The 57,671-nt window shown below is 63.9% G+C and carries 47 protein-coding genes, 1 other RNA gene, 2 pseudogenes and 2 riboswitches (2 of these 52 cut by a window edge); of the genes and pseudogenes, 36 read left to right on the top strand and 14 right to left on the bottom strand.

The window, feature by feature from the left end; genetic code table 11:
• Together FA85_RS02255 and FA85_RS02250 are read left to right on the top strand one after the other, a co-directional pair.
• Positions 1-199, top strand: the end of a protein-coding gene (locus FA85_RS02255; RefSeq protein ID WP_036117387.1) for a CocE/NonD family hydrolase. Its footprint begins 1,742 nt before the window's first position; the window shows 199 of its 1,941 coding nt (coding positions 1,743-1,941); the start codon falls outside the window, past its left edge; its stop codon occupies positions 197-199.
• A 36-nt stretch (positions 200-235) separates the two neighbouring features.
• Positions 236-300, top strand: a riboswitch (Fluoride riboswitch).
• A gap of 75 nt (positions 301-375) precedes the next feature.
• Complete coding sequence (locus tag FA85_RS02250; RefSeq protein ID WP_036112425.1) at positions 376-1,662, top strand: voltage-gated chloride channel family protein; 1,287 nt, start codon at positions 376-378, stop codon at positions 1,660-1,662.
• 40 nt (positions 1,663-1,702) lie between these two features.
• Here the strand turns inward: FA85_RS02250 and FA85_RS02245 are convergent, their stop codons facing one another.
• Positions 1,703-3,349 carry a S53 family peptidase gene (locus FA85_RS02245; RefSeq protein WP_197056473.1) on the bottom strand — a complete coding sequence of 549 codons (1,647 nt, stop codon included), beginning with the start codon at positions 3,347-3,349 and terminating at the stop codon, positions 1,703-1,705.
• 298 nt (positions 3,350-3,647) lie between these two features.
• On the bottom strand, positions 3,648-6,581 hold the full coding sequence (locus FA85_RS02240) for a glycoside hydrolase family 35 protein (protein ID WP_051943499.1): 2,934 nt from the start codon (positions 6,579-6,581) through the stop codon (positions 3,648-3,650).
• 314 nt (positions 6,582-6,895) lie between these two features.
• Here FA85_RS02240 and FA85_RS02235 point away from each other — a divergent pair, with 314 nt between their 5' ends.
• Positions 6,896-8,785, top strand: a complete 1,890-nt coding sequence (locus FA85_RS02235; RefSeq protein WP_156108708.1) for a tetratricopeptide repeat protein — start codon at positions 6,896-6,898, stop codon at positions 8,783-8,785.
• A gap of 266 nt (positions 8,786-9,051) precedes the next feature.
• Complete coding sequence (locus FA85_RS02230; protein WP_036112429.1) at positions 9,052-9,495, top strand: hypothetical protein; 444 nt, start codon at positions 9,052-9,054, stop codon at positions 9,493-9,495.
• 8 nt (positions 9,496-9,503) lie between these two features.
• On the opposite strand, the gene FA85_RS02225 is transcribed toward FA85_RS02230, so the two are convergent.
• Positions 9,504-10,448, bottom strand: a complete 945-nt coding sequence (locus FA85_RS02225) for an MASE1 domain-containing protein (protein WP_036112433.1) — start codon at positions 10,446-10,448, stop codon at positions 9,504-9,506.
• Positions 10,449-11,133: 685 nt separating this feature from the next.
• Here FA85_RS02225 and FA85_RS02220 point away from each other — a divergent pair.
• Positions 11,134-11,670 carry a helix-turn-helix transcriptional regulator gene (locus tag FA85_RS02220; protein ID WP_036112438.1) on the top strand — a complete coding sequence of 179 codons (537 nt, stop codon included), beginning with the start codon at positions 11,134-11,136 and terminating at the stop codon, positions 11,668-11,670.
• Between the two features lie 99 nt (positions 11,671-11,769).
• Here the strand turns inward: FA85_RS02220 and kdsA are convergent, their stop codons facing one another.
• A complete protein-coding gene (kdsA, locus tag FA85_RS02215) occupies positions 11,770-12,615 on the bottom strand; it encodes a 3-deoxy-8-phosphooctulonate synthase (RefSeq protein ID WP_036112440.1) in 846 nt (281 codons plus the stop codon).
• Positions 12,616-12,760: 145 nt separating this feature from the next.
• Here kdsA and FA85_RS02210 point away from each other — a divergent pair, with 145 nt between their 5' ends.
• The 5 genes from FA85_RS02210 (at position 12,761) to FA85_RS02190 (ending at position 18,312) form a co-directional block, all read left to right on the top strand.
• Positions 12,761-14,191 (top strand): ATP-binding protein, encoded by a 1,431-nt coding sequence (locus tag FA85_RS02210; RefSeq protein WP_036112443.1) that lies wholly within the window; start codon positions 12,761-12,763, stop codon positions 14,189-14,191.
• A complete protein-coding gene (locus tag FA85_RS02205; protein ID WP_036112444.1) occupies positions 14,176-15,516 on the top strand; it encodes a sigma-54-dependent transcriptional regulator in 1,341 nt (446 codons plus the stop codon). The genes FA85_RS02210 and FA85_RS02205 overlap by 16 nt, the downstream gene beginning before the upstream one ends.
• A gap of 151 nt (positions 15,517-15,667) precedes the next feature.
• Positions 15,668-16,429 (top strand): hypothetical protein, encoded by a 762-nt coding sequence (locus FA85_RS02200; protein ID WP_156108709.1) that lies wholly within the window; start codon positions 15,668-15,670, stop codon positions 16,427-16,429.
• A 74-nt stretch (positions 16,430-16,503) separates the two neighbouring features.
• Positions 16,504-17,073, top strand: coding sequence for a hypothetical protein (locus FA85_RS02195; protein WP_036112448.1), 570 nt, complete (start codon positions 16,504-16,506; stop codon positions 17,071-17,073).
• A 39-nt stretch (positions 17,074-17,112) separates the two neighbouring features.
• Positions 17,113-18,312, top strand: coding sequence for an MFS transporter (locus tag FA85_RS02190; RefSeq protein WP_036112452.1), 1,200 nt, complete (start codon positions 17,113-17,115; stop codon positions 18,310-18,312).
• 24 nt (positions 18,313-18,336) lie between these two features.
• Here FA85_RS02190 and FA85_RS02185 read toward each other — a convergent pair whose 3' ends face one another.
• Complete coding sequence (locus FA85_RS02185; RefSeq protein ID WP_051943502.1) at positions 18,337-20,781, bottom strand: mechanosensitive ion channel family protein; 2,445 nt, start codon at positions 20,779-20,781, stop codon at positions 18,337-18,339.
• 262 nt (positions 20,782-21,043) lie between these two features.
• Here FA85_RS02185 and FA85_RS02180 point away from each other — a divergent pair, with 262 nt between their 5' ends.
• From FA85_RS02180 to FA85_RS02170, 3 genes are all read left to right on the top strand, one after another.
• A complete protein-coding gene (locus FA85_RS02180) occupies positions 21,044-21,517 on the top strand; it encodes an Hsp20 family protein (RefSeq protein ID WP_036112455.1) in 474 nt (157 codons plus the stop codon).
• Between the two features lie 276 nt (positions 21,518-21,793).
• Positions 21,794-23,452 (top strand): methyl-accepting chemotaxis protein, encoded by a 1,659-nt coding sequence (locus FA85_RS02175; RefSeq protein ID WP_051943504.1) that lies wholly within the window; start codon positions 21,794-21,796, stop codon positions 23,450-23,452.
• Between the two features lie 417 nt (positions 23,453-23,869).
• Entirely contained in the window at positions 23,870-24,082 is a 213-nt protein-coding gene (locus FA85_RS02170) for a hypothetical protein (RefSeq protein WP_036112458.1), read from the top strand.
• A 27-nt stretch (positions 24,083-24,109) separates the two neighbouring features.
• Here the strand turns inward: FA85_RS02170 and FA85_RS02165 are convergent, their stop codons facing one another.
• Together FA85_RS02165 and FA85_RS21325 are read right to left on the bottom strand one after the other, a co-directional pair.
• Positions 24,110-24,514 carry a response regulator gene (locus FA85_RS02165; protein WP_036112463.1) on the bottom strand — a complete coding sequence of 135 codons (405 nt, stop codon included), beginning with the start codon at positions 24,512-24,514 and terminating at the stop codon, positions 24,110-24,112.
• A gap of 86 nt (positions 24,515-24,600) precedes the next feature.
• A complete protein-coding gene (locus FA85_RS21325; RefSeq protein WP_197056631.1) occupies positions 24,601-24,768 on the bottom strand; it encodes a DUF2256 domain-containing protein in 168 nt (55 codons plus the stop codon).
• 179 nt (positions 24,769-24,947) lie between these two features.
• On the opposite strand from FA85_RS21325, the gene FA85_RS02160 reads away from it, so the two are divergent.
• The 11 genes and pseudogenes from FA85_RS02160 (at position 24,948) to FA85_RS02110 (ending at position 39,084) form a co-directional block, all read left to right on the top strand.
• Positions 24,948-25,784, top strand: a complete 837-nt coding sequence (locus tag FA85_RS02160) for an alpha/beta fold hydrolase (RefSeq protein ID WP_036112466.1) — start codon at positions 24,948-24,950, stop codon at positions 25,782-25,784.
• A 162-nt stretch (positions 25,785-25,946) separates the two neighbouring features.
• Positions 25,947-26,405, top strand: a complete 459-nt coding sequence (locus FA85_RS02155) for a hypothetical protein (protein ID WP_036112467.1) — start codon at positions 25,947-25,949, stop codon at positions 26,403-26,405.
• Between the two features lie 86 nt (positions 26,406-26,491).
• A pseudogene (locus FA85_RS22305) lies at positions 26,492-26,841 on the top strand (transposase); the annotation flags it as partial.
• A 1,086-nt stretch (positions 26,842-27,927) separates the two neighbouring features.
• Positions 27,928-28,389 (top strand): hypothetical protein, encoded by a 462-nt coding sequence (locus FA85_RS21770; RefSeq protein WP_156108710.1) that lies wholly within the window; start codon positions 27,928-27,930, stop codon positions 28,387-28,389.
• Positions 28,355-32,632 carry an RHS repeat-associated core domain-containing protein gene (locus tag FA85_RS02140; protein ID WP_051943506.1) on the top strand — a complete coding sequence of 1,426 codons (4,278 nt, stop codon included), beginning with the start codon at positions 28,355-28,357 and terminating at the stop codon, positions 32,630-32,632. Before FA85_RS21770 ends, FA85_RS02140 begins: the two co-directional genes overlap by 35 nt.
• Positions 32,629-33,174, top strand: coding sequence for a hypothetical protein (locus FA85_RS02135; RefSeq protein WP_036112470.1), 546 nt, complete (start codon positions 32,629-32,631; stop codon positions 33,172-33,174). Before FA85_RS02140 ends, FA85_RS02135 begins: the two co-directional genes overlap by 4 nt.
• Positions 33,175-33,291: 117 nt before the next feature.
• The gene (locus tag FA85_RS21765; protein ID WP_156108711.1) at positions 33,292-33,447 is read left to right on the top strand and encodes a hypothetical protein; all 156 of its coding nucleotides are present in this window, start codon (positions 33,292-33,294) and stop codon (positions 33,445-33,447) included.
• Between the two features lie 285 nt (positions 33,448-33,732).
• On the top strand, positions 33,733-34,725 hold the full coding sequence (locus tag FA85_RS02130; protein ID WP_197056470.1) for an RHS repeat domain-containing protein: 993 nt from the start codon (positions 33,733-33,735) through the stop codon (positions 34,723-34,725).
• 108 nt (positions 34,726-34,833) lie between these two features.
• A pseudogene (locus FA85_RS02120) lies at positions 34,834-35,848 on the top strand (IS3 family transposase).
• A gap of 44 nt (positions 35,849-35,892) precedes the next feature.
• Positions 35,893-38,490, top strand: coding sequence for an RHS repeat-associated core domain-containing protein (locus FA85_RS02115; RefSeq protein WP_051943508.1), 2,598 nt, complete (start codon positions 35,893-35,895; stop codon positions 38,488-38,490).
• Positions 38,491-38,493: 3 nt separating this feature from the next.
• On the top strand, positions 38,494-39,084 hold the full coding sequence (locus FA85_RS02110; protein ID WP_156108712.1) for a hypothetical protein: 591 nt from the start codon (positions 38,494-38,496) through the stop codon (positions 39,082-39,084).
• 1,008 nt (positions 39,085-40,092) lie between these two features.
• On the opposite strand, the gene FA85_RS20730 is transcribed toward FA85_RS02110, so the two are convergent.
• Positions 40,093-40,752 carry a lysozyme inhibitor LprI family protein gene (locus tag FA85_RS20730; RefSeq protein ID WP_051943510.1) on the bottom strand — a complete coding sequence of 220 codons (660 nt, stop codon included), beginning with the start codon at positions 40,750-40,752 and terminating at the stop codon, positions 40,093-40,095.
• Positions 40,753-40,838: 86 nt separating this feature from the next.
• Between FA85_RS20730 and FA85_RS02100 the strand changes: the two genes are divergently transcribed.
• Positions 40,839-41,792: a hypothetical protein gene (locus tag FA85_RS02100; protein WP_036112479.1), complete on the top strand. Its 954-nt coding sequence runs from the start codon at positions 40,839-40,841 to the stop codon at positions 41,790-41,792.
• Positions 41,793-41,935: 143 nt separating this feature from the next.
• Here the strand turns inward: FA85_RS02100 and ssrA are convergent.
• Together ssrA and smpB are read right to left on the bottom strand one after the other, a co-directional pair.
• Positions 41,936-42,328: a transfer-messenger RNA gene (ssrA, locus tag FA85_RS21315) on the bottom strand.
• Positions 42,329-42,409: 81 nt separating this feature from the next.
• Positions 42,410-42,910 carry an SsrA-binding protein SmpB gene (gene smpB, locus FA85_RS02095; RefSeq protein WP_036112483.1) on the bottom strand — a complete coding sequence of 167 codons (501 nt, stop codon included), beginning with the start codon at positions 42,908-42,910 and terminating at the stop codon, positions 42,410-42,412.
• Between the two features lie 79 nt (positions 42,911-42,989).
• On the opposite strand from smpB, the gene FA85_RS02090 reads away from it, so the two are divergent.
• Positions 42,990-43,418 (top strand): type II toxin-antitoxin system RatA family toxin, encoded by a 429-nt coding sequence (locus tag FA85_RS02090; protein ID WP_036112485.1) that lies wholly within the window; start codon positions 42,990-42,992, stop codon positions 43,416-43,418.
• The gene (locus tag FA85_RS02085) at positions 43,411-43,689 is read left to right on the top strand and encodes an RnfH family protein (RefSeq protein ID WP_051943512.1); all 279 of its coding nucleotides are present in this window, start codon (positions 43,411-43,413) and stop codon (positions 43,687-43,689) included. The genes FA85_RS02090 and FA85_RS02085 overlap by 8 nt, the downstream gene beginning before the upstream one ends.
• Before the next feature lie 13 nt (positions 43,690-43,702).
• On the opposite strand, the gene FA85_RS02080 is transcribed toward FA85_RS02085, so the two are convergent.
• Positions 43,703-44,164, bottom strand: coding sequence for an outer membrane protein assembly factor BamE (locus tag FA85_RS02080; RefSeq protein ID WP_036112489.1), 462 nt, complete (start codon positions 44,162-44,164; stop codon positions 43,703-43,705).
• Positions 44,165-44,236: 72 nt separating this feature from the next.
• On the opposite strand from FA85_RS02080, the gene fur reads away from it, so the two are divergent.
• Positions 44,237-44,650 carry a ferric iron uptake transcriptional regulator gene (gene fur / locus FA85_RS02075; RefSeq protein ID WP_036112492.1) on the top strand — a complete coding sequence of 138 codons (414 nt, stop codon included), beginning with the start codon at positions 44,237-44,239 and terminating at the stop codon, positions 44,648-44,650.
• Positions 44,651-44,968: 318 nt separating this feature from the next.
• On the opposite strand, the gene FA85_RS02070 is transcribed toward fur, so the two are convergent.
• The gene (locus tag FA85_RS02070; RefSeq protein ID WP_428977034.1) at positions 44,969-46,519 is read right to left on the bottom strand and encodes an MASE1 domain-containing sensor histidine kinase; all 1,551 of its coding nucleotides are present in this window, start codon (positions 46,517-46,519) and stop codon (positions 44,969-44,971) included.
• Positions 46,520-46,674: 155 nt separating this feature from the next.
• Between FA85_RS02070 and FA85_RS02065 the strand changes: the two genes are divergently transcribed.
• Positions 46,675-47,304: a response regulator transcription factor gene (locus FA85_RS02065; protein WP_036112494.1), complete on the top strand. Its 630-nt coding sequence runs from the start codon at positions 46,675-46,677 to the stop codon at positions 47,302-47,304.
• A gap of 3 nt (positions 47,305-47,307) precedes the next feature.
• Here the strand turns inward: FA85_RS02065 and recN are convergent, their stop codons facing one another.
• The gene (gene recN, locus FA85_RS02060; RefSeq protein ID WP_036117405.1) at positions 47,308-48,978 is read right to left on the bottom strand and encodes a DNA repair protein RecN; all 1,671 of its coding nucleotides are present in this window, start codon (positions 48,976-48,978) and stop codon (positions 47,308-47,310) included.
• Between the two features lie 134 nt (positions 48,979-49,112).
• Between recN and hrcA the strand changes: the two genes are divergently transcribed.
• The 6 genes from hrcA to FA85_RS02030 all read left to right on the top strand — a co-directional run bounded on the left by hrcA (position 49,113) and on the right by FA85_RS02030 (position 56,181).
• Positions 49,113-50,174, top strand: a complete 1,062-nt coding sequence (gene hrcA, locus FA85_RS02055) for a heat-inducible transcriptional repressor HrcA (RefSeq protein WP_036112496.1) — start codon at positions 49,113-49,115, stop codon at positions 50,172-50,174.
• An 86-nt stretch (positions 50,175-50,260) separates the two neighbouring features.
• Complete coding sequence (gene grpE, locus FA85_RS02050) at positions 50,261-50,797, top strand: nucleotide exchange factor GrpE (protein ID WP_036112500.1); 537 nt, start codon at positions 50,261-50,263, stop codon at positions 50,795-50,797.
• A gap of 129 nt (positions 50,798-50,926) precedes the next feature.
• Positions 50,927-52,855: a molecular chaperone DnaK gene (gene dnaK, locus FA85_RS02045; RefSeq protein ID WP_036112503.1), complete on the top strand. Its 1,929-nt coding sequence runs from the start codon at positions 50,927-50,929 to the stop codon at positions 52,853-52,855.
• Between the two features lie 127 nt (positions 52,856-52,982).
• Complete coding sequence (gene dnaJ / locus FA85_RS02040) at positions 52,983-54,113, top strand: molecular chaperone DnaJ (protein ID WP_036112506.1); 1,131 nt, start codon at positions 52,983-52,985, stop codon at positions 54,111-54,113.
• A complete protein-coding gene (gene dapB / locus FA85_RS02035; RefSeq protein ID WP_036112509.1) occupies positions 54,110-54,904 on the top strand; it encodes a 4-hydroxy-tetrahydrodipicolinate reductase in 795 nt (264 codons plus the stop codon). The genes dnaJ and dapB overlap by 4 nt, the downstream gene beginning before the upstream one ends.
• Positions 54,905-54,958: 54 nt before the next feature.
• Positions 54,959-55,158, top strand: a riboswitch (yybP-ykoY riboswitch).
• Positions 55,159-55,173: 15 nt separating this feature from the next.
• Positions 55,174-56,181, top strand: coding sequence for a sodium:calcium antiporter (locus FA85_RS02030; protein WP_036112512.1), 1,008 nt, complete (start codon positions 55,174-55,176; stop codon positions 56,179-56,181).
• A gap of 54 nt (positions 56,182-56,235) precedes the next feature.
• Here the strand turns inward: FA85_RS02030 and FA85_RS02025 are convergent, their stop codons facing one another.
• Positions 56,236-56,919, bottom strand: a complete 684-nt coding sequence (locus tag FA85_RS02025) for a 2OG-Fe(II) oxygenase family protein (RefSeq protein WP_036112516.1) — start codon at positions 56,917-56,919, stop codon at positions 56,236-56,238.
• A 217-nt stretch (positions 56,920-57,136) separates the two neighbouring features.
• Between FA85_RS02025 and carA the strand changes: the two genes are divergently transcribed.
• Positions 57,137-57,671 carry the 5' portion of a glutamine-hydrolyzing carbamoyl-phosphate synthase small subunit gene (carA, locus tag FA85_RS02020; protein WP_036112519.1) on the top strand. The gene runs 608 nt beyond the window's last position, so the window shows 535 of its 1,143 coding nt (coding positions 1-535); it begins with the start codon at positions 57,137-57,139; its stop codon lies beyond the right edge, outside the window.

Genomic DNA, 57,671 nt, shown 5'->3' with positions numbered 1-57,671 from the left:
CAACCACGTGTTCGAGCCCGGCCACCGGATCATGATCCAGGTACAGTCCAGCTGGTTCCCCCTGTACGACCGCAATCCGCAGACCTTCGTACCCAACATCCTGTTCGCGCAGCCGGCGGACTTCCAGCCGGCGACGCAGAAGCTGTCGCTGGGTGGGCCGGACGGCACGTATATCGAGTTGCCTGTCACGGGTTCCTGACGCGGTTGACCCGGGGGAGGGACGCCCCTAATCTCGATGCCTTACGGAGATGGCATGCCTCCGCGAACCGCCCCATCGGGGCTGATGATGCCTACATGTCCTGGGTTGCCCGGGGCTGTAGGCATGTGCCTTACGCCCTTGCGTCCCAGGTGATTTTCATTCGTCTGGATGAGCGCATGCGCGGTTTTCGGTCCCTCGAGCAGTGGGAACTGCTTCCCTACATCGGCAAATGGTTGCTGATCGCTTCGTTCGTCGCGGTTCTCGCGGGAACCGCGTCCGCCTGGTTTCTGATCGCACTGGCGTGGGCGACGCGGACGCGTGAGATCACGCCGTGGCTGCCGGCGTTGCTGCCGGTCGCGGGCTTCGTGATTGGCTGGGTGTACTTTCGGCTGGGCAAGCCGGTGGAAGCAGGCAATAACCTGCTTATCGACGAGATCCACGACCCGCGAAAGGTCGTGCCTTTGCGCATGGTGCCTCTGGTCTTTGCCGGCACCATCGCCTCGCATCTGTTCGGTGCATCGGTCGGGCGTGAAGGCACGGCGGTGCAGATGGGCGGTGCGCTCGCCGATCAGTTGACTGGCGTGCTCCGCCTGCGGCACGAGGATCGGCGTGTCTTGCTGATGGCCGGCATGAGTGCGGGATTCGCGGCGGTCTTCGGTACGCCGCTGGCGGGTGCGTTGTTCGGCCTGGAGGTTCTGGCGATCGGCAAGCTGCGCTATGACGCGCTGTTGCCCTGCATGATCGCGGGCATCGTCGCCGATCGCGTGTGCGTCGCGTGGGGAGTGCATCATACGGCGTACGTGGTCGGCGCCGTGGCGCCATTGAACGTCTGGACCGTGCTCTCCGTCCTCGTGGCGGGGCTCGTCTTCGGCGTCGTTGGCATGCTGTTCGCCACCGCGACACATCGCTTCGGTGCGCTGGTGAAGTCGTTGATCGCGTATCCGCCCTTGCGCCCTTTCTTTGGCGGCATCGTCATTGCGGTATCCGTGTACCTGCTGCACACCGAGGCCTACATAGGGCTCGGCATTCCGACCATCGTGGCCGCGTTCGATCACCCGCTGCCCTGGTGGGACAGTGTCAGCAAGTTCGGCTACACCGTGTTCTCGTTAGGCACCGGCTTCAAGGGTGGCGAGGTCACGCCGCTGTTCTTCATCGGCGCCACGCTTGGCAACAGCCTGGCACCTTTGCTGCACCTCCCGTTCGCCATGCTGGCGGGACTGGGTTTCGTCGCCGTATTCGCCGGCGCGGCCAATACGCCGCTGGCGACCACCGTGATGGCGATCGAGCTCTTCGGTCCGCAGATCGCTCCGTTCGCCGCGCTGGCGTGCGTGGCGGCGTATCTGTTTTCAGGCCATACCGGGATTTATCATGCGCAGCGGCTGGGCCGTTCCAAATACCCACGCCGGTTGCCGGAAGATCTGCGCCTGGGTGACGTGGCCGAGTGGCGTCGACGCAACCGCTGAGCGCGCTCGGAAACGGGGCGGCCTGAGCCGCCCCGTCACGTTACGGATTGCTCGCGTTGATGAAGCCGGGATTGGCGGCGATGAAGTTAGCCACCGCCTGGATGTCGAAGCTTCCCCAGCCGGTCGCCAGGTCGTAGCCCTTGGTGGCGGAATAGCCTCCGTTGGTGCCGCTGGCGACGTCGTGCAACGGCAGCGGGGTGGTGGTCGATCTGGCATAGGCGTAGATCGCCGGCGGCGCAAAGCCGATGGCGTTTGCGTTCGCGCTTTCGAGGCGTGCCCACGATCCGCTGAACAGCGGCGCGGCCAGACTCGTGCCACCGTTGGCGTAATAGCCGGACGTGCCCACACCCGAGGTCGAACTCTTGGTCAGGTAGAAGATGATGGGCGAGTTGTCCCAGTCCGCATCGAACGCAAGGTCAGGCACCTGGCGGTGCGCACCCGTCTGCCAGGATGGCGTCGCTTCCGCGGTGCTGGTTCCGCCGCCGCTGTACGGCCAGCTGGTTTCCGACACGTAGTTGTCGGAGGTGTCGGTGTTGAGCGTCGTGCCACCGATCGCGGCAACGTACGGTGAGCTCGCAGGGTAAGACACGCTCAGGATGGTCTTGCTGCCGTAGGCACCGTTTTCGCTGGCGTTGCAGGGATACGAGCCGTTATCGCCCGACGACGCGACGAATGTCTGACCCTGCGAGACACCGAGCTGGAAGACGGAATCCGCGAAGCCCTTGGTGGTGCTGCCGCATTCCGCCGCACCCCACGACATGTTGAGCACCTTGGCGGTGTTGTCGCTGACCGCGCGGTTGAGCGCCTTGAGGATCGCCGAGTTGGAGTTGGTGCCCGACGTGTAGAAGGTCAGGCTTTTGACGCCGCCGCTCACGCCGGTGATCGCCTGAGCGTCCATGGCCCATTCCACCTGGCCCGAATCATCGCTGCTCGACGCGGTGGCGACGATGGAACTGGGGACGGCGGGAAGGCCCTTGTCCGAGATGAAGTGGGCGAGGTCGGCCTGCGCGTTGGTCATGCTGCCCCAGCCGATGACGGCGGCCGCGGTTTTGCTGGCGCGGGCCACGGTGCCCGCGTGATAGACCGTCGCGAATTCCTGTGGGTAGTACCCATGGCCGCCACTGGATGTGGTCACGTACGCCGGTTTCAGCTGCGCGGCCGGCAAGGAATAGGTCTGCATCTTCCGGGTGGTGTCGAGGCCGACCACCTGGTCGATCTGGCTCAGTTCCGCCGGTACCTGCACGGCGCTGTCGTTGGCGATGCCGTTCACGCCTTGCACGTTGAAGCGAGCGATCGTCGTACGGAAGGCGGAACGTGCCTTGCCCACGTCACCATCGGCGGTGACGATCAGGCGGTTCGGTGCGATTTCGACGTTGGTGAAACCCTGTTTTTTGAGGTACGCCGCGACCGCTTCAGCCTGCTCGGCGGTGGGGGAGAAGGTGGCCTCACTCTGCTCCTTCGTCAGGAAGCGGTGGTAAACGAGGCTGTTGGGTCGGAACAGTTCACGCGTGTAGTTGTTCAAGGCGTCGGGATCGCGCACCTTGAGCGACACCGCGATCGATACGGTCTGGCCGTCTTCGGCGTAACCCTGGAACTGTGCGGCACCGGAGTGGAACGCCTCGGTGCGGGTGGATGCCCATGCCTGCGTCGACGAATCCGTCGCGCTTGCCGCGAATGGAACACTCAAAGCCAGTATCAGTGAAGTGGCAAGCAAACGACGCTCGCCATGATGCTTTGCACGCTGCCCGTGGTTCTGCATGTTGGTCCCTCTGGATGACTGGGCGGCTGAATCCCCCTGTAGCCATCGGACGCGCCGCAGTATCGTCCGCTGGCGTTTCCTCCTGTGTATGAACTCTGTCTTCGGATCGTCACATGCGTCGTCCGTGCGGAATTGCGTACGACGTCCCATTTTCGGGGTACTTTGTTCGAAATATCTTGCGCTGTTGTCGATCGTCTTTAGCCGACGGCATCACACCTCGCCGGTGTCAGCGCGCCTTGCCGGACTTCTGTGCCCGCATGACGTCCCGATAATCCGGCGCCTTGACCGTCTTCGAATCGAGCGATGTACGGTAGTTTCCCTGCATCACGAGCGACACATCGCCGAGGCCGCCATCGTGCGCCGTGCTCCATGACGCGATGGCGATGGTGTTTTCGCCGCGCTGGTTGAGCAGCCCGGAGGGCAGTTCGAATTCCGTCTGCGGACCTACGTCGCTGATGTAGCGCCCGATCTGCCAGCCGTTGATGAAGACGACGGCACGGTAGTGATGCGGCGCGATATCGTGGATGCGCAGGGCGATCGGTACGTCCTGATCGGAGGGGAGATCGAGCCGGAACGAGGTCCGGTACCAGTCGACGCCAGGTTTATCGGTGCTCGCTGGCAGTGTCGTCCTGGCCCATTGACCATCAGGGAATCCGGGCAATTGCCAGCCCATCCGCTCGCCGTAAAGGCCCCCCGCGTTGAATGGACCGCGCACGGGGTCGGGCAGGGTTTCGCCACCGACGTTGCCCTGAATCTTCCAGTGGATGTCGTCCGCAGGCCCGGCGAAGGTCGCCGAGATCAGGCCGCGCGGCTCGCGGAACGTGCCGCTGCGTTCTTCCTGGAGATGCCCCTGGTTGTCGACCAGCACGGCAAGCACGTTGTCTCCGTCCTTCCTGAGCCAGTCGGGATCGATGGCGAACTGCTGTGCGCCACTGGGGTTGTTGCCAAGGAAATGCCCATTGAGCCAGGCGGTGAAGACGCCGCGGTTACCCAGGTGAACACCCATGCTGGCGGACAAACGGATGGCGGTTTCTTTCCCGGTAGCTCGGAAATGGCCGCGGTACCACACGTTGCCGTGATGGAAACCGTACGCGTCGCTGTCGAGGATCGGCAGCGTGTGCGCCCAGTAAGGATTGGGCGAGCTGGTGCGATCGGTGGGAAGCCAGTCGGCATCGTCGAACCCGGGATCGATCTCCGGCCAACCGTTCGAGACATGCCACGTGGTCAGTGCCGGCAGCGTCACGGGTGCCGGGCCATCGAGGTGGCCGAGCAGGCTGCCCGATGGTGTCGTGGTTACCGGAACCGTTTTGCCGTTCCACGACAGGCCGCGAGTGGTCGCCGGCGCGAACAATTCGACGTCGCCCGCCTTTTCCGTATCACCCTTGAGATCGACACGGTCGCCTTCGGCCCTGGCATGGCGAACCAGATAGGAGCCACGCACGAGAACGGGGCCATCCTTCGTATCTGCCTGCCAGAAGCGTTTCGCCGCATCGTTGTCGCCGATCAGGAGCAGCAGCGGTCTGTCGCCATCTTTTATGAGCACGCGGGCAAGATCGTCATGCCGATAGTTGAGCCGGAGCGTGTGCGTTGCAGGGTCCCAATGCGTGGCGACCTTGCCCGTCATGACCTCGCTGTTCGGCTCCGAGGCGTAGCGCAGGACGGTTTCGCCGTCTTCATCGTGACGACCGTAGAGCAGCGCGATGTCACGATCGCCGATGGTCAGGTCGGTCATCAGTTCGGAGGTGGAGTAGGCCAGATCCTGGCGACCGAACCGATAGTTGGCCAGCAAGATCTTCGAATCCCGGCCATCGATATGGATGGCCGTTCCCGCTTGCTGGGGAATCGTTGTCTCGTGGGCGCCCGATGGATCGGTGGCGATCGTCAGGTGAGTGGCGTCGTTCGTGGTGTCCTGCGGCTCGGCGTGTCGCAGGATGTAAAAGCGTGTGCCGTCGTCGGGATTGATCCGCGCCACGACCTTCAGTCGCGGATTGGTCGGCACATGGGTGCCGGTGGCATCGGTCCGTGCCAGCGGTGCGACGGCACGCGTCATGAAGCCAAGGAGCTTCTGCTGGTCGTACTTACTCGTCAGCTGGCGACTTGCCGTGATCGCCGCGCCGTAGTCGTACGACGTATACACGCCCGGTGACGACAACCAGCCCCAGTTGGTCCCGCCATAGGTCATGTAGAAGTTCTGCATCGTCGAGCCGGCGGCCATCATCGACTCGTAGAACACGCGCTCGAAGGCGGGGCCAGTGAACTTCCGGCAGGCTTCGTAGCCCGGTCCGCCCCAGGTATCGAACGCGCCGCCCTGATACTCGGGGAAGAACAGCGGCGCATGCTTCAGCTCACGGCGCTCCTCGCTGAAGTCGTAGATGCCGTTCCAGCGGTCGGGACGTGTGCAGTCGAAATCGAGCGGGTACGAATCCTGGCCGGGGATGTCCGTGGCGCCCAGACCCTCGACGAAATTGCCGTTGTGGTTGCCGGTGAGCGGCACGGTGATGCCATCGGCGCGCGCCTCGTCTTCGAGGTTTTGCATATAACGGCGGGTATCGGGGTTCTCGTCATACAGCTCGTTCTCGACCTGGTAGAGCAGCACCGTCCCGCGGCCGTCGGTCATCTGATGCCGCGCGACGATGCGATCGATCTGCGTCATCCACTCGCGGTACGCCGCGGTGTATTCCGGCGATGTGGTGCGCGGTTTGCCGGCGGTGGTCACGAGCCGGGCGGGGAATCCACCGGCGTCGGTTTCGGCGTTGATGTACGGGCCCGGGCGCGCGATGACGTAGATACCGACGTCGCGGGCCATGTCGAGCAGGCGGTCGACGTCGCGGATGCCGCTGAAGTCATAAACCCCACGCTCAGGCGAGTGGTAGCCCCAGTGGAAGTAGATTTCGACCGCGTTGAAGCCCGCGGCCTTCATCTTCTGCAGGACATCGAGCCAGAGATCGGGCGAGGGCAGGCGCCAGTAGTGAAAGGAGCCCGACCATAGATAGGTAGGCTTGCCGTCGATGATGAGGGAGTAGCGGTCGTAGGTGACCGTGTGCCCGGGCGGCGCGTCGACCCCGAGGCCGGGCAGCGGATTCAGCGCGCCGAGGGTAAGCGCCGCGAGGCTGAGCATCCGCGATACACGGCGGCCGTAACGGCCACGGACAGTACTCATCCCCACCTCCAGTCGACCACGGCGCCCGATGCGGCATCGGGCAGAGCGTGGGGCAAACTGGGTATTTATGCAAGTTTGGGCGATCTGACTCCTGCCGATCGGCGCTGCGTCGCGCGCCCATGGGAGTACACCCCATGACCACCTGGCGCTCGACGGCGGAAGCGCGACCTTGCATATTTACGTGCAGACCATCCGGCGCGTGCCGCCCGGCCAATAATTCATTTCGACAGGAATCAGTAGGGATGTTTGGATTTTTCAGGAAGCGCAAAAAGGCCGCTGAGGCGCCCGCTGCGGCGCCGGCCAATGACGGGCGCATGGTTTCCTTCGTCGACACATACGGCCGCTCCTATCAGATTCCGTTCGAGCAATGGCGTCGGGAGGTACTGCAGCCGAACCTCCAGTCCAAGTGGGACGAGCCGGACGCGCTTTACTCGCTCGTCATCTCGGCTCTTGGCGACGATCTCGCATCCGACGTCGACGCAGCCAGTGCGCATCTGCTCGAGATCGATCCAATAATCGAGCGCGGCTTCGTTACGCGGGCGATCGTCCAGTTGAAGCTGGGGCGCACACGGGATGCGAAAGGTACGCTGCGCAAGGCGATCGACAAGGTCGGTGAGACGCCGACGCTGCTGACCAATCTCGCGAAGGTGGCCAGCGCGGAGGGTAACGACACCGAGGCCATGGCGATCCTCGACCGCTCGCTGCAGCTCGATCCCAATCAGGACAACGGCCTTGGCTGGCGCGTCGCTGAACGGACCGAAGTTGCGGGCCCCGAAGCAGCGGACGCTTTCCTGCGGGCGCTGGCCGAGCGCGACGATGCGTTCCGGCCGCAGTTGCTGCTGGGTCAGACAGCGATCCAGGCCGGCCTGCGCGACGACGGGCTTGCATGGTTCGACCGGGCACTGGCGAAGGCTCCGCACGGGACGGACGTGATGCTCGCCGTCACCGGTACGCTGGGCCAGCACGGCCTGCTCAACGATCTCGTGACGCGCGTGGCACCCTTATTCGATCCACAGCGCGATGACGTCCGGGTGGGTTTCAACTTGTTGCAAGCCTATGTCGAACTCGGCGACGCGGAACGGGGTCAGCTCCTGCTCGGCAAGCTTTTCGCGCTGGGTCAGCCGGCGTATGCCCAGAACCTCCAGCACTTCGCGCAGGCATTCGACGAGATGACGGTGGAACCGTCGAAGCCACTCGATCACACCCCGGAGATTTCGCTCCTCCAGATGGTGCAGCCGCCCTGGCTGCTCGATATGCACGGCATGGAGTGGGCCGCGCCGCCGCGCTCCGGCGATGGTCCGCGCATCGTCTTGCTACCCCTGGCGGCCGTGGACGATGCGGCAGGCGGTGTGGCTCGCAGCGGGCGCGAGGACGACCGGGGGCGGCTGTCGCGCGCACTGCCGCTCCTGCTGCTCGAGCAGTTGGTCTATTGCAGCGATCTGAGGGTCGCCATGAATCTCCCGGTGGCCGATCAGCACAATTTCGTCCTGTTCGGGCAACCTTTGTCGGACGATGAGCTCGACTATCTCGGCCAGGATTTCGACCTGGCGGTCGAGGGTGAGGTCAGCGCAGGGCAGGACGGTTTCCATGTCGTCTGCCGCCTGCGTCGTCTGAGCGACCGCGTCACGTTGAAACGGGTGGAACGGCGGTTCAATGAACGCGAGGTCGGCAACGCGCTGGTCGTATTGTCGGGTGAGTTGCTCGCCTCCCTAGCCGAAGCGACAGGCGCGATCGTCGAGCCCCGGGTCCCGATGTATGCGCTGCCCGGTACCGACGTCAACGAATACGTCAGCGGTCTGGCGCAGTACCTCGCACTGACCCTCGCCAGTGTGGCGAAAGCGCGCGAGACGCTGTTTGGCGAGCGCAACATCTACGGCTGGCTGCAAACGCTTGCGGTTTCAGTGCCTGACAGCGAGCCGGCGCAGTTCATGTATTTCACCGCACTGGGCAAGGGCCGCCGGATGGGCTCCCCGCTGGTCGACGAGTTTGAAAAGCCGGCCGTGCAACGTATGCGCGAGCTGGTTCAGGCGGGGCGCTTCTCGACCCGGCTGCTTCCACTGCTGGCCGCGGTGTACCCGAACAACGCCGAGCTGGGCGACCTGCTGGCTTCCGCCAAGCCCACAGGTGACGAAGCCTATGCGGCGTGGTGCGCGCGCGTGGCCGCGGCGTTTCCGGTGGAAGCGGTACCTCCCTCGCGCGAGTGATCTCCGCAAGGGCGTCACCACGACGCATGAGGCCGGCGATACGAAGGTGAGCACGCTTCACTTTTCTACCGATCATGCATATTCGGACCGACGTGAAGAGCTGTCGCATGCGCTGTCGAAGTGGCTTGCAGCGTTGCAGTGAGCGCGCGGCGCCGTCATGGCTGACGGCTGGGTGTGCATCGGTTTTTTTGCACTACAGCACACGCGGCCGGTCACGATATTCGGCTAGTCTTGGCACTCCCATCAACGCTCGACAAGGAATTCATATGCGCTCGATATACAACCGTACCCTCCTGTCTGTCGCCCTGGTCATCGGCTGCGGTACGGCCGCTGCGAGCACGCCGTCTTCCACGGCGGTCGGCCTCGGTCAGTCCTGGCCGAATACGACGGACGTCAGTGCAAGTTCGCAGTATCACGTTTACCTCTTTGACCGTGCGGGCGTTCGTTATGTGCAGGTCAACGACGCGGCCGGTACGGTGCGTGGGGCGATTGCCGTTGTGGACGGCGAAACGCTCGATCTGCCCATCGGTGTGGATGCGTCACGCTGGAAGAGGGTGAGCGAGACGGCGGCGATCCCCGCTGAAAGTACGTCCGTGTACAGCGATGATGCGATGAAGGTGGTCGTGGCTCCGCAGCCTGATGGTGCCGCTTCACTGCTCCTCGTCACGGAGTGCAACGATCCGACGAAGTGCTCTATCCGCGGCCCCTGAGCCACGCGTCAGAAACGTTTTACCCGGACGCCTTGCTGTTCCAAAGCGGGCGTCCGGGCTTTCCACAACAACATGGCGGTCAGCGATGACGCCAGTAACGCCTGTATGACGAGTGCGCCCTCATCAAGCTGTCCCGTCGCCGTAAGCGCCAGGGCCATGCTGGCCGCCATGCCTCCCAGAGCGGTTCCATGCCATCCATGTCGGGATGCCAGCCCGACCATCGGCCAGAGCAGGGCGAGACGGGTTATCTGCCGAATGCTTTCATTGTCCGTCACGATCGCAAGACAGGTCAGCACCACGAGAGCGGGAACTACCCAGGCGAGCATGTCGCGAGCCAGGGTGCTTCGCCAGATCAGATTGACCCGGAGAGGTTGCGGGAGTGCCCGGTAGCGTTCCTGCAGCGCAAGAATGACGGGAGTCAATGTGAGCGCGCCCAGATAGGCGCCCAGAAGGTAGCCGAAGAAGAACGGCGTGGGCGACGTGACAGACCACTTTTCCGGCGTGTGTGCCAGGGCGGCGACCAGTGCGAGTGTCGTGATGGTGGCCGTGATCAGCGCGGCGCTGACGGTCGCGCCGATGATGACCGGCATGCTTATGCGACCACTGGCATCGTGCAGAGCCCAGCGCTTACGGAGAGGTTTGAGTAACGGCCACCACAGAACAACCGTCGGAACGGAAACGAGGATCGCCCACAGCATCCCGAACTGATTTGCACAGAATGCAGCGGTCTCGACAAGCGGAACGGCCTCGCCTATGGCCAGCGCCGGCCAGAAGCGGGAAGGTAACAGCAGCATGCAGGCCAGCCGCAGCCCCGTGGTGAGCAGGAACTGCTGAAACGAAAGGTAATAGGCGATCTCGTAGACCGCTTCGTACGCTGCGGCCACCGCAACGTATTGACCCCATCTGTACCAGACCTCGCTGGTCCTGTGACTTAGTGCCGTGCTTCCGTTCACGCCCCTGCTCCTTGTCCGAGTTATGAGAATTTCGGCGAGGATGACACGATCGAAAAGCGGGAAGGGGACAGGAAGCTTGACGGATTTGGCGTATGGGCCACTCTTGCCGAAATTGCGTGTTGCTGTTTCGCGGCAATTACTTAAGAAGTAAACGCGTCATCGCAATGTCACGTGACCGGCGCGGACGTCCATACGTGCGCTCGCGCGGCAGGGTTCGCGTAAGGTTAGTCACTGCCATCGCGCAGGCGAATCTGACAGACGCCCGCTGTGTGTTGAGGCAAATTTTCCAGGTGCGCCACGCGGCAAAAATCGTCGGCGTGCGCCTTGGCGACCTCTTATTGTCAGTTGACAATCAGGGGTCGGGAGCCTAATTTACATGGGAGCGCGGAGTGCCACGGAATACGCACAGCAAGCGGCAAGTCGAAGACGCCTTGCGATATGCCGAGAGCAACGGTTGGCGAGTCGACAGTCAGCGATCGCACTGGGGGGTGATGTACTGCCCAGCCAACAATCGGTTGTGCGCCTGTGGCGAATTCTGCATGACGAGCATCGCGGGTACTCCCCAAAATCCCGAGACGCACGCGAGAAAGCTGCGACGTATCGTAGATCGCTGCCTGGCGGCGCAAGCGGCTCGCCATGAGCGCGGCGCCTTCTAGCGATGGACTGCATTGAGGACAGAGCAGACATGCCTGAGTTCAACTTCGTACTGAAATTCGCTTTCGATCATCCGGACACCGACCCAGCGAACTACGTGCAGGTGCTGGAAGAAAGTGGCTGCGACGACGCAGTCGTAGGCATTGGTAAGCTCGGACGCATCGCACTCGACTTCGGGCGAGAAGCGGCAACGGCGGAGGAGGCGCTTTATAGCGCTGTCGCAGATGTACGCCGCGCCATTCCGGGAATTCATCTGGTAGAGGCGGCGCCGGATCTCGTTGGTCTGACGGAGATCGCCGCGCTGTTGGGCCAGACGCGACAGAACGCGAGGCGCATTCTGCAGACGGACGAAGCGTTCCCGCGTGCTGTGCACGAAGGGATTTCAGCGCTCTTCCATCTTGCAGACGTCTATCGATGGATGGATGAAAGGGGAAAGCGGGTCGATACCGAAAGCCGAGCCGTCGCACTCGCCAGCCAGACGCTGAATACCGCGCGCGACATCGGAGCGCTGTCGCCACATCAGGCTGCTCTGGCTCAGGGTTCGTGGCTGGAAGCTATCGCGCGCTAGGCGGATTGCGAAAGTTCGCTGTCGGTGGCCACCAGACGATCGTGGCGGCCACCGTTGTCTTGAGCGCTTCGTGAGGACGTCAGCGCGTAGAGTCGCGCTTCAGCGGATATCGAGTGGTGCGAAACCCTTCACCAGATCGTCGATCGCCTTGATCTGCGCCAGGAAGGGCTCCAGCGCCGTGAGCGGCAGGGCGCTGGGACCGTCGCAACGCGCATGGTCCGGATCGGCGTGTGCTTCCAGGAACAGGCCACCGATGCCAACGGCCATGCCCGCCCGGGCCAGCTCCACCACCTGACGGCGACGTCCGCCACTGGCTTCGCTGCCGGCGTCACGGCGCTGCAGACTATGGGTGACGTCGAAGATGGCCGGGTAGCCTCCGGTCGATTCGATCATCTCGCGGAAACCGAGCATGTCCACCACGAGGTTGTCGTAACCGAATTGCGCGCCGCGCTCGCAGAGGATGATGCGTTCGTTACCCGCCTCCACGATCTTGCCGGTCACGTGTTTCATCTGCGTGGGGCTCATGAACTGCGGCTTCTTGATGTTCACCGCCCGACCGGTCTTCGCGATGGCCACGACCAGATCGGTCTGGCGGGCGAGGAACGCGGGGATCTGCAACACATCGACCACTTCGGCGACAACGGACGCCTGGGCCACTTCGTGCACATCGGTGATCACCGGTACGCCGAACTCGCTCTTTACCCGTTCGAAGATCCGCAGGCCTTCTTCCAGTCCGACGCCACGATACGAATGGATCGACGAGCGGTTCGCCTTGTCGAAGCTGGCCTTGAAGACGTAGGGGATGCCGAGCTTGCGGGTCACGTCGACGTAGTGACCGGCGGCATGCAGGGTGGAATCGAGGTCTTCGAGGACGTTGATGCCGCCGAAAAGCACGAAGGGAAGCGAGTTGCCGACTTCGACGCCGGGGGCAATGGATACGTTCACGGGGACTCCGAGCGGCAGGGACAAGACGCCTATGGTAGCGCTGTCAGCCCACCCATGTTTCGCACGGACCCGCGGCATCCGCTCCGTTCACGGCGTCGTGCTCATGTCGTGACTACGATGCCGCACCCCGTTCAGGCCGACACCGGTGTTCAACGCGCTTTCCCGCCAGCTCTTCGTCATCTGGGCCCTCGTCGCGCTGGCCTGCGTCGGCATGGGCGTGCTGCTGCTGGTGGCCTGGCGGCAGACCGGATCGGTGCAGGTCGCGCATGCCCGGCAGGCGTTGTCCGCGGACTGCGCAGCGGTGGTCAGTCGTTACCGCGGCGCCAGTCCCGCCGCGCGTGCCTCGTCGCCGTCCAACGGCCTGCTTGATGTCGTCCTGCAGCTGGTCTTGCAGGACGCCAGCGGCGTCGAGGGCGGGGCATGGCAATCGGATCGGGGATTTACCGCGTACGCCTATCCCACGTATGAAGGCTCGGGCGACAAGACCGACGTGCCCGAGGCCGAGAGCGGCAACATCGTGACCACCGCCAGCGCGGCCGTGAGCTCGCGGCGGGAGCAGTCCTACGTGCGTCAGGGCGAGCGCGAGACCGTGCTCATCACCGCGTGCCCGTTGGACACGACGCGTGCGGTATGGACGATGACCCGTCTGGCCCGTGCGCCAGGGCGGTCGTCGAGCCTGCTGGCCGCCGGGATCGGTCTCCCGTTCGCCCTGGCGCTGGCCTCGGCCATCGGCCTGGTGGCGATCATGCGACGCTGGCGGCGCAAGCTGGACGCCGTGGAGGATGCGCTGACGCGGTCCTCCGGTGTGCCCGCGTTGCCGCGGACCGGTTCGCCGGAGGTGGATCGTCTGGCGGATGCCGTGGTCGCCTATGCGTCCCGGCTCGACGCCAGCCATCGCGAGGCAGAGGCCTTGTCGACGGAGCTGCGCCGACACGAGCGCCTGGTCGGTCTCGGACGAATGACGGCCACCGTGGCTCACGAGATTCGCAACCCCATCGCGACCATGCGTCTGGCGGCGGAGAACGCGCTGGCCGCACCCGTCGTGTCCGACGAGCAACGCGCTCCATTGACCATGGTGCTGGCGCAGGTAAGGAAACTGGACGACCTGGTCGAAAGCCTGCTCGGCATGGTGCAGCCGATCCGCCTGCGTCTGGAAGATACCGCGATCGAGGCATGGGTCGCATCGATCGAGCGGGCGACCTGGAAAGATGTCGGCCCGGTCACCGTCGAGCGCCGCTACGCTCCTGACCTTCACTGGGCGATCGACCGCGAGCAGCTCAGCCGCGCCGTGGAAAACCTCTTACGCAACGCGTTTCAGCACGCGGCCGACGTCGGGATGGCGGTCGTCCACGATGGCCATACCTTGCGCATCACGGTAACCAATGCGGGTCCGTCGCTCGATCCGGAGATCGAGGAGCGCCTGTTCGAACCGTTCGCAAGCGGCCGGGTCGACGGTAACGGCCTGGGCCTGGCCCTGGTGCGCGAGATCGCGGAGGGTCATGGCGGCCATGCGCGTTACGAGCGCGACGACGGCGTCCACGCCTTTAGCCTGGAGATCCCATGGCGCAGGTCCTGATCATCGACGACGACGACGATTTCCGCGCGACCATGGCCGCGACGCTGACGTCGCTCGGCCACGGCGTCGCCATGGCGCGCAATGCGGAGGAAGGCCTGGCCAGGCTACGCGCCGGGGATGTCCATATGGCGTTCGTCGATTACCGGATGCCGGGGATGGATGGCCTTGCGCTGTTGCGCTCACGTCACGCCGACGCGCCCGCGTCACCCGTCCCGATCATCATGCTCACCGCGTTCGCGTCAGCTCAGAACACCATCGAGGCGATGCGGCTGGGCGCGTTCGACCATCTGGTCAAACCCATCGGCAGGCAGGATCTCGCCGACGCCGTGGCACGCGCCATGGCGGCGGGCCCGGTCGAACCGGCGGGCGCCTCCGTGGCGGACGACGGCGACATGCTGGGCCACAGCCAGGCGATGCATCAGGTCCACAAGCGCATCGGCCTCGCCGCCGCCAGCGATGTTCCGGTGCTGATCACGGGCGAAACCGGAACCGGCAAGGAGATGGTCGCGCGCGCCTTGCATCGCGCCGGCGCGCGTGCCGAGCGGCCGTTCGTCGCCGTCAACTGCGCGGCTATACCGCCGGACCTGCTCGAGAGCGAATTGTTCGGGCATCGCAAAGGGGCGTTCTCGGGTGCGACGGCGGATCGCAAGGGGTACTTCCGCGAGGCCGATGGCGGCACGCTGCTGCTGGACGAAATCGGCGACATGCCTCTGGCGATGCAGGCGAAGCTGCTGCGCGTGCTTCAGGAAAACGAGGTCACCCCGTTGGGAAGCAGCCAGCCGGTGCCGATCGACGTGCGCGTGATCGCGGCGACGCACCGGCACATCGACGAACGCGTGACGGCCGGTGAGTTCCGGATGGACCTCTACTACCGTCTCAACGTGCTGCCGATCGAACTGTTGCCGCTGCGCGAGCGCGTCGAAGACATCGCGGTGCTGGCGACGGCGTTCCTCGATGCGGGCCAGTCGCGGCCAAAGCGGCTGTCGACCGCCGCGGTAGCGCGGCTGGAGCGACATCGCTGGCCCGGCAACGTCCGTGAGTTGCGCAATGTCATGGAGCGCTGCCGGGTGCTGGTGCCCGGACCGGTGGTCGACGCGGCCGACCTCGACGGCATGCTTGCCGATGGCGCGCTCCCGGCGGCGGAAGGCGGGAGCGATGAGGTCGGCGAGGGCGAGTCGCTGCCTGTCGCGCTGGCGCGGCTGGAGCGCGCGATGATCGTACAGGCGCTGGCAGCTGCGCAGGGCAATCGCGCGGAGGCGGCACGTCGACTTGGCATCCGTCGCCAGCTGCTTTACCGCAAGCTACTGGACCACGGTCTCGAATAGTGTCCGTGGCGAGGACACCGTGTGTCCCCGATGGGGACACTTCCATCGACGCGGATGTGTCGACAGGACTGTTTTTCAGCGCTTTCGCGGCTGGCACGAACGATGCAGCGGTTTTCATCGCGGCCTCCCCACCGCGATGCAGGAGTTCATCATGAATCGTTTTCCCTTGCTCGGTTGCGCACTCGCCCTGGCCATCGGCAGCGCCGTCGCCCAGGATCGACCGTCCCCCTCGGCGATCCCGCCGCCGCCGCCCGCGCCGCCGGCACCGCTTGCCGATGCGCATCGCACCCAGGTGACCGGCACCGTCGCCCGTTTTCTCGTCAATCCCAATGGCGACGTGGACGGCGTGTTGCTCGACGATCACACGCAGGTCGGCATGCCGCCGACGATGGGCGCCGCGCTGGCGGGCAAGCTCCATCGGGGCGATCGTCTCACCGCCCGGGGCTTCCGCGTGGGTGATTTGCCGCTGCTTCAGGCTGAATCGATCACGGCGGGCGGCATGGAGCTGAGCGACGCGCCGCCGGCCGCGCCACCGGCTCCGCCAGCGGCACCGGCGCTGCAGCCGATGGAAGCGCACGGCCTGGTGCAGCAGCCGCTGTACGGCCCGCGCGGTGACGTGGCCGGTGTGCTGCTGGATGAGGGCTCGATCCTGCGCGTGCCGCCTCCAGCGGCGGTGCGTGCCGGCGCGCTGATGCAGCCGCATGCACGAATCGCCGTCAAAGGATTCGGCGTGAACACGCCTTACGGCCGTTCCATCCAGGTGACCGCTCTCGGCACGACCCCCGGTAACGAACAGCCGGTCGCCGCACCGCCGCAGCCTGGCCCGATGGCACCCCGCCCGCCGGTGCCGCCGCAACCGGGTGTCGCGTTGGGCGGAGCACCGGCTCCCACGCCGCCCGTTCCCACGCCCTGACCCCGATCCAGGCGCCGCCGCCCGTCCATGGGCGGTGGCGTTTCCTGCCGACTTTTTTATCCCTGGAGTAGCACATGCATTGGCTCGATCCCGATTACCTTCCCGTTACCCGCGGCACGCTGGACCGCTTCCTGCTCAACCCGCACGGCGATATCGATGGACTGCTGTTGACCGACGGCACCGAAATCCACACGCCGCCCCATCTGTCACGGGCGCTGGCGCGAGCTCTCAAACCACGTAGCCGGCTCGAGGTACGCGGCGTGGCCGTGCGCGGCGCCGACGTGATCGTCGCGGTGGCGATCGATCCCGCGAAAGGCAAGCGCATTGTCGATGAGGGTCCGAAACCCGGCGAAGAAAAGCCCAAACCGCATGACGATGGTTCCCGCTGGTCGTACGAGGGCGAGATCGCGCGTCTGCTGCATGGTCCCAAGGGCAATGCGCACGGCGTGCTGCTCGATGACGGGGTGATCGTGCGCTTTCCGCCGCACGCGGCGACCGAACTCGGACGGATGCTCGCGCCGGGCAAGTCCATCGCGGTGGAAGGTCGCTGGACCGATACCGCCCATGGCGCGGTCATTCATGCGGAAGCGATCGGTACGAGTGCGGACTCGCTGAAGCCGATGCCGAAGAAGCCGAAGCACTGACGCCGGGAGACGCACGTGGCACTCGCTCAGGAACGAACCATGCGCGGCCGACGACCGCTCGAAGCACTCAACTTCTTCGTGGCCGACGTGCAGGCCGGCATCGGTCCGTTCCTGGGCGTGTTTTTGCAGTCCGCCGGCTGGCGGACCGGAGCCATCGGCACCGTGATGACGATCGGTGGCGTCGCGGGCCTGTTGGTCACGGCGCCGGCGGGTGCCGTGGTCGATGCGACGCGTTACAAGCGGCTGGCGATCGTCGTGTCGTCGATCTGCACGGTGATCGCGTCGTGCATCGTCTGGTACGCGCATTCGTTTCCGATGGTGGTGCTCTCGCAGGTGGCCACGGCGATCGCCGGCGCGCTGCTCGGGCCGGCGATCGCGGGCGTCACCCTCGGCATAGCCCGCGCGCGGGGCTTCGACCGGCAGTTCGGCCGCAACCAGGTGGCCAACCACGCTGGCAACGTCGTCGGCGCCGGTGTTTCCGGGTTCATCGGCTGGCGTTTCGGTTTCGGTGGTGTATTCCTGGTTGCAGGCGTATTCGGCGTGCTGGCGGTGGTGTCGACGCTGCTGATTCCGGCCGATGCGATCGATCACCGTGCCGCGCGTGGCCTCGAATCGGACGACGGGGATAACGACGACGCGCCTTCGGGCGTATCGATCCTGGTGACCTGCCGGCCGCTGCTGATCCTGGCCGCCGCGCTCGCGCTGTTTCACCTCGGCAACGCGGCGATGTTGCCGCTCTACGGTATGGCGGTGGTCGCCGCGCACCAGGCCGAGCCCAGCTCGTTCACGGCGCTGACCATCGTCGTGGCGCAACTGGTGATGGTGGGAACCTCACTGCTGGCGATGCGGTTGATCCGCACGCGGGGCTACTGGCAGGTCATCCTCGTGACCTTCCTTGCGTTGCCGCTGCGCGGAGCACTTGCCGCGTTCTTCATCAACCGCTGGGGCGTCTTTCCGGTACAGGTGCTCGATGGTATCGGCGCGGGTTTGCAGAGCGTGGCCGTGCCTGCGCTGGTAGCGCGTCTGATGCAGGGCACCGGGCGCGTCAACGTCGCGCAGGGCGCGGTGATGACGATGCAGGGCGTCGGCGCGGCACTCAGTCCCGCACTGGGCGGATGGCTTGCCGAGACGATCGGATTCCACGGCGCGTTCCTGTGTCTCGGCGCCGTTTCGATGGGATCGCTTGGGCTGTGGTGGGGCGGCCGCGCGCGCCTCCATGAGGTGCGTACAGGCGGGTGAGCCTCCGCCGTGAATCGGTGGTTGTCATTCTGGCGCCGCCGGGTCGCGCAGATGGACCTCGACTTGTGGAAACGGAATCTCGATGCCCGCCGCGTCGACAGCGACCAGGGTATGAGCGAGCAGGTCGCTGCGGACATCGCCCAGCGCGCCGAGGTCGTGGGTCCAGGCGCGCAGCGCGAACTGCAGGGCGCTGTCGCCGTATCCGATGAGCTGCGCGGAGGGCTTCGGGTCTTCCGAGACACCCGGCGTGCTACCGGCGGCGGTAAGCAGGACCTCGATGACCTTGCCGGGGTCGGCTCCGTAGGCGACGCCGACGATGACCTCGATGCGCCGGGTGCGATCGAACATCGTCCAGTTGGTCAGGTTGCCGCTGAGTAACAGGCCGTTCGGTACCACCACGTCGGCACCTTCGAAGGTTCGGATCACCGTGGCGCGCAGGCCGATGGCGCGAACCGTACCGGAGCTCGCGGCCACATCGACCACGTCACCCGGCTGGATGGGGCGCTCGACCATCAACACCAGGCCGGAAACGAAGTTGTTGACCACGGTCTGCAATCCGAAGCCGATACCCACGCCCAGCGCGCCGAAGATGAGAGCCAGCTGGCTCAGCTTGAAGCCAGCGGCGGAGAGCGCCAGGAGAAACCCCAGGATGAGGATCGCGTAGTAGGTGAGCGAGGCGATGCTGTTGCCGGCGCCGCGTGGGAGCGAGGCATACCGGGGCAGTTCCTCCCGCAACAGCATGCGCAAGCCCCGGGCCGACCAGAACGCGAGCCAGGTGGCGAACACGAAGACGACGACGTCGCCGATGTGGATGGACACCTCGCCGACATCGATGCCCAGCTCCCAGATCGACGCCCCCGCGCGGTACAGCGGACGCAGCACACGGAAACGGGTCATGGCGTAGAACAGCCAGCCGACCAGCGCGGCCATCATCAGGGCCCGGGTTCCGATGCGCCGAAGCGACCCGCTGTGACGCACGAAGAAGCGCCTTCCCGCCACGGCGGGGCGAGCCACCAGTGCGCCCGCGATACCGACAATGGCCGCTGCCGCGGCATAAAGCACGAGCGCCATATAACCGGTGTCGATCACCCCGCTGGTCAGCGTTTCGGCCAACGAGACATTGCCGATGACATTGGCTATGACGGCGATGGCCAGCAGAATCGCCACGACGCTCGCCGCGGGGCGGACGAAGCGCATCAAGCCGGGTTGCGGTAGCGCTGTCGATGCCCTCGCGCGGTGGAGCAGCCATAGCGTAAGTGCGAGCGCCATGCATGCCAGGCCCAGACCGAACAACCGGTAGAGCGACGCGTCGCCGACGACAGCTACACCCATGCGGTCGACTACATACAGCACGACGGCGACGTAGGGCCATCCGCCCAGTTGGCGAACGATGCCGCCGGGCAACAGACGCAACGCGGGGATGAGTGCGATCAACAGCACGAACTCCTCCACCAGCAACGGCGCGTCCGGCTCCAGCACGAGGACGGCGAGCATGGAGAGCAACAGCCACGTGGACAGCGGACGCCGTAGTGCGCGTACGACGCTCGTGGAACTGGCTGTTTGTCGAGCGCGCCGCACCTCGAAGGCAAGCCAGCCGATGAGTGGAATGAGCAGGAACTGGACCAGCTTCAGCGCATCCTGATTGCTTCCTCCCGCCGCGTGGTAATCGCTGGCGAACTGGCTTTCGATATCGAGGCCCTGGTCCGCAGCGTCGAACGCGGTCCTGGCGTTGGTGTGCGACGTCCAGGTCGAGCCGGACCATAGCGGCGGAACATCGAGTCGAAGCAGTTGACGATCGATGTGGTCGATTGCGTCGGCCGTTGCCGCCTCACCGGCTTGCAGGCGCGCCTTCAGCATGCCGGCACGTTGCTTGAGCGCATCCTGCCGTGACAGCGCGGCGCTCAGCGCAGCCTCCGAGGCTTCGATCTGCTGCAATATCGAATCGACCCGTTGAGTCAGCACCGGGGGCAGCCCGTCGAGGATGCCCTGCGCGCGCGTGGCGGACCACACGGCGCGTCGCTGCGCCAGGCGTATCGCCTGGTCGGCATACGGCGAAAACGCGCGTCGTTCCGACGCCTCCCAGCGGCTGAACCGCCGCGCGTTGAATGCCCACTGGCGCGCGAGGCTTTCGAGCCGCATCACCGGTACGCCGCGAAGGTCGCCGATGGAAGCGAGACGAGCCTGGCTGTCGACGGAACGGGTGATGGCGTCGAGCGTCGGACTCATCGCGGTCACCGGATCCGGGCCGGCGAGCAATCGTCCCACCTGACTGAGCAGCTCCTGATCCTCGTCCGCCCGTGCCAGGATCTCCTCCAGGGCGAGAGGTTGCGCGGTCACTGGCGCCGTTACGATCGCGGGTGTCGTCGACGATGTTTGACCCATGGCGCCGCTGGTACCGATGAGGTTCAGGGCGACGAGGGCGCCGAGGCATAACGAGCGGCGCGAGATGAGGGCGATGAGGGCGGTCATAGGATCGGCGCACGTCACGGGTCTTGAACGCACTGTGACACGGCCGGCATGCCGCGTGCATGTGGGATGGGCGGGCCCTGCCTCGTTCACGGGCCTGATCGGCACGGAAAACCGCTTAAATAACGGCTGAATTCCGGGTCTTGAAATTTTTCAGGCGCTGCATAAATTAGTGCCCGCCGACCGCTTCGGGGTCGGCCTCGCCACTCGCCGAAAGGGGGGGGGCAGAGAGAACCCATCCCATGTTGCTCAAGAGGATATGGTCATGCGAACTCTTCTGAATATTGCACCGCTACATCGTTCCAGCGTCGGCTTCGATCGCGTGTTCGATCTGCTCGAGGCCGCGGCCGCAAGGGGCCAGACATCCGACAATTACCCGCCTTTCGACTCGATCAAGCTTGCGGATGATCAGTACCGTATCGCCATGGCGGTCGCCGGCTTCGGCGAAGCGGATATCGAGGTCACCGCCCAGGCGAACTGGCTTACCGTTTCGGGCGAACGCAAGGAAGAACCGGAAGGCGAGTACCTGCACAGGGGCATCGCCACGCGTCCCTTCCAGCGTCGGTTCGAACTGGCCGAGCACGTGCAGGTGACTGGCGCCCGCCTGGTCAACGGACTGCTCACGATCGACCTCAAGCGCGAGGTTCCCGAAGCGATGAAGCCGCGACGTATCGACATCGCATCGGGCTCCCAGGCCGAGCACAGCGTCCGGCAACTTCTCGATAACGCCGCCGCATGATGCACCAGGGCCCCGCATGAAGCGGGGCCTTTTTTATGGAGCTCGTGGCGACGGGTCGGTACGGTACTCCGTGTCGCCAGACTAGGTACTCGTAGCGTGTGCGGTCGGCGGCAGAAACAAAAAAAAATCGGGCCTCGCGGCCCTGAATACGACCTCCTTTCGCCAGCCTTTCGGTCGATTTAATCGCGCATGAACGATTTTCATCAATTTTGTCAAATTTACTTCAGCAGCGTGGGCACCCGCCGATAGCGGAATGTCCCCGCCTGGAGTGTTTCCATGACTGTTCGCCAGCGCATCGCGCTTCTCATCGCCATTTCCGTGGTTATCGCCCTCTCGGTCGGCGTCGGGGGCCTGATGGCTCTTCGCCAGACCGGCGCGCAGACGGAAGCCATCTACCGCACGTCACTCGAGCCAATCGTGGATGTCACCGGGGTTCGTGCGCTTTTCAATGACACGCGCACCGGGCTCAACCGGGCGTTGTTGGTGGGCACGGTGGACGCGGCGAAGGCGGAGCAGGCGGACAACGCCGCGGCGGCGAAAAAAATAGACGCCCTCTGGGCAAGCTACTACCCGAACATGGTCTCCTCGCCTGAGGAAAAAGCGGAAGCTGACCGGTTCATCGCGGCGCAGGCGCACGCCCGTGAGCTCAACGCCCGTCTCGATCCGCTGATGGCGAGCGGGAAACGGGACGAAGCGGTGCAGTACATGCTTACCGCTGTGGGCCCCGCTTTTTCCGCCGAATCGAGTGCGATCGACGCCATCGTGCAGGAAAACGTCAACGAAGCCGCGCAGGCGTTTGCCCAGTCGGAGAACATCGAGCGCCACGCGTTCGTCCTGGTCGTCATCGGGCTCGTGGTGGGCGCGGCGGCCCTCGTTGCGTGCGGCGTCTTCCTGGCGCGTTCCATCATGCGACCCCTGATTCAGGCGCGCGAACTGGCTGCCTCGATCAGCGACGGCGAACTCGGTCACGCCATCGACGTCAAGGGAAAGGACGAGGTCAGCGACACCCTGCGATCGCTCGTCGCGATGGACACGACGCTGGCCGGCATCGTCCGGAAAGTGCGCGACAACGCCAGCCAGGTGAACGCCGCGGCCAGGGACATCGCTGCCGGCAACGATGAGTTGTCTTCGCGCACCCAGGAGCAGGCATCGAGTCTGGAAGAGACGGCAGCCTCCATGGAAGAGATGACCGCCTCGGTCCGTCAGAATGCCGACTCCGCTGCGGCGGCCCGGGCGCTGGCTGAATTGTTGACGTCCCAGGCCGCGACGACGCGCGGGCTCGCGGGGGAAACGTCGGATGCGATGATCAGGGTCAGCGATGCCAGTCGCGAAATCAGCGGCATTGTCACGACGATGGACGAGATCGCGTTTCAGACCAACCTGCTGGCCTTGAATGCCGCCGTCGAAGCCGCACGGGCCGGAGAACATGGGCGGGGCTTCGCGGTCGTGGCCGGAGAGGTCCGTCGTCTCGCCCAGCAAAGTGCTGTGGCTGCCAAGGACGTGAAGGTGCTGATCGCATCGAGCGGCGAGCGCGTGGAAGCTGGCGCTGCGCTCCTGACGCGTACCACGGACGCTCTGGCCGATATGCAAGCGGGTGCGGTCAAGGTGGCAAGCTTCGTCACCGACATTGCCACGGCCAATGCCCAGCAGGCGGCCGGAATCGATCAGGTCAACATGGCGGTGACCGAGCTCGATTCGGTCACCCAGCAAAATGCGGCCCTCGTCGAAGAAGCCAGTGCGGCCAGTCAGCAAGCCAGCGAGCTAGCTGAAGGCCTGATGCTCCAGGTCGCTGTCTTCCGCTTTGCGGGGGAGGACACCGCTCCTTATGCCGAACGTCCTGCGCCAGCCGGCCGCACTCCGACCCCACCGGTCCTGCAGTCGCCCTCCTCACCGGCCACGGTCGCCATGGCCGCGTCGGTTTGGCGAGACTTCTGAGGGTGCTGGATGCATCCTTCCCAGGGGGCGCGGGGATTCGATCCACCGGGCACGTGACGACAAATTCAGGCGGATGTTGTACATTTGTACGATGGCTGGCCAATTGACATGCGGGTACTCCGTTCATGCCTCGCAAGGCGAAGGGTTTCGGGGCTCGTTTCAAGTGTTCGACCACCGTGGCGTGGTGGTCGAAAACGGTGCCGACGGGAGTGCTCATGCCACGCTTCAGCTCGCCTGGGCGAGCATCTGGAGCCTTGGTCAGATGGCCGTTTCGCGCCTGAGATGAGGATTCGCAACGCGCTCCGTGCCCGAGTAACCCGCAATGTCTTTCCACTGCGCGGTTGAATGAATTTTGCCGTTGAGAGGGCGCGGAGCAATCAGTATTCTTCCGGAAGTTTTTTTGCCGGAAAAGCGCTCATGTCACTCGTTCGGATATTCATCCTGCATCCCTCGCAACCCGGCGGCCACTGGCACGTGTCGGAGCAGGGGAGGGACGGCGAGTCGTACCAGGATGGGCTGGTAGCCATGCATGCCGCGTGCGATCGCGCCCGCGCGCTCGAGGAAATGGGTTTCGACGTGCAGGTCCGTCAGGAAGGCGCCGACGGAACCTGGCAAATCATTCGCGAATAAAGCCGCTGGCCGATCGGCCCGGGCGGCTCATTTGTCCCGCATCTCTTCCAGGCGTTGGACGAGCGCAAGCAACGCGGCGCGCGAGACCGGTTTTTGCAGGTAGGGCAAAGTGGAGAAGGGCGCTGGCAAGACGGACCTCGGGTGTCCCGTCACGAACGCCACCGGAACGTCCTTGGCGATGAGCGCCGTGGCGACGCCGAGCGAATCGCCACCGTCGATGTCGATGTCGACCAGAGCGACGTCAGGCCTGCGTGTAAGGATGGCATCGATGGCGTCGGGTTCGGATGCGGCGACCTGGCAGACACGAAAGCCGCCACCTTCAAGCACGATTTGATACGCATCGGATACGAAGGCGTTGTCTTCGACGAGCAGGCAGGTCGTTTTTTCTGAGGTTTGCACAGTGGGGGCATCCAATGTCTGTTCATGCACCATCGCCGTGTTTCCGTCAACGTAACGGTTTGCCCGTGTGTTTGGATGTAACACAACCGGCCGGGTGATTTCGGGTCAAGGTCGCGTGACTACCGAAGGCTGGGAATGACAGACCCTTTGATATCGGGTTTCGAGCGTCGGCACCGCTCGGAGCAATACCTGACCTGCTCCCAATCCTTCGCCCACTTTCGGCGCCAGCTGAAGGGGAGCCCACAGGCGGCGCAGGTTTTATGAGGCAGGTCGGCCTTATTTCTCATGCGAGACATGCTGACGCTCCGCGGCAGGGCGCTATTCGCTGACACCGAAACGCTACCATGACATGAGGCATCGATACGTCGCTTTGTGACTCACGGACGTCGTTCAAGCGCATGCAGGTCTTTCTCTCGCTGTTGATGTGGTGCTTGCCAACGTTGGCATCCAACCAGAGGAGTTGCCCATGCCATTCGTGACCGTCAAATCCACAGCTCAACCGACCACGCTTTTTTATGAAGAGGTGGGCGAAGGTCGCCCGGTTGTGTTCATTCACGGATGGCCGCTGAGCTCGGCTATGTGGGAGTACCAGATGGGTGCGGTGGCCGACGCCGGCTTTCGTGCCATCGCGTATGACCGTCGGGGATTCGGGCGGTCCGACCATCCGGCAGCCGGCTACGACTACGACACGTTTGCCGATGACTTGAACGCCGTGCTGGAAACACTCGACTTGAGAGACGTCACCCTCGTCGGATTTTCGATGGGCGGCGGTGAAGTGGCGCGCTTCATGTCGCGCCATGGTGCCGATCGGATTGCCAGCGTCGTGTTTGCGTCGGCAGTGACACCGTACTTGCTCAAGGGCGACAACAATCCCGATGGCGTAGACGGCGACGTCTTCATGGAGATGAAAGAAAAACTTCGCGATGAACGTCCCGCTTTCCTTGAAGCATTTGGCAAGCAGTTTTTTGGCCAGGGCATGTTGTCCCATCCGGTAAGCCAGGCGACGCTTGATTCGAGCCTGATGGTGGCCATGCAGGCATCGAAAAAAGGCACGCTCGACTGTGTGGATGCGTTCAGCAAAACCGACTTCCGTCAGGACATCTCATCTATCCGTGTCCCGACGCTCATCATCCACGGCGATGATGACAAGGTCATCCCGATTGACGCCAGCGCGCGCCGCCTGGCCAGGGAGATTCCAGGCTCGGTGCTGAAAGAATATGATGGCGCGCCACACGCCCTCGTCATCACGCACAAGGATGACTTCAATCGCGACCTCGTGTCGTTCTTGCAAGGCAGCATCTGACGGATGCGGGCACGGGGGCGATTGTCCCTTCGTGCCTATTTTTGCAGTCGGATGCCATCGACGTCATCGATTGACGCCGGCCGCGTTCAAACCGCCGGGAGGTGAACTGTGACAGGGCCGTTTGCACAATGGTACGGTCACCGTTCCTGAAGGATTTAAGTCATGAAACAGCGTGTCAGCGCGGTAGTGTTGGTCATGGCGCTGGTGTGCGCGTCGTCTGCGGCATCAGCCAGGGAATATGTCCTGTCACTCAAAGGCGTTGATGTGCGTCCGGGCGAACGGATCGTTGGCCTGGAGATGCATGGAAAACATCTGACCTTGGGCAGCGTCGTGCACGTTCCAAATGGATGGAGCTTCAAAGTTGACACCGACCCAGCGGGCAACATGGACCTCTCGGGCGCGATCATCGTCGGTGCCGCGGCGCTTTCCCCAGCGGACGTCGAACAGGCGTGGTTGTTTCGCGACGCTGCGGGCGCAGTGAACGAACCGGCGGCGTTGACGGGGACCATCACAGTCACAAAAACATTCGACGACTCTCGTGAAATTCCACTCAAAACCGACATGCTGGTAGCTAAAACGGCTAGGTCAGGAGTGGCTTTAACGAACAATGCTGCGCGCTAAAGCGAGCCCCGATTTCGGCGAGCTGGACCGCCCAGACTTTCGTAGACCACTTGAAGCCATAATTTATGGCAGTTGAGGAGGTCTCTATGAGTGGCAAGCGTTATACGGATCAGTTCAAGATCAAGGCAGTTCGAGAGCACGGGCGGCCGGTGCTCGACGTTGCCCAGCGGCTAGGCATTACGAGCCACAGCCTGTATGGCTAGAAGAAGGCCTTCTCCAAGCCCACGATCGGCAAGCGTGCGGAGCTGGATCAGAGCGCCGAGGTTCGACGCCTACAGCCTGAGCTGCAGCGTGTCGCCGAGGAGAGTGACATCGCCAAAAAAGCCGCCGCGTGCTTTGCCAACGGGTAAGGGCCAGGTACGCGTTCATTTGCGATCATCTCCGTGAGTTCCGGCTGGTCGCCATGTGTCGGGCTCTTCGCGTGCACCGGAGCGGTTAGCCCCAGACCTGTCCGGCGTGGACAGGCATGAGAAAGCGAACGTAGAGGCCGGACGGACGTTGAACAAACAAGGGTCTGGGCACAAACGGCAGCTAAAGCGACACCTGAGGGAACGGCGTTTCGGGCGTGGCGTTGCCGCAAAAAGAAACGGCGAAACAACGATTTATCGCGGTCTCGCCGCAGGTGTTGGTGGAGGTGGCGGGACCCTGTCGGGAAACGCTACAGACCTCTGATCAGCAACGTGTTCGCCATGGGGTAGGGCGACGATAACCGTACCTCAGTCCGTACCGATCATTGATCGCTTAGCGCATCGACGCAAGACGAATCGTCGGTGGAAGGCATCGCACGGGCGGCGAAGATGACCGACCCGTTACGAGCAGTCAGGACGAGCCGCCTCAAATAGACCCCTCAACCGCGCCATGCCTGCGGCAGCATGACAGACTGATTCTTTCCTCTCGCGGAAGTGGTGCCGGACCCATACAGGCACGCTAGAAACGCCCCTTCGTCGGGCCTGCGTATCTCCAGCGAGCGTCGAGACACTTCGCCTGATCTCTTCCCGTTTGTAGTCGCTTGACGCGGCGGCCAAGAATGGCGCTGCTTGCGGCCGCCTGGATGTCCGTTCCGAAAACACTGTCCTCTTAGGACGAGGTGAGCGTCACGCTCCGCACGCCGAAGCCGGCGTTGGTGCTCATACCGGAGCCGTCACGCAGAACCGGACCGGCCGTGTGAGCTGGAGCCAGGGCAGACACGGCACTACGACCACCTTGCCTTCGGCGGGCCGCCGCTGCACCACCGCAGAAGCGCGCGGTAGCGCAACGTCGACCTGCGCGGAAAGCACCATCGCCTAGTGTGACGTGTATCACAGGCAGCGTGTCACGTCGCTGACATCTGCATGGAAGAGCCCTCTCGTGCGAACCCGTAGGTTTGGGCCCAACACGTTGGTGCGGGCCGCGGGTTGACGATTAGCATTCGCGTGGCAAGGCGCTGGTCAGGCCATGTAGGAATACCCCTACATGGAAATCAGCCCACCCCTACAAACGGTGCCACGTAAAGTTCTGCGAATTTTCTCAAAGGGGTGCGGTCATGGAATTCTCCGCAAGGCGTCATGGCAGTCGGTCGCTCTGGCGACGGCTTGGGGCATTGGCACTGATGACGTTGGGCAGTTGGTCAGCCCACGCCGCGTATGTCTACGGGCCGCCCTACAACTACAACACGCCCTGGGGCTCGGAGAACGGGTTTTTGTCGGTGGACGGCGCGGTCAACTCGCTCATTGGCCACTATGAGACCGACTGCACCGACGGCACGTTGACCTGTGCGCCCCACACGTTTTCGGTGGCCTACAACGGCAGCAGCAGCGGCACGGCTGCGACCATCACCATCAGCCATGTGAGCAGCACCGGGACGAGCACCAGCGAGTTTTTCGCCTACATCTGGGCGGCAGATGTCACAGGCAGCGGCTTTCAGCCGAAGAATGCCGGTGGGTGCCGCACGATGTGCACGGCAGGCAACGGTGGCAAACAAGACTCCCTGGGCCCGCGGGGGTAGCTTCGGCAACGGCACGGTCAAGCACGAGGGAACCGACCACCGCACGCCGCTGATTGGTGACCCCATCAGCGCGGCCAATGGCAACGAATATCGCCAGGACACGGATGTCAGTTCGTCGCCTTGGCTGACCTTCCGCCGTTTCTACAACTCGTCCAGCTTCGTCCCGTCCAGCACCATGGGCCCGAAGTGGCGGCACTCGTTTGACCGTCGACTGGACCTGATGCCGAACAGCGGCCCGGATGGCGGTCAGCTGTATGCCCGCCGCCCTGACGGGTCCATGGTCCGCTTTTACAGCGCCAATGGCCTGTGGAAGGCCGACACCGACGCGGCGGAGACCCTGACTGAGACTAAGGACGCAACGACAGGCGTACGGACCGGCTACACCTTGCGCCTGGCGGCCACCAACGAGACCGAGCGTTATGACGCGACCGGCCGCCTGCTGACCATCAGCGATGACAATGGCTGGGTCACCGCGCTGACCTACAGCGATGCCACCACCGCACCGGCGATTGCGCCGGCTGCGGGCCTGTTGATTGCCGTGACCGACCCGCAAGGGCGCGTGCTCAACCTGCGCTACGACGCCAAGAGCCGGCTGAGTCAAGTCATCGACCCGGCTGGCCAGACCGCCGTGTATGCCTATGCCGACAGCGGCAACCTCGCTAAGGTGACCTTCGCCGACGGCAACAGTCGTCAGTATCTGTACGCCGAAGCCGCCTACGCCGCCTCTCCGACCAGTTATCCCAGCGAGCTGACGGGCATCATCGACGAGAAGGGCGTGCGTTACGAGACGACGACTTTCAATGAATACAACCGCGCCATCAGCAATCAGTTTGCCGGCGGCGCCGACAAAATCACGCTGAGCTACGCCAATTACTATCAGAACGGCGGCACGCCGGCCGACCTCACCACGCCGCTTGGCCTGGTGGTCACCCTGGGGTTTGCCGATGATGGTGCCCAGACGCTCAAATCCAGCGGCACGAGCACCTATTGCGGGAATCAGTGCAACCAGACCGATAAGGCGATCACTTACGACGCCAATGGCTACCCGGCCACGACCACGGATTACAAGGGCACCGTTACCACCACCACCTATGACGCCAATGGATTGCTGACCCGCCAGGTCGAAGCGTCCGGCACGGATGCGCAGCGCAATACCAGCAGCACCTGGGACGTACTGCACCGCGTACCGCTGACGCAGGCCGTCTCGAACGCCAAGGGCATCGTGGTATCCAAGAACAGCTGGTCGTACAACGCGCGTGGCCAAATGACGGCAGAATGCGCCGTGGACCCTGCGGTGACGGTGACCTACACCTGCGGCAGCCAGGCGCACGCGCCCAAGGGCATCCGCCAGACCCGGTACACCTATTGCGATGCCGTGGATGGCACGCAATGCCCACAGGCAGGCCTGTTGCTCAGCGTGGATGGCCCGCGCACCGATGTCACCGATCTGACCCAGTACGCCTATTTCCTCACAACCGATGAGAGCGGGTGTGCCACCGTGGGTGGCGCTTGCCACCGCGCGGGTGACCTGGCGCAGGTCACGGATGCGGCCGGGCACGTCACCGCCACCCTGGCTTACGACCGCCAGGGGCGGCCGGTGCGCCAAAAGGATGCCAATGGCGTCATCACCGATGTGACTTACACGCCGCGGGGCTGGTTGGCCAGTCGGACAGTGCGTGCCAATGCGGACGGCTCGGCCTCGACCGGCGATGCCACGACCACCCTGATCTACGATGCCGTGGGTGCGCTCAAGTCGGTGACTGACCCCGATGGCGTGTCGGTGACCTACAGCTACGACGATGCCCACCGCTTGGTTGATATGGCCAACGGTTTGGGCGAGCACATTCATTACACGCTCGATGCTTCGGGCAATCGCCTGAAGGAAGAGACGTTCGATGCCAAGGGCGTATCGCGGCGCAGCGTGTCTCGCAAATACAACACGCGCGGCCAGCTGCTCAGCGTGACCGATGGGCTCGGTCATGTGGTTTTCGATGCCACCGCGAGCGGCAGCTACGACGCGAACGGCAACTTGGCCGCGGCGAAGGACGGGTTGGGCATCGCGCGCAACGACACCTACGATGCACTGAACCGCTTGGTGACCAGTGTTGCCAACGCGAACGGCGCAGATGCAAACACAAAAACCACTTCGACGGTGTTTACGTTCGATGCGCTTGACCACCTCGAGTCCGTGGCTGACCCCAATGGCCTCACGACGACTTACGCGTTCGACGGGCTACAGAACGCGACGGGCGTGACCAGTCCCGATTCCGGCACGCAAACCGGAACCTTCGATGCTGCGGGCAATCCTCTAACGCATGCGGATGCCAAGGGCACCGTCGTCACTCAGGGGTTTGACGCGCTGGGGCGGAAAACCTCTGCGGTCTATGCCGACACGCAGCTCAATGTGGCCCTGCATTATGACGAGGCCAACAGCGTCACGGGCTGTGTCAACTCGTTCCCGGTGGGTCGTCTGACGCGCTTGGTGGAAGCAGCCGTCACCACGGTGTATTGCTACGACAACCAGGGTCGCTTGACCGAGCAGCGGCAAACACAAGGAACGGTCACCGACATCACGGATTATGTTTACACCAAGGCCGGGCGCGTGGCGGCGGTCGCCAGTCCGACCGGCTTGGTGACCGAGTACGCCCGCGATGCCGCAGGCCAGCCCATCAAAGTGACGGTGACCCCGGCCAAGGGTGCGGCGACGGTCGTCGTCAACAGCGCGACCTACATGCCATTCGGGCCTTTGACCGCTTACACCTTGGGCAGCGGCCAAGTGGTCAGCCGCAGTTACGATGCGAACTATCAGGCAAGCGATGTCACCAGCCCCGTTCTCTCCATCCATTGGGCACGCAATGCCTCGGGCGATGTGACTGCGCTGGGCGACGTGGCCGGTGCCAACCCGGCAGCGGAAACTTACACCTACGACCCTCTGTACCGCCTCACCTCGGTGAACGATGCCAGCGGCAAGGCGGTGGAGGCCTACACCTACAACCGCACCGGTGATAGGTTGACCAAATCAGCACCTGGACTGGCAACCGGTGCATACGGCTATCAGGCCAACAGCCATTGGCTGACCAGCATCGGCACCGGGTCACGCACCTACGATGCCAATGGGTCGACGACCGGCAACGCGAGTGCTGGCATGGCCTGGGGCTACGGGTACAACGGCCGTGGACAAATGACGGTGGTGCAGCAGGGTGGCGGCACCGTGGCGACGTACGTGTACAACGCGCTGGACCAGCGCGTCGCAAAGGTGGTCGGTTCGGCCACCACCCGTTTTGCCTACGCCGCCGAAGGTCGCTTGCTCGCCGAGTTGGGCGCCACGCGCCGGGACTACATCTGGCTGGGCACCACGCCAGTCGGCGCGGTGGACGATGGAGCGGTGTGGTATGTGCATGCAGATGCCCACGACACGCCGAGGGCGCTGACCAACGCAGCCGGTACCGTGCAGTGGGCGTGGCCGGTCAAGGCCAATCCCTTCGGGGAATCGGCGCCGACGGGCACGCTTAAGTTCAATCTGCGCTTCCCAGGGCAGTATTTCGATATCGAAAGCCAGTTGGTGCACAACGGGCACCGCGCTTATGACCCGGCGACCGGTCGCTACCTTCAGAGTGACCCTGCGGGGCTCCGCGCGGGTGCCTCGACCTACGCCTATGTGAGCGGCAACCCCAATCACGCGGTTGACCCATCAGGCCTGGAAGAAGAAGCGCGCGACGAAGACGAGTTGGAGCGCGAACGGTTCATGGAGTTCCTGGCCCCGCGTCAGGGACCGAACATGGCCGGCATGTCCCTGGCTCGCGCCAATTTCGACTACGAGATGCGCAACGGCGAGTGCGGCAGTGAGCCGGAGTTCCGCGAAAACAAGCCAGGTGAAAGCGAGGCGCAGCGTCGCTTCGAGTATCAACAGCGCTACTTGAACGGCAGCGGTGGGCGTTGGGGTGGGGCGGCGACGCGGGCGCAGAATGTTGACTTGCGATTGGAGCTGGAGGGGCTTGGGTTCACGCCGGTTGCTGGGGCAGGATATGGTCCTGAGGAATACATTCCCACCGCCAACGGTGGCCGCTACGCGGACATGACGATGGAATACAATCAGCCCGGAGCAAATCCTGTGCGCTTGCGTGTGCAGACCGTCTCGACCTACGCTGACGGGGTTACCCCGACCCGTGGCGAAGCCGCAGCAGCAGACGCGATTCGGCAAGCAGCCCCGAGCGATGTCCTCATTTTGGTTCCTAAGCGATGAGTCAGCTTCACTTTTATGCGATGGACCACGATCTGCTTCCGGTGCTGGATGTCCTCGAACACCGGAAGGGAGAGCCGTTGAAATATGTGCGTGTCGGTTTTGGTCCTGCGCTCGATTTCCCCATTTATCGAAGCTATCAAGACATTCCGGACTTGGGCCGTGCGGCGGCGCCCGATTGGCTGGGAGGCGCCTCGTATCTGATGCTCGACGCGGAAGAAGCCGTCGGATTCGAGCACAAGGTGTTCCCTGACTTCGAGCGTTACGGCGTCTTCGAAGGAGTCAATCCGACCAGCGTCAGTTTTTCTCCGTCCGGCGCGTTCGATGGGAATGCCATCATTTATGGTCGCTTCGCGACGATGGGACTCACGGACCGCTCCAAGACCTTGTATCGCCGTGCCACGACCGCGCTGAAGAAGCACTTCCGACGCGTGGACTATGCGTGGGTGGGGCCCCAGGCGTTTGAAGCGTTGCAAGCGGGGTGGAATCTCACTCAACGGTTGGATGCACCGCGAGAGCTTTCGCTCAAGGCGCCCGAGGCTTAGTGGGTCGATGCGGGTTCGGGGCTTTGCCGCCCTCGGGCTCGTGGCTGTACAACATGTGCTGCAAGTCACGCGAGGCGACGGGCATTTTCATTCCGATAAGCATTGATTTCCGGAACCATGCTTAGGGCCAGCCAGAATATCCACTCCGGCCGATACCGGGACGATGCGGTCCGGGTGCCACCGGGCGCGGTCTTCCTGTCCAAGCCGTATCAGCGCCGGCAACTGCTCGCGGTGCTGGCGCTGGTGCGCGGGGCGACCGCTACGGCCGAATAGCTCATCGTGGTGAAGCGCAGGACCGCTGCCGGTCCTGCCAAGAAAGTCTCGCCGTTCGGGGTGATGGTCAGCGCTGGCCGGCATCGTCGGGGTCACGCAGGCCCCGCTGGTCGGTGTCGCCCCCGGACAAGCCCCGGTGCCCGTCAACGACCTCTGTGGAAGCGGACGCAGTCGACGCTTTATTTGGAATGTGTGTCGCTCGTCACGCGGATGACGCGTAAACCATTATGGTGGTCGCTCTGTTTCAGACCGTCGGGCGATTCCGACCGGTATATGCAAGGGCGCGTGCTCAACCTGCGCTACGACGCCAAGAGCCGGCTGAGTCAAGTCATCGACCCGGCTGGCCAGACCGCCGTGTATGCCTATGCCGACAGCGGCAACCTCGCTAAGGTGACCTTCGCCGACGGCAACAGTCGTCAGTATCTGTACGCCGAAGCCGCCTACGCCGCCTCTCCGACCAGTTATCCCAGCGAGCTGACGGGCATCATCGACGAGAAGGGCGTGCGTTACGAGACGACGACTTTCAATGAATACAACCGCGCCATCAGCAATCAGTTTGCCGGCGGCGCCGACAAAATCACGCTGAGCTACGCCAATTACTATCAGAACGGCGGCACGCCGGCCGACCTCACCACGCCGCTTGGCCTGGTGGTCACCCTGGGGTTTGCCGATGATGGTGCCCAGACGCTCAAATCCAGCGGCACGAGCACCTATTGCGGGAATCAGTGCAACCAGACCGATAAGGCGATCACTTACGACGCCAATGGCTACCCGGCCACGACCACGGATTACAAGGGCACCGTTACCACCACCACCTATGACGCCAATGGATTGCTGACCCGCCAGGTTGAGGCGTCCGGCACGGATGCGCAGCGGACCACCAGCTCCACGTGGGATGCGGTGCACCGCGTGCCGTTGATCCGCGCGACGGCCAACGCCAAGGGCATTGTGGTTGCCAAAAGCACATGGGCCTACAACGCCCGCGGGCAAGTGACTGCCGAATGCGCGGTGAACCCCGCCGTGACGGTGACCTACGCGTGCGGCAGCCAAGCGCACGCGCCCAAGGGCATCCGCCAGACCCGGTATAGCTACTGCGATGCGGTGGACGGCACGCAGTGCCCCCAGGTCGGTCTGTTGCTCAGCGTGGATGGCCCGCGCACCGATGTCACCGATCCGACCCAGTACGGCTATTTCCCCACAACCGATGAAAGCGGCTGTGGTACCGTGGATGGCGCCTGCCACCGCGCCGGTGACGTGGCGACGTCCCCCCAGATTTGAGTAGCGGCCCGGTTTCGAGTCCAATCCCCCACGAGAAGGAGATTGGATGTGAAGAAACGCTTTTCCGAAGAACAGATCATCGGCTTCCTACGCGAGGTCGAGGCCGGCATGGCGGTCAAAGACCTGTGTCGCAAGCACGGCTTCAGTGAAGCCTCCTACTACCTGTGGCGAAGCAAGTTCGGCGGTATGAGCGTGCCGGAGGCCAAGCGACTGAAGGACCTGGAGACTGAGAACGGCCGGCTGAAGAAGCTGCTGGCCGAGCAGCTTCTGGAAAATGAGGTCATCAAGGATGCCCTGCGAAAAAAATGGTGAGCGCACCGGATCGGCGTGAGCTGGTGCGCTATCTTGTCGGCCGAGAGTTGAGCGAGCGCCGTTCGCTGGCGATTGCCGACATGAGCGCAAGCGCCTACCGCTACGAGCCGCGCCCGGACCGTAACGTCGAACTCCGCGAGATGATCTTCGCGCTGGCGAATCGCCATAAACGCTATGGCGTGGGCATGATCTATTTGAAGCTTCGCCAGGCCGGACACGCAGTGAATTACAAGCGGGTCGAGCGCCTGTATCAGGAGGCCAGCCTCCAGGTGCGGCGGCGCAAGCGAAAGAAAGTCCCGCCGGCCGAAAGGCAGCCGCTGCTTCGCCCGGCGGCTGCGAACGAGGTTTGGTCGATTGATTTCGTGTTTGACCGCACCGCCGAGGGCCGCGTCATCAAATGTCTGACGATCGTCGACGACGCGACGCATGAGGCTGTCGCCATAGAAATCGAACGAGCCATCTCGGGCATCGGCGTGACGCGCGTCATGGATCGCCTAGCCGTCACGCGCGGCCTACCCAGGGTAATTCGTAGCGATAACGGAAAGGAGTTCTGTGGCAAGGCGATGGTCGCCTGGGCTCACGACCGTGGCGTGCAATTGAGGCTTATCGAGCCCGGCAAGCCGAACCAGAATGCCTACATCGAATCGTTCAACGGACGGCGACGCGATGAATGCCTCAACGAGCACTGGTTTCCCAGCCTTCTGCACGCCGCACAGAAATCGAAAACTGGCGCCGTGAATACAACGAGGAGCGACCGAAAAAAGCACTGGGCGGACTGACGCCCGCCGCCTATGCAAAACAGTTACAGTAATTCCGGACTCAAACCGGACCGCTACTGAAGGCGGGGGGACGTCGGTGGCGCAAATCACGGACGCGGCGGGCCACATCACCGCCACGCTCGCCTACGATCGCCACGGGCGGCCGGTGCGCCAAAAGGATGCCAATGGCGTCATCACCGATGTGACCTACACCACCCGTGGGTGGTTGGCCAGCCGCACGGTGCGCGCCAATGCAACCGGGGTGCCCGCAGCCGGGGACGCCACGACCACCCTGACCTATGACGCCGTGGGTGCGCTCAAGTCGGTAACGGACCCCGATGGGGTGGCGATCACCTACAGCTACGACGACGCACACCGTTTGGTCGATATGGCCAATGGACTGGGCGAGCACATTCATTACACGCTCGACGCTTCGGGCAATCGCATCAAAGAAGAGACCTTCGACGCCGAAGGCCTATCTCGGCGCAGCGTATCTCGCAAATACAACACACGCGGCCAACTGGTCAGTGTGACCGATGGGCTCGGCCATGTGGTCTTCGACGCCACCGCGAGCGGCAGCTACGACGCGAACGGCAACTTGGTGTCGGCCAAGGATGCGCTCGGCACGGTGCAGAACAATACTTTCGATGTGCTGGACCGCCTGGTCACCAGCGTCGCCGATGCCAACGGCACCAATGCGGCGACCAAAGCCACCACCAGCGTGTTCACCTTGGACGCGCTGGATCAACTGAAGTCCGTTACCGACCCCGACGGCTTGGTGACGAGCTACAGCCTCGACGGCCTGAGCAATGCCACCGGCCAGGTCAGCCCCGACACGGGCACGCAGGCGTCCACCTTCGACGCGGCGGGCAATCCGCTGACGCAGACCGACGCCAAGGCCACAGTCGCGACACAAGCCTTCGATGCGCTCGGCCGCCGCACCGCCGTCAGCTACACCGACACCAAGCTCAATGCGGCGTTCCATTACGACGAGGCCAACAGCGTCACCGGGTGCGCCAATTCCTTCCCAGCCGGTCGGTTGACCCGCGTGGTGGAAAGCGTTGTGACAACCGTGTACTGCTATGACAACCAAGGGCGCGTCACCGAGCAGCGCCAGACGCAAGGCGCGGTCACTGACAGCACCGACTATGTCTACACCAAGGCCGGCCGTCTGGCGGCGGTCGCGTCACCCAGCGGCTTGGTGACGGAATACGCGCGCGACGCGGCCGGGCAGATCACCACGGTCACCATCACGCCGGCCAAGGGTGCGGGAAGCACCGTGGTCCGCGCGGCAACCTATTTGCCCTTCGGACCCATCGCCAGCTACACCCTGGGCAATGGCCAGACCGTCACCCGCACGTACGATGCCAATTATCGCTCCATTGACATCACCAGCCCCGCGCTCAATCTCCACGTGGCACGGGATGCGGTGGGTAACATTGTGGCCTTGGGTAGCACGCCGGGGGCGACTCCGGCCGTTGAGACCTACAGCTACGATGCGCTGTATCGCCTGACGGGCTTCAAGAGCGCCAGCGGTGCGGTGGTGGAGGCTTACACCTACTCAAAGACCGGTGATCGCCTGACCAAAACCGCACCGGGCTTGGCCACGGGTGCCTATGGCTACCAGGCTGGCACCCATTGGTTGACCAGCATCGGCACCGGCTCGCGCACCTATGATGCCAACGGCTCTACGACCGGCAACGCCAGTGCCGGCACCTCCTGGGGGTATGGATACAACGGACGCGGGCAGTTGACCGTCTTGCAGCAGGGCGGCACGACGGTGGCGACCTATGCCTACGACGCCTCGGCGCATCGGGTTGCCAAAACGGTCGGTTCCGCCACCACCCGCTTTGCGTATGGTCCCAGTGGGTTGCTGGGCGAATACGGTGCGGCCTCGCGCGACTATGTGTGGATGGATGACACTCCGGTGGCGGTGGTCGACGGCACCACCGTGGCCTTCGTGCATGCCGATGGCCTGAACACGCCCCGCGCGGTCACCAACGCCACCGGCGCCTTGGTGTGGTCGTGGGCCTACCAGGGCAATCCGTTTGGTGAGCAGGGGCCGACCTCGACCAGCGGTTATGTGCTGAATCTGCGGTTCGCGGGCCAGTATTTCGACCGCGAGTCGGGCAACGTTTATAACGGGTATCGGTACTTCGACGCGTTGACGGGCCGGTATCTGCAGAGCGACCCCATCGGGCTAATGGGCGGAATCAGCACCTATGCTTACACTGACTCCAATCCGTTGGGCGCAGTGGACTCGCTCGGGCTCGCCGGCGAAAAATACGAGTATCAACGGGTAGCTCCCACGCCTCAAATGCTGGCGGCAGAGGAACTCTTGACGAAGCTGGCCACGCAAGCCGCTAACACGGTCGACAAGTCATGCACGGGTCTGTGCCGCCTGCCATGGATTCGCGGTACGCTTATTCACAGCGAGTTCAAGCGGCTCGTCGATGCGCAGTGCCCGCAGTCGCTGTATCACACCGAGGTCAGCTACTACGATCACATCGAGGTCCGATATGGGTATCCCGACTCGTCGAGGGCGGATGTGGTCCTGGGTCCCAAGGCGGCGCCCATTGCCGTCTATGACCTCAAGACCGGATGGGGCTACATCAGCAGGGCACAGGCAAATGCTTACGGTGCTAATCTGCCGGTGGGCACCGTCGTTGCACCCATTTACCCCGTAGGTCGTTGACACATGAATAAACGTGCGATTGCTCGCCTGATGCATCAGCGCGTGGAGGGGCTCAGCCAGCTTGGCGGATACTTCTTTCGTCAGAACGTGGAGTTGGTGCTGGATGGGGTGCTTTTGGAGTATCGGCCTCAAGAGGTCCACCTTTGGCACTTTCGCTTCCCGCTGTTCGATGACTTTGGCGAGAATTTGCTTTACAGCAATCGTTTGCAGGAGGGCGGGGTTATCGCCAAGGGCAAGCTGTCTGACGAAGCCATCGTCGAGCACGTCGTGAATCATCCAGAGCTTGTCGACGTGTTGCGCCCCGGGCCACCGGCTCGGACGTGTGATTTTCTTGAGTATCTGGAGGGGGCAGAAGCGATGTTGAATCCGCATGCGCGCCTTGTCTTTGCATCGGGATTGGTACTCGATCAGGAATACGCGCGTGCGAATGCTGCGCTCGAATCGATGTTCGCGACGATGGCGAACCGGCTGAGCAAGCGTGATGCAGAACACGGAGCCAGCCTCCTGATGAGGCTTGGACAAAGTGGTGAGTCCGCGGCCGCGCTCTTGGAAACGGTAATCCAGAAAAATCGTCAGGCCTTTGGCATCCGCTGATGACTCCTTGCAAAGAGCCCAAGCGAGCGTCTCTGGCAGGGTCTCGAGCTTGTTGGGGGGAGTCGTCAAAGGAGCACGGAAGACTCATCGACGACGTTCCAGGTCGCCCGGTTAGAAAATCTTGCCGTCCGGCCTGACCTTCGGTCATATCTACACCGGAACGATTCTGGAATAGGCGTTCCAGCTCACCCAACGCCGTCTTGATTCATCACGGTGGTCACCCTGCTTGAGGCCAAGGGGAAATCAGAACGGTCGGGCAGGAGAGGCCTCTGCTGATCAGTTCGGCCATGCCCGAACAGCGTGGAGGCGGCGCCGGGTTAGCGACCCTGGAGCGGCTTCCACGGATACAGCATGGTCAAAAAGACCCTGCCCTCTGCCGTATTGCACACGCGCTGCCAACTGGTAAACGCGTCCACCGCGAGGTCGACCAGCGTTTTGGCTTCGGAGCGCGTCATATTTTTCGCGAAATCTTAGTCGGCCACATGGCGACCTTGTTGCAAATCGGAAAAGGCTGCGGCGACCACGAGCAAGTCGGGAGGCACTGGGCCGGTCATGTGGAGCTTGTAAGCTCTTGGGAGCGTGGTGCGACGCAAGCCTCTGGCCGCATTGGCCATGTCGGTAGGGTCAAGGCGCGACGCGCACTTTGGATCAGAGCGGTCGATTGCCCGGCGCAGATGCGGGCCGCGGCGGCCTCACTCAGGAGATGGAAGAGCGTAGTAAGCGGTCGAGACGCTGCGCCGCAGATTCGCTTGCTGCGAACGTGTGCGGTCTCGCATCAGCAGATGCTGAGCCTGCGCCAGTAAGTCGACCGGGAGGGTCACCCGTCAGCGGGAGAGCAATCGGAAGTAGGGGTAGCGAGAAACTCCAAACGTCTGAGCGACCGCTCACGGCGTCCATGATCCGGCGCAGTTCCACCCATGGATGTGCTCGGCGACCCGGTCGCGCTCGTCGGGTGCATCCTGATCGTAGATGGGAGATTACGACCCGCGGCGAACGCCTTTAGCAGGTCTAGTGCAGCATAGATTCCAAGAGTGAGGATCGTAACTGCAAGGCTTTGCGAAGACAGGACACGCTAGCGCCGCATCGTGCCCGGCGTTCGACAATCCAGGCGCGCTGTGTCGCCACGAGTTGGGCATGAGCGGAAACGGTGAGGGTCGCGAGCACCGCACGATACGTCCGCCCCAACGCGCCATCGGCCTGACGCAACCCGGCATCGGCGCAAATGGCGGACTCGTCCGCAAAGCCAGCTTTGGCGCAGTCGAACGAGGGCCGCGGCGCATTCATGCGTGTCGAACTTTCGGGCCCGGATTGACCAGCGCTCGTGGGCGACTCCAGGTCGGGGACGGCCACCCGCCGCTCGGGCAAGATAGTGTCAGGTCGCACCTCGGTCTGGGGCGCTATCGAACCGCCAGCTTGAGGTGCGACGGGCGGACGAGCTGCTGCAACAGCGCCACCTCCAAAAGCGATGAGCGTGCTCGCGGCGGCCGGCAGCACCACGGCGAAGAAGAGCGCTACCCACATGAGACGCCGCTGCTGCAAAGGCATATCGGGCGACTTCGCGCAGCTACGCACGATCGTAGCGATCGCCGTCAAGGCCGCGACAATCAACACGCCTATCACTTGCATGGGTTGGGTCAAGTGGGCGAAGGCGTCGGGCAGGTCAGTCATGGAGACACAAGCAGGTTCGGATCGTCGTTTATCGGCTACGGTTGCCCGATCTTGAGTTGTGTTGGTTGATAGGCCGACCGCGGCCTATGGCGACGTCCCTCCCTCAGTACCATCCGTGCTTCGAGCCCTCGATATGCTCGGCGATCAATCGGTCAGAGTCTGTTCCATCAAGCGCCCTGTTGCTCTTGCCGATAAACTCCGAGGTATACGCAGTATCGGAATACGCGTTTTGGTTCGGGTCGCTGCTCATTTTCCTATCAGCGCTTTGGCGCGACGATGCGATTGATCAGGTGCCGCTGCGGGCACTTTTTACGGTGGTCGGTGGTTTGTCTTCACCGATGACGGTGATTCTTGCACCCATATTCATCGTCCGTGCGCTGCGTCTCAGAGACCGGCGCGAGACCCTTATCTGCATCATCGCGGTCCTCTGGGCGGTCGTGCAGGTGGCGCTGGTGTACCTGACCACTCCGGTTCCGATCCCAGGGGCCGCGCTCGCTGCCATCTCCATCCCAGACGTGCTGGCAAAGTTCGTAGGCTGGTACATGTTCTTCCCCGGAATCGAAGGGGTGGCCATTGGTGCGTGGCTGGGCGCAGCGATTATCGTCGTCGCCTTATTCGGTATTCGACGTTCACCGGATTTCGGCCTTTTGGTTCTCGGATATATTCTTCTTGCCGCAGTCGCCGCTTCAATGGCCCGCGCCCCGCTGCAGTGGGTGTCAGCCTTTACCGATGGCCCGCGGTACTTCTTTTACCCCTACCTTTTGCTGTCGTGGCTCCTGATCTACGGATTGGCCAGCGCCGAGCGGATCGAGGGGATTCTCATCGCCCTGGTGCTGTTGCTCAGTCTTCTGCAGACCTACCTATACGGACAGAGGCGCCACGAAACACTCGACTGGGCCCACGAGGTAGCGCGGTGCGCCGCCTCGGAGCGATACGTCTTCCCAATTCATTACGACGGAGTCTTGGATCACGCGTGGCACATGGAATTGAAGGGAAGGGAGTGCCGTCGGCTGGTCCGCCGGTCTCTGCCGCGCGCGTGAGGGGCGCCCAGTCTGTGCGCGCCCGACTCGAAATGGTGACCAAATGTTGACCAAACGTTGACCAAACGGAGCCCATTGGGGACCAATCCAGACCAACTAAATAAAAAGGCCAGTAAGCGAATCAATCACTTACCGGCCTGAACTGGTGGAGGTGGCGGGAGTCGAACCCGCGTCCGAAGGCGTTTAATCTCCAGATCTACATGCTTAGCTCACCGTTAGATCTCGTCCACCGACAGCACGGCGTGCTAAGCGCACCGGCGGACATATCTGATTGATCTAGCGTCAGGCCCACAGACGGAGAGCCTTTCAGCGGTCTCATGATAGTGACCCTACACCGCCGAGCATGAGCACAAGAGCGGGTCGGGGGTTTGGCCTTTTTTAGGGGCCGGACAGCTTAGGCGGCGAGAGCCACCGAGTTGTCACCGTAGTAGTTGTCATTGGCAACTATATGTTTTGCAGCTGGTTTAACGAGGAAAGCTACCCCCTCGGCATGCACCAGTAGATCGCACTACCCCCGTCGAAACCAGAACACCCCCGGGGAAAACGTGGTGGAACTACATCACTCAGTATATGGGCGGGGAGGAAGACCCACAATGGGCGCCGCCTGACCGTTCAGGTCAGCCCATGCGATTGTGCGAGCGCATGACGCGCTGCTTGTCGATCGCCCATTCGCGCTCCTTGTCCGTGTTGCGCTTGTCGTGCTCCTGCTTGCCCTTGGCCAGGCCGATTTCGCACTTCACCTTGTTGTGCTTCCAGTACATCGCGGTGGGCACCAGCGTGTAGCCCTTCCGCTCGACCGCACCGATCAGACGATCGATTTCCTCGCGGTGGAGCAGCAGCTTGCGGGTGCGGCGATCGTTGGCGATCACATGGGTGGAAGCGCTGATCAGGGGCGGGATCTGGGCCCCGACGAGGAAGACCTCACCGTGCTGGATGATCGCGTAGCAACCTTCGCCGAAATTGATCCGGCCGGCACGCAGCGACTTCAGCTCCCAGCCCTCGAGGGCCATGCCGCATTCGAAGCGCTGGTCGATGTGGTATTCGTGGCGCGCGCGCTTGTTCAGCGCGATCGTGCCGCCGCCTTCTTTTTCCGTGTCCTTCGGTTTCGCTTTTGCCATGTCCGCTAAAATCGGTCTCTCGAGTCCCTGATACAAGGCCGGCGGGTCCGTTTGCCGGCACATAAGACGAGGTCAGTTCATGATTGAAATCCGCCGCAGTGCGATCGTGCCTTTCACGCCCGCGCAGATGTTCGACCTGGTCAACGATGTGGAAGCATACCCAAAGCGCTTCGGATGGTGTGACGCGGCCACCGTGATCGAGCGGGGTGACGATGTGCTGGTCGCCCGGCTGGATCTCAAGTTCGCCGGCATGCGGCAGAGCTTTACCACCCGTAACACCACGGTGCGGCCGGAGCGGCTGACCATGCAGTTCGTGGAGGGGCCGTTCCGCTCGCTCGATGGCTTGTTCACCTTCCAGGCCCTGGGTGACGTGGGCTGCAAGATAGCCCTGGCACTGGATTTCGACTACGCCGGCCTCGGCGGGTCCGTACTGAAGATGGGGTTTCAGCAACTCGCCAACCGGATGGTCGACGACTTCTGCGACGAGGCACGCCGCGAGTATGGCTGACCTGAACGTCGAAGTGGGTTACGCGGGACCGGAAGCGCAGCGGGTAGTTCGCCTCGTCGTGCCGTCAGGGACGACCGTCTGGCAGGCCATTGAGCTGGCCCGTGCTCAGCTGCCCGAAGGTGTGGCGCCCGATGCTACCCGTCTGGGCATCTTCTCGAAGAAGGTGGATGCGGATCGTGTGCTGAAGGAAGGCGACCGGGTGGAGATATACCGGCCGCTGACCCTGGATCCGATGGAGGCCAGGCGGCGCCGCGCGAAACGCGGCGCCTGAACCTGCCGGCTTCTTACTTCTTGTCGTCCGACGAGCCGCCACCGAACACGCCACCGTCGTCCTTCTTGTCGTCAGCGCTGGTGTTCTTGTCACCCTGGGCGCCGCCGACCGGATTGGCCTTGTACTTTTCGGAGTCCTTCAGCAGCTGCTGAGCGTCCTGGGCGAAGAAATCGCCTTCGGTGCGGACCAGCGTGTCGTTGTTGAAGGTCAGGGTGAGCGTACGGGTCGTCATCTTCTGGCCGCGGTGGGAGAAGGTGGACACGTAATCCCAGCGATCCTGGTCAAAAGGCGAGGTGACCGAGGGGGTGCCCAGCAGCACCAGGACCTGACGCTTCGTCATGCCCGGCTGCAGCTGGTCGACGTTTTTCTTGTCTAGCAGGTTGCCCTGCTGCACGTCGGGGGTATAGACGAGGCCACAGCCCGCGATGGCAACCGCCATCATGGCCAAACCCAGCGTGCGGATGAGCTTATGCATGCGTAGTAACGTCCGGATCGTGAAGCCTGCGATGATACACTAAGCGCCTGACGGCACCGCGAGGGGGTCTATATGGACCAGGAAACCAAAGAGCTCCGCAGGGCGGGGCTCAAAGTCACACATCCGCGCATGCGGATCCTGCAGATCTTCGAAGAGGCGGACGAGCGCCACCTCACGGCTGAAGACATCTACAAGCGTCTGCTTGCGCACCAGGAGGACATCGGGCTTGCCACGGTGTATCGGGTGCTGACCCAGTTCGAAGCTGCCGGCATCGTGATGAAGCACAACTTCGAAGGTGGGCAGGCCGTTTACGAGCTGGACCGCGGCAAGCATCATGACCACATGATCGACGTTGACAGCGGGAAAGTGATCGAGTTCATCAGCGAGGAGATCGAACGCCTCCAGCACGAGATCGCCGACCGCCACGGATACGTCATCGAAGACCACAGCCTGGTGCTGTACGTGCGGCCCAAGAAGAAGCGCTGAGTCAGGCTTTCGCTCGCGGTGAGAGGGCCCCTTCGGGGGCCTTTTTCGTGGGCGTGATTCAGGCAAGGGGCGTTGGCGACGACATTTCGGGCGCCCATAAAAAACGCCGCCGGCGGACTCCTGTCCACCGGCGGCTTGATCCGCTTCGTTGTGGAACGTGGATCGCGAGTTGCTCGCTGGATTCACGTCTGCCCACTTCGAACCGGCGAGGCCGACATCCTGTCGCCTCATCAGGTCGATCGTCCCCACGACCGACCTGGGCTCACCGTCTCTCGACGGCGGCTCCCCCACATCGATAATGGGATCGTAACGAAGTGTTCACTGACCCGGTATTGGAAAATTTCCTATGCTCATTCCGATACTTGTGCTGCGGAGCAACACGCGAAGGTGCAGTCCGACGGGTTCTGGACGGATCCGGAAGAGCCCTCCAAGGGCGGTGATTCGGTCACTCATGCCCTGTAGTCCGCGCCCACCGCCGTCGGTTCTTGCGGGTTTGGGGGTGGAGGGCAGGCCGGTGCCGTCGTCACGAATGTCGAGGATAGCGACCGGGCCGCTGTCGCGCATGCCGATGCGCAGGCGCAGGGCCATCCGGCTTGCGCCGGAGTGTCGGACGACGTTGGTCGCGCTCTCCTGGACGACGCGATAGATAGCGGTCAGCGTGTCCTCGTCCAACAGGCGGGGCTCGCCCCGCAGGTCGGTGACGTAGTGGATGCCTGCGGCGGTGAGCATGTCGCGGATCGGGCCTTCGTCCAGTGCGCGCAGCAATCCGAACTCGTCGAGCACCGAGGGGCGCAGGCTGTCGAGCATCTTGTGCAGCGCCTTGCGCATGTGCCCGAGGATGCCGTTGATGGATTTACCGATGTCCTCCATGCCCGCGCTGCCTAGCCGCGCCTGGGCCAGTTTCAGGTGGGTCTGGATCGCGGTGAGGTTCTGTCCGAGTTCGTCATGCAGCTCGGCGGCCATGTGTCGGCGCAGGTTTTCCTCCGCCTGGAGGTTGCCTCGGGCGGCGTCGCGCAGCTGACGGGCCAGCTGATCCAGGCGCTGGTTGGCGGCGGCGAGGTGGGTGTTCTGCTGGGCGACGCGCTCGCTGCTGCGGCGAAGCGCGTCGGTGGCTGCGCCGAGCATCAGCGTGCCGGTGCCGGCCACGGCAAGGAACAGATGGGCCGCCGCCGTGGGAGCGCCGCGGCCGATCATGTCTTCGGTGACATTCAGGCCCACGCTTGTTATGAGCATGGCCAGGCCCGCGCCACGCCAGCCATGACGGAAGGCGAAGAAGAGCACCGGTGCCAGTGACAGCACGCGGGCGAACTGCGGCTGCGGAGAATACTCGGCCAGGGTGATCAGGATGGCCAGCGAGGGCAGCATGACGAGCAGGCCGTCGAGCAGGAGCTCGGCCATGGACGATTGCGTGGGGCGCTCGCGGAAGACGAGGATCATCACCGGCACGACCAGCAGTACGCCGAGGTAGTTACCGAGCAGGTCGCTGCCGAAGGTGGTGCCTAGCATCTCGACCGGCGCGGCCGGGTGCAGCGAGGCCATCATGGCGGCGTTGCCGGCGGTGGCGACCGTGGCCGTCACCATCGCCGAGAGCAGCAGGCGGGCGACGTCTTCCGGGGTGCCCAGGCTGGCGTGCAGGTGGGCGCGACGAAGCAGCCACAGGCACGCGGCGACCATGAGGGGCTCCGGCGCGTCGCCGAGCAGAAAGCCGGCGCCGCCGATGGGCAGGCCGCTGCGCCATTCGCAGATCATGCTGCCGGCGAGTTCCGCTCCGAGGATCCAGAACCAGTTGCGGGTGCGGGTGAGTAGCAGCGCACCGAATCGCAGGCCAAACGGCAGCACCCAGTAGGGCTGCTCGGTAGGCCAGAGCATGATCCAGATCGCCGCGTAGGCGAGCGCTAGCAGGGGACCGGCGAATCGGGAAGGCGCGTGTAGTCGCATGCCCGAATGTTACACGGCGGATGTGCCGGCCCGACGCTCGGCGTCGCCCATACGCACGCGTCGGGATTGCCTGTTACATTCTGTGCATGCCAAGAATCGCTCTTGTAGATGACCATGCCATCGTCCGTGAGGGTTTCAAGCGACTCATCGAGCTTGAACCCGATCTGGACGTCGTTGCCGAAGCCCGCAATGCCGACGAGGCTGTCGATGCGGTCACCCAGCATCGCCCCGACCTGGTGGCGGTGGATCTGTCGCTTCCCGACGGTAGCGGCCTCCCGCTGATCGAGCATCTCGCGAGCATTTCGCCCGGGATGAAGATCGTCGTCCTGAGCATGCACGACGGCGAACCTTACGTTTCCGAGGCGCTGCGTCGCGGTGCGCGCGGCTATGTGACCAAGGGTGTCGCGCCCGAGGAACTTGTCGCCGCGGTGCGTTCGGTGCTTAGCGGTGAGCAATATCTCAGTTCGGATCTGCGGCAGCGGCGCTCGGGACGGCCTTCGGCGGATCTGGATCCGTTTAGCCGCCTGACGGCACGAGAGCGGGAGGTATTCCTCTTACTCGCGGCCGGGCGCGCGCCGAAACAGGTCGCGGCGGAACTGGGGATCGGGCAGAAGACGATTTACATCCACCGGGCGGCGGTGATGAACAAGCTCAATGCCGGGTCGGAGCTGGACCTTTATCGGATGGCTCAGGAGCGGGGGCTCATCAGGACCTGACGGTCACCCCTGAGCCCGATCCAGCATTTTCTTCGCGTGCGCCCGCGTCTCCTTCGTAATCTCGACCCCACCCAGCATGCGCGACAGCTCGTCACGACGGCCGGATGCATCCAGCGGATGGATACGCGTACGGGTCGAATCGCCGTCGCTCTCCTTGGCCACGCGCAGGTGTGAGTGACCTTGCGCCGCCACCTGCGGCAGGTGGGTGACGCAGAGTACCTGCACCTTCTCGCCCAGCGCACGCAGCTTCTGGCCGACCACCTCGGCGACGGCACCGCCGATGCCGGTGTCCACTTCGTCGAAGATCATGCAGCCGATGTTGTCGTTGCCCAGCGTCGCGACTTCGATCGCCAGACTGATGCGGGCGAGTTCGCCACCCGAGGCCACCTTGCGCAACGGGCGTGGTGGCTGGCCGGGGTTGGCGCTGACCAGCAGTTCGCAGCGCTCGCGGCCCTGCGGATCCGGGTCGTCGCCCTCGGCCGGTTCGAGCGACACTTCGAGACGGCCGCCGCCCATGCCGAGCTCGCCCATCAACGCGGCCACCGTGCCGCCGAGTCGACCGGCGGCGTCGGCGCGGGCTTTCGACAGCGACGACGCGGCGTCATCCCATGCCTTGCGCAGACGATCGCGCTCGCGACCCAGGCGGTCGAGCGCATCGCCGGCGCCTTCCAGTTCGGCAAGGCGCTCGCGGACTTCCTCGGCCTTGGCCGTCAGTTCCTCGATGGGCAGGCGGTAGCGGCGGGCGAGGTCATGAAGGTGGGTGAGGTGGGTATCCACCTCGGCGAGCCGTTCGGGATCCAGTTCGACATCCTGCGCGTAGCGGCTGAGGCCGTCGACGGCTTCGCCGACCTGAATCTGGGCGCTGTCGAGCAGCTCGAGGGTCGGGACGAGCGAGGCGTCCAGCTCGGCCAGGCGCGACACCTCGGCATGGGCGCGCAAAAGGGCGCGGCCGACAGCGAATTCGCTTTCGCCGTCGAGGATTTCAACGACGCCATTGGCGCCCTCGGCCAGCCGGCCGGCGTTGGCCAGCCGGCGATGCTGGGCTTCGAGGTCTTCGAGCGCGGCGGGCGCGAGGGCCCAGCGGTCGAGTTCTTCCAGTTCGTGGGCGAGCAGCTCGATCTGGCGCTCGCGGTCATCGCCGCCGGACAGCGTACGGATGCGCGCCACGGCGTCGCGCCAGGCTTTGGCCGTGTCGCGGACGCTCGTCTGCAAGACCTCGTTACCCGCGTAGGCGTCCAGCAAAGCCATCTGATGCTGGCGCGAAAGCAGGGCCTGGTGCTCGTGCTGGCCGTGGATCTCGACGATCAGCGAGGCCAGCGCCGACATCTGGGCGAGGCTGGCCGGGCGGCCGTTGATCCAGCCGCGCGAGCTGCCTTCCGTGCGGATCACCCGACGCAGCTGGCAGGTCTCGCCATCGTCCAGTTCTTCCTGGCGGAGCCACTGGGTGGCTTCGGGCAGGCCGGTGAGGTCGAATTCGGCGGCCAGCTCGGCGCGGTCGCTGCCGGCCCGGACCATGCCGCTGTCCGCGCGGGCGCCCGCCAGCAGCATCAGGGCATCCACCAGTAGGGACTTGCCCGCGCCGGTCTCGCCGCTGACCACGGTGAGGCCCGGACCGAAGGCGATCTCGGCTTCTTCGACGACGGCGAACTGGCGGACGTAGAGCGACGTGAGCATGAGAACCAGGCGGCGGATGGAATCGCGCCGATTGTAGCGGGAGGCGAGTCGCATAAGCCGAGACTTGCAAGCGAGGCGGCGAGACCTTATTGATAGCGCGAGCTTCCAACCCCTTTCCCACACCAGCCAGGCGCATGAATCCGTTCTCCGGTCACGACATCGATGCACGAGCGCGCCGGCTGCTGCGGACCCTCATATCGCAATACCTTTCCGACGGTGAGCCGGTGGGCTCACGCACGCTGGCGCGTTCGTCCGGCCTGGAAGTGAGTCCGGCGACCATCCGCAACATCATGGCGGACCTGGAAGAAGCGGGCCTCGTGGCATCGCCCCACACCTCGGCGGGGCGTATTCCGACGCCGCGCGGCCTTCGTCTGTTCGTCGATAGCCTGCTCGAACTGAAGCCGTTGCCGCGCGACGACATGGCCCGCCTGCAGGGCGGGCTGCCTCCGCATCAGACGACCACGCGCGACCTGCTGGGCAATGTCTCGAACCTGCTTTCGGCGATGACCCGCTTCGCCGGCGTGGTCACGGTGCCGCGCCAGGGCGATTTTCCGCTGCGCCACATCGACTTCGTCAATCTGCCCGACGCCCGGGTCCTCGTGATCCTGGTGTTCTCGGACAACCAGGTGCAGAACCGGGTGGTTCAGCTGGCCAGGCCGCTGGATGCCACGGAGCTGGAGCAGGCGGCCAACTATCTCAACGCTCAGTTCGCCGGCTTCCGTCTAGCGGACATCCGGGCGCACCTCGCCACCGAACTGCGCGAGGCCGGGGGCGAGCTCAATCGCCAGCTGGCCAGCGTGGTGGAGCTGGCCACCGCGTCGTTCACCCCCGTCGAGGATGCGGACGACGTGCTGGTGAGCGGTCAGACCAATCTCATGGGGTACTCGGAGCTGGCCGATATCGAGCGGCTGCGCGACCTCTTCGACGCCTTCCAGCAGAAGCGCGATCTGCTTCAGCTGATGGAAATGTGCGTCCAGGCGCCCGGCGTGCGCCTGTTCATCGGCGAGGAATCCGGTTTTTCCGCCCTCGACGGGTGCAGTATCGTCACCGCCACCTACGGCACCAGCGGCCGGATGCTGGGCGCGATCGGAGTTATTGGACCGACGCGTATGGCATATGAGCGGGTGATTCCCGTGGTACAAGCCACGGCCGGACTGCTCAGTGACGCCTTGAATCGCGCCGCGGCGACCTCATAAACCGGCACGGGAGGCGGGTTTAGTATTTCCCGCGAATGTTCGGCCCTCCTCGAGGGAGGGCCGTGAAGCTGACATTTGGAGTAACCATGCAGAACAACGATCCCCATGCGCCGGATCAGGCGCAGGACGGCGGTGTCGACGAGAACGGCGCACAGTCCGAGCTCGACGCGCTGAACGCCCAGCTTGCCGCGATGGAAGTCGAGCTGGCCCAGGCCCGCGAGACGGTCCTGCGCGAGAAGGCGGAGATCGAGAACCAGCGCCGCCGCATGCAGCGTGACCTCGACCAGGCCCGCCGTTTCGCCAACGAGAAGCTGCTGGGCGACCTGCTGCCGGTGTACGACGGCATCGCGCTGGGCCTGGCCAATCAGACGGCCGACGCGAAGACGCTGCGCGAGGGGCTGGAAATGTCGCTGAAGCAGCTGGAGAAGGTGACCCAGGCCAACGGCCTGTCGGTCGTCGACCCGCTGCACCAGCCGTTCAACCCGGAGCATCACCAGGCGATCAGCTCGGTCGAATCGAACGAGCACGCGCCGAACACCGTGGTGGCCGTGGTGCAGAAGGGGTTCGTGCTGAACGACCGCCTGTTGCGTCCGGCTCTCGTGGCGGTGGTTCGCGACAACTGAACCAAACCCCGTCCGGCGTCGGTTTCGCGCCGCGGGGAGTCTCACCAGATATTGAATCGATGGGGCACACCCCCATTTTCCAAACCAGTCGCGGCCGCGGGGGCCGCTTAGAAATACGGAGCAACTTCAATGGCCAAGATCATCGGCATCGACCTCGGTACGACCAACTCCTGCGTCGCAGTGATGGAAGGTTCGACCGCGCGCGTTATCGAAAACGCTGAGGGCGATCGCACCACGCCGTCCATCGTCGCTTTCACCAAGGACAACGAAGTCCTGGTGGGTGCGCCGGCCAAGCGTCAGAGCGTCACCAACCCCAAGAACACCTTCTACGCGGTGAAGCGCCTCATCGGCCGCAAGTTCACCGACGCCGAAGTCCAGAAGGACCTCAAGCTGGTTCCATACGGCATCGTCGCGCACGATAACGGCGACGCATGGGTGCAGACCGCCGATGGCAAGAAGATGGCCCCGCAGGAAGTGTCCGCGAAGGTCCTCATGAAGATGAAGAAGACCGCCGAGGATTTCCTTGGCGAGGCCGTGACCGAGGCCGTCATCACCGTGCCGGCCTACTTCAACGACAGCCAGCGCCAGGCGACCAAGGACGCCGGCAAGATCGCGGGCCTCGAGGTCAAGCGCATCATCAACGAGCCCACCGCTGCAGCGCTGGCTTACGGTCTGGACAAGACCTCGACGGCCGACCGCAAGATCGCCGTGTACGATCTCGGCGGCGGCACGTTCGACGTGTCCATCATCGAAATCGCCAACGTCGACGGCGAGAAGCAGTTCGAAGTGCTCTCGACCAACGGCAACACCTTCCTCGGCGGCGAAGATTTCGACAACCGCGTCATCGATTACCTCGTGGAAGAGTTCAAGAAGGAGCAGGGCATCGACCTGCGCAAGGATCAGCTCGCCCTGCAGCGTCTGAAGGACGCCGCCGAGCGCGCCAAGATCGAGCTCTCGTCCGCGCACCAGACCGACGTCAACCTGCCGTACGTCACGGCCGATGCGACGGGTCCGAAGCATCTGAACATCAAGCTGACCCGCGCCAAGCTGGAGTCGCTGGTGGAAGACCTGGTCAAGGGCACCATCGATCCGTGCCGCACGGCGCTGAACGATGCCGGCCTGAAGATCTCCGACATCAACGAGGTGATCCTCGTCGGTGGTCAGACCCGCATGCCCAAGGTCCAGGAAGCCGTCAAGGACTTCTTCGGCAAGGAAGCGCGCAAGGACGTCAACCCGGATGAAGCCGTCGCCGTCGGCGCCGCGATTCAGGGCGGCGTGCTGGGCGGTACGGTCAAGGACGTGCTGCTGCTCGACGTGACCCCGCTGTCGCTCGGTATCGAGACCATGGGCGGCGTGATGACCAAGCTCATCGAGAAGAACACCACGGTGCCGACCAAGGCCTCGCAGACCTTCTCGACCGCCGACGACAACCAGACCGCCGTGACCGTGCACGTGCTGCAGGGCGAGCGCGAGCGTGCCAATGCGAACAAGTCGCTGGGCAAGTTCGACCTCTCCGGCATCCGTTCGGCACCGCGCGGTCAGCCGCAGATCGAAGTGACCTTCGACATCGACGCCAACGGCATCCTGCACGTGTCCGCGAAGGACAAGGACACGGGCAAGGAACAGAAGATCGAGATCAAGGCCGGCTCGGGCCTGTCGGATGACGAAGTCGCACGCATGGTCGCCGATGCGGAAGCCAATCGCGAAGAAGACCGTAAGTTCCACGACTTGGTGCAGACGCGTAACAAGGGTGACCAGCTCGTCCATGCCACGCGCAGCCAGCTCAAGGAGCACGGCGGCAAGATCCCGGCCGAGCAGCTCGCCAGCATCGACGGCGCGGTGTCGGAACTCGAGAAGGCGCTGACCGGCGAAGACAAGGACGCCATCGAGGCGAAGATCACCAACCTGGAGCAGGTCGCTCAGGCGCTGTCCGCCGCGGCTCAGTCCAGTGGCGGCACGCAGGACACCGCGCAGCAGTCCGCACCGGGCGGCGGCTCGGCTCAGCCGGACGACGTGGTGGACGCCGAGTTCACCGAAGTCAAGGACGAGAAGAAGTAATTTCGTCCTGTAGAGCAACGGCACACCGCGGGCCCGGCGCCCGCGGTGTGACAACGGTTAACCGGTATGATCGCGTCGAAGGGAAACCTCTCGGCGCGTTCGTCCGTCCAGGGAAAGCAAGCGTGTAATGAGCAGCAAGCGCGACTACTACGAAATTCTCGGTGTTGAGCGCACCGTGACCGAGGGCGACCTCAAGACGACCTTCCGTCGCGTGGCGATGAAGTACCACCCCGACCGCAATCCGGACGATCCGACTGCGATCGAGAAATTCAAGGAAGCCAAGGAGGCCTACGACGTGCTGTCCGATGCGCAGAAGCGCGCGGCGTACGATCAGCATGGCCATGCCGCCTTCGAAGGCGGTGGCTTTGGTCGTGGCGGCGGCGCCGGTTTTGGCGACGTCGGCGATATCTTTGGCGATATCTTTGGGGACATCTTCGGCGGTGGCGGCGGACGCCAGCGTGCGCGTCGCGGTGCCGACCTGCGCTACATGATGGATCTGGATCTCGAAGAAGCCGTGTTCGGCGTCGAGAAGAAGATCGAGATTCCGACCCAGGTCAACTGCCATCACTGCAACGGGAGCGGTTCGGAAGACGGCAAGGTCTCCAAATGCAGCACCTGCGCCGGCCATGGCCGCGTGCGCATGCAGAACGGCATCTTTTCGATTCAGCAGGCTTGCCCGACCTGTCACGGCTCCGGCCAGAAGATCGACAAGCCCTGCAAGAAATGCCACGGCGAAGGCCGTCTGGAAGAAGAACGCACGCTGTCGGTGCAGATTCCGGCCGGTGTCGACAACGGCGACCGCATCCGTCTGACCGGGCAGGGCGAAGCCGGTCCGGCCGGTTCGCCGTCGGGTGATCTCTACGTGGAAGTCCGTGTGCGCGAGCACGCGATCTTCCAGCGCGATGGCAGCGATCTGTACTGCGAAGTGCCGATTCGGTTCGCTCAGGCCGCGCTCGGTACCGAACTGATGGTCCCGACGCTCGAGGGCGAAGTGGCCGTCAACGTGCCGCCCGAGACGCAGACGGGACATCAGTTCCGCATGCGCGGTCGGGGGGTGAAGTCCGTTCGCGGCGGCCGTACGGGTGACCTGGTGTGCACCGTCGTGGTCGAGACGCCGGTTCGCCTGACCAAGGAGCAGCGCGAGTTGCTTACCCAGCTCGAAGCGACGTTCGTCGGCGAAGAGGCGGCGAAGCATACGCCGCGCTCGACGACGTTCATCGATGGGGTGAAAGACTTCTGGTCCAGGGTCACTTCATGACCCGTCCCGTCCGTCTCGCCGTCAGCGGCGCCTCCGGCCGGATGGGCCATGCGCTGCTCGGTCTTGTCCGCGACGACGAACGCTTCGAACTCGTTCGCGCCATCGTCTCGTCGAACTCCGTGCGTCTGGGCAAGGCAGCCTATGGCGACGTGTCGGCGCTTCGCTTCAGCGACTGGACCGACGCTTCCGACATCGACGTCGTCATCGACTTCAGCGGTCCGGAGGGTCTCGCCTCCGCGCTGGACTACTGTGAGACGAGTGGTGCGTCACTGGTGACCGGCAGTACCGGCCTCGGTCCTGAGCAGACCGAGCGCCTCGCGAAAGCATCGGAACGCATCGCTGTGCTGCATGCCGCCAATTTCAGTCTCGGTGTCGCCGTTCTGACGCGGCTGCTTCGTGAAGCCGCCGCGGCACTGCCTGGCTGGGACCTCGATATCGTCGAGGCCCATCACAACCGGAAGGAAGACGCTCCGTCGGGTACCGCGCTGGCAATGGGGCATGCCGCTGCCGCGGGGCGTGGCGCGACGCTGGATGAATTGGCCGTCTATTCGAGAGAGGGCCGTCCCGGCGCGCGTAAGGCAGGGACGATCGGCTTCGCCGTCGTACGTGGCGGCGATATCGTCGGCGAGCACCAGGCGTTGCTGATGGGGCAGGGCGAGCGTATCGAGCTGGGGCATCGCGCGACGGATCGGTCCATCTTTGCGCGCGGCGCGCTGGAGTCCGCAGCGTGGATCGCCGGGCGTGCGCCGGGGACCTGGACGATCGAAGACGTGATCGCCGCAAAGGTTTGATGCTCTGCGTAAGAATCGCTCTCACCTGATCTGAGAGCACGTGTTAACATCCGCCCCGAAGTCATTGGGGAGTAGCCATCTCCGTACCCAGGAGAGTTCGCGTCAACAGACTTGGTGGCCTTGTGCCCCATGGCGCGAACGGCAGCGACGCACACACGGTGCGTTGCCGGCCCGGCGAGACCTTTGGCCAGCGACATGCTTACCCAGGCCGGGCGAGCGGTGTCGTTGAGCCATCGGTATTTTCTCGCTCGCTCGGCCTTAGATAAAACATGCTGCTGACATGCTTTCTCTTCCTGGTTTCGGCCGGGGCCATCTATTTCGCGTGCGAATACTTCGTCAACGGCGTCGAATGGTTCGGGCGCAAGCTCAACCTCGGCGCCACCGCTACCGGTACGGTCCTCGCGGCCTTCGGTACGGCGCTTCCCGAAAGCGCGGTGACGTTCGTCGCCGTGATGTTCGGTAAGGATGCCGCGGCTAAGGATATCGGCGTCGGTGCGGCCCTCGGGGGACCACTGGTACTCGCGACCATCGCGTACGCCGTGGTCGGATTCGCTCTGTATGCGGGCCGTAAGCGCCTGAAGCGCCCCGACCTCCGGGTGCGTGTCGATAACCAGCGTCTCGCGCGCGATCAGTCGTGGTTCCTTGCGATCTTCGTCGTAAAAGTCGGCCTGGGTCTCGTCGCGTTCGCATGGAAGCCCTGGCTCGGCGTGCTTTTCCTGCTCGCGTACGTGGCCTACGTGTGGCGCGAGATGCGTGACGACAGCACGGCGCCTGAGGAGGAAGAGCTCGAGCCTCTGACCTTCCGCCCGAATGACGCCGATCCGACGATGGGCTGGATCGCGCTGCAAACCAGCCTGGCGTTGATCGTCATCGCCATCGCGTCGCGCACCTTCGTGTGGCAGCTTGAAGCCTTCGGTGAATTCTTCCACCTGTCGCCGCACATCGTCGCGCTGGTGCTGAGCCCCGTGGCGACCGAACTGCCCGAAACGGTGAACGCACTGATCTGGGTGCGCCAGGGCAAGGAGCGGCTGGCGCTGGCCAACATCTCCGGCGCCATGATGATTCAGGCGACCATTCCGAGCTCGATGGCGTTGTTCGCTACGCCGTGGCTGTTCGATACGCCGCTGATCGTGGCTGGCGGCGTCACGATGGTGGCGGTGATCGCGTTGTGGGCGATGTTCCGGCATGGGTCGGTGGAAGCGCGCTGGCTGATGCCGATCGGCGCGCTGTACGGCGTGTTTGCCGTGTTCGTCGGCTGGTGGTTCGGGGTGCGGTGAGGGACGGAAGATCGGCTCTGGCGAGAGCCCGCCCGCCGACGAATTCAGCCAAACTCAGTCCGGATGCGAGGCGTTCCGGTCGCGATCGGCACCCACCTTCCGGTCCAGCTTTCCGAAGATCTTCTTGAACACCCGCGAGAACTTGCCCCGCTTGGTCTTGCGGGCTTTCTCCTCTTCGGAGGTCAGCCAGGCGACCTGAATGACCCGGCGCTCGCCCTCATAGGGCAGGTGACCATGGAAGGAGTTCTCGGCCCGGCGGAACACGGCGAACTCCCCGTAAAGCGGCTTCAGCTCCGGCGCGACGATGTCGTCGATGTCATTGATCGAGCTGAGGAAACGGAGGCAGCCGTCGCTGGTATCCGGCCACATCGGGTTGAGGTAGATCAGCGCGGTGGCGATCTTGGACTTGCTGTCGGTGTGGATGGTGCCGTGCCGGCGGTTGAGCAGGCGGCAGATCGTGACCAGGGTGGGATAGTTCTCCAGGCCGGGAATGCCGAGGTGTTTACCGATGGCGGAAGAGAACTGGCGCGAGGTCATCTGCTTGACCAGCTCGTTCACGGACGGGCCGCAGTCGCTGGCGTCGTAGGGGAAGAAGCCGGCGCTGGTGTATTGCGGGAAGTCGCGGTCCAGTTCGGATCGCGACTCGTCCGGCAGCTGGCCGTGGGCGATCATGAACGAAAAGGGCTCGTGCCGGATGTCGGTGTCGGGACGGTCCAGGCGGGCGGGGTCGAGCAGCATGCGGTGGTTCTCGGTGGTCTGGCTCGGGCGCCATTGTATCGCGTCGGACCTGTTCACCAGCGATATTCCGCCGCAGGGTCGTTCATCGTTTTGCGGTGGACAAAACGGGCCCTGGCGCCTATCATTCTTACCCGCCCAGCGACCCCTATATCCCCAAGGCCCACGAGCCGCTAAATGCAGGCTTGCGGGCTTTGCTGCACCCGAAGGCGGCCATCCCATGCGTACTCCTGCTCTGCTTGCTCTCGAAGACGGCAGCATTTTTCACGGCCACGCGGTCGGTGCCCGTGGTGAGACGATTGGTGAGGTGGTGTTCAACACCGCCATGACCGGTTATCAGGAAATCCTGACCGACCCCTCGTACTCCCGTCAGATCGTCACGCTGACCTATCCGCACATCGGCAACACCGGCACCAACGATGTCGACGTCGAAGCCGACCGCGTCCACGCGGCGGGCCTCATCGTCCGCGACGTGCCGCGCCTTGCCAGCAACTGGCGCAGCGTCGAGCCCCTGCCGCAGTATCTCGAGCGCAACGGCATCGTCGCCATCGCCGGTATCGACACGCGTCGCCTCACACGCATCCTTCGCGAGAAGGGCGCGCTGAGCGGCTGCATCGTCGCCGGTGACGCGATCGACGCCGATGCCGCCGTCGCCAAGGCGCGCGGCTTCGAAGGCCTCAATGGCATGGACCTCGCCAAGGTCGTCAGCACCACCCGGACCTATCAGTGGTCCGAAGGTGTGTACGACCTCGACA

The organism is Luteibacter mycovicinus (genome assembly GCF_000745235.1).
GTDB classification, from domain to species: Bacteria; Pseudomonadota; Gammaproteobacteria; order Xanthomonadales; family Rhodanobacteraceae; genus Luteibacter; species Luteibacter mycovicinus.
This window is presented reverse-complemented; position numbering and strand designations above follow the sequence as displayed.

Coding starts and splice junctions, on each gene's coding strand:
- FA85_RS02240 (WP_051943499.1), bottom strand. CDS start 6,581: ATGAGTACTGTCCGTGGCCGTTACGGCCGCCGTGTATCGCGGATGCTC.
- FA85_RS02135 (WP_036112470.1), top strand. CDS start 32,629: ATGAGTCAGCTTCACTTTTATGCGATGGACCACGATCTGCTTCCGGTG.
- fur (WP_036112492.1), top strand. CDS start 44,237: ATGGACCAGGAAACCAAAGAGCTCCGCAGGGCGGGGCTCAAAGTCACA.
- dnaK (WP_036112503.1), top strand. CDS start 50,927: ATGGCCAAGATCATCGGCATCGACCTCGGTACGACCAACTCCTGCGTC.
- FA85_RS02230 (WP_036112429.1), top strand. CDS start 9,052: ATGCGCTCGATATACAACCGTACCCTCCTGTCTGTCGCCCTGGTCATC.
- FA85_RS02030 (WP_036112512.1), top strand. CDS start 55,174: ATGCTGCTGACATGCTTTCTCTTCCTGGTTTCGGCCGGGGCCATCTAT.
- dapB (WP_036112509.1), top strand. CDS start 54,110: ATGACCCGTCCCGTCCGTCTCGCCGTCAGCGGCGCCTCCGGCCGGATG.
- recN (WP_036117405.1), bottom strand. CDS start 48,978: ATGCTCACGTCGCTCTACGTCCGCCAGTTCGCCGTCGTCGAAGAAGCC.
- FA85_RS21325 (WP_197056631.1), bottom strand. CDS start 24,768: ATGAGAAATAAGGCCGACCTGCCTCATAAAACCTGCGCCGCCTGTGGG.
- FA85_RS02195 (WP_036112448.1), top strand. CDS start 16,504: ATGCATTGGCTCGATCCCGATTACCTTCCCGTTACCCGCGGCACGCTG.
- FA85_RS02065 (WP_036112494.1), top strand. CDS start 46,675: ATGCCAAGAATCGCTCTTGTAGATGACCATGCCATCGTCCGTGAGGGT.
- FA85_RS02070 (WP_428977034.1), bottom strand. CDS start 46,519: ATGCTCTGGCCTACCGAGCAGCCCTACTGGGTGCTGCCGTTTGGCCTG.
- FA85_RS02085 (WP_051943512.1), top strand. CDS start 43,411: ATGGCTGACCTGAACGTCGAAGTGGGTTACGCGGGACCGGAAGCGCAG.
- FA85_RS21765 (WP_156108711.1), top strand. CDS start 33,292: ATGCTTAGGGCCAGCCAGAATATCCACTCCGGCCGATACCGGGACGAT.
- FA85_RS02175 (WP_051943504.1), top strand. CDS start 21,794: ATGACTGTTCGCCAGCGCATCGCGCTTCTCATCGCCATTTCCGTGGTT.
- FA85_RS02220 (WP_036112438.1), top strand. CDS start 11,134: ATGCCTGAGTTCAACTTCGTACTGAAATTCGCTTTCGATCATCCGGAC.
- FA85_RS02190 (WP_036112452.1), top strand. CDS start 17,113: ATGCGCGGCCGACGACCGCTCGAAGCACTCAACTTCTTCGTGGCCGAC.
- grpE (WP_036112500.1), top strand. CDS start 50,261: ATGCAGAACAACGATCCCCATGCGCCGGATCAGGCGCAGGACGGCGGT.
- FA85_RS02185 (WP_051943502.1), bottom strand. CDS start 20,781: ATGACCGCCCTCATCGCCCTCATCTCGCGCCGCTCGTTATGCCTCGGC.
- FA85_RS02100 (WP_036112479.1), top strand. CDS start 40,839: ATGGCGACGTCCCTCCCTCAGTACCATCCGTGCTTCGAGCCCTCGATA.
- FA85_RS02025 (WP_036112516.1), bottom strand. CDS start 56,919: ATGCTGCTCGACCCCGCCCGCCTGGACCGTCCCGACACCGACATCCGG.
- dnaJ (WP_036112506.1), top strand. CDS start 52,983: ATGAGCAGCAAGCGCGACTACTACGAAATTCTCGGTGTTGAGCGCACC.
- FA85_RS02180 (WP_036112455.1), top strand. CDS start 21,044: ATGCGAACTCTTCTGAATATTGCACCGCTACATCGTTCCAGCGTCGGC.
- smpB (WP_036112483.1), bottom strand. CDS start 42,910: ATGGCAAAAGCGAAACCGAAGGACACGGAAAAAGAAGGCGGCGGCACG.
- FA85_RS21770 (WP_156108710.1), top strand. CDS start 27,928: ATGGAATTCTCCGCAAGGCGTCATGGCAGTCGGTCGCTCTGGCGACGG.
- FA85_RS02250 (WP_036112425.1), top strand. CDS start 376: ATGCGCGGTTTTCGGTCCCTCGAGCAGTGGGAACTGCTTCCCTACATC.
- hrcA (WP_036112496.1), top strand. CDS start 49,113: ATGAATCCGTTCTCCGGTCACGACATCGATGCACGAGCGCGCCGGCTG.
- FA85_RS02205 (WP_036112444.1), top strand. CDS start 14,176: ATGGCGCAGGTCCTGATCATCGACGACGACGACGATTTCCGCGCGACC.
- FA85_RS02170 (WP_036112458.1), top strand. CDS start 23,870: ATGTCACTCGTTCGGATATTCATCCTGCATCCCTCGCAACCCGGCGGC.
- FA85_RS02235 (WP_156108708.1), top strand. CDS start 6,896: ATGGTTTCCTTCGTCGACACATACGGCCGCTCCTATCAGATTCCGTTC.
- FA85_RS02155 (WP_036112467.1), top strand. CDS start 25,947: ATGAAACAGCGTGTCAGCGCGGTAGTGTTGGTCATGGCGCTGGTGTGC.
- FA85_RS02200 (WP_156108709.1), top strand. CDS start 15,668: ATGAATCGTTTTCCCTTGCTCGGTTGCGCACTCGCCCTGGCCATCGGC.
- FA85_RS02090 (WP_036112485.1), top strand. CDS start 42,990: ATGATTGAAATCCGCCGCAGTGCGATCGTGCCTTTCACGCCCGCGCAG.
- FA85_RS02080 (WP_036112489.1), bottom strand. CDS start 44,164: ATGCATAAGCTCATCCGCACGCTGGGTTTGGCCATGATGGCGGTTGCC.
- FA85_RS20730 (WP_051943510.1), bottom strand. CDS start 40,752: ATGACTGACCTGCCCGACGCCTTCGCCCACTTGACCCAACCCATGCAA.
- FA85_RS02165 (WP_036112463.1), bottom strand. CDS start 24,514: ATGGTGCATGAACAGACATTGGATGCCCCCACTGTGCAAACCTCAGAA.
- FA85_RS02110 (WP_156108712.1), top strand. CDS start 38,494: ATGAATAAACGTGCGATTGCTCGCCTGATGCATCAGCGCGTGGAGGGG.
- FA85_RS02160 (WP_036112466.1), top strand. CDS start 24,948: ATGCCATTCGTGACCGTCAAATCCACAGCTCAACCGACCACGCTTTTT.